49 protein-coding genes (1 of these 49 running past the window's edge) are annotated in these 57671 nt (G+C 64.8%); 31 read left to right on the top strand and 18 right to left on the bottom strand.

Going from position 1 to position 57671, the window contains the following annotated elements:
- The 16 genes in view from fliF to HHL21_RS19910 are tightly spaced (at most 37 nt apart) and all read left to right on the top strand, a layout consistent with a single transcriptional unit that may run on beyond the window.
- Nucleotides 1-199: the 3' end of a flagellar basal-body MS-ring/collar protein FliF gene (gene fliF, locus HHL21_RS19985; protein ID WP_370659766.1), read on the top strand. It extends 1490 nt beyond the left edge of the window; 199 of the gene's 1689 nt are visible here — the last part of the coding sequence; its start codon lies off the left edge, out of view; it ends in the stop codon at nucleotides 197-199.
- A complete protein-coding gene (locus HHL21_RS19980) occupies nucleotides 180-1211 on the top strand; it encodes a flagellar motor switch protein FliG (RefSeq protein ID WP_169469191.1) in 1032 nt (343 codons plus the stop codon). The genes fliF and HHL21_RS19980 overlap by 20 nt, the downstream gene beginning before the upstream one ends.
- Nucleotides 1208-1897 carry a flagellar assembly protein FliH gene (gene fliH / locus HHL21_RS19975; protein WP_169469187.1) on the top strand — a complete coding sequence of 230 codons (690 nt, stop codon included), beginning with the start codon at nucleotides 1208-1210 and terminating at the stop codon, nucleotides 1895-1897. The genes HHL21_RS19980 and fliH overlap by 4 nt, the downstream gene beginning before the upstream one ends.
- Nucleotides 1894-3210: a flagellar protein export ATPase FliI gene (gene fliI, locus HHL21_RS19970; protein WP_169469184.1), complete on the top strand. Its 1317-nt coding sequence runs from the start codon at nucleotides 1894-1896 to the stop codon at nucleotides 3208-3210. The genes fliH and fliI overlap by 4 nt, the downstream gene beginning before the upstream one ends.
- Nucleotides 3207-3644 (top strand): flagellar FliJ family protein, encoded by a 438-nt coding sequence (locus HHL21_RS19965; RefSeq protein ID WP_169469180.1) that lies wholly within the window; start codon nucleotides 3207-3209, stop codon nucleotides 3642-3644. Before fliI ends, HHL21_RS19965 begins: the two co-directional genes overlap by 4 nt.
- A gap of 23 nt (nucleotides 3645-3667) precedes the next feature.
- A complete protein-coding gene (gene fliD / locus HHL21_RS19960; protein ID WP_169469177.1) occupies nucleotides 3668-5059 on the top strand; it encodes a flagellar filament capping protein FliD in 1392 nt (463 codons plus the stop codon).
- An 11-nt stretch (nucleotides 5060-5070) separates the two neighbouring features.
- Nucleotides 5071-5460 carry a flagellar export chaperone FliS gene (gene fliS, locus HHL21_RS19955; protein WP_169469174.1) on the top strand — a complete coding sequence of 130 codons (390 nt, stop codon included), beginning with the start codon at nucleotides 5071-5073 and terminating at the stop codon, nucleotides 5458-5460.
- Nucleotides 5453-5770 (top strand): hypothetical protein, encoded by a 318-nt coding sequence (locus HHL21_RS19950; protein WP_169469170.1) that lies wholly within the window; start codon nucleotides 5453-5455, stop codon nucleotides 5768-5770. The genes fliS and HHL21_RS19950 overlap by 8 nt, the downstream gene beginning before the upstream one ends.
- On the top strand, nucleotides 5767-6906 hold the full coding sequence (locus HHL21_RS19945) for a flagellar hook-length control protein FliK (protein ID WP_169469167.1): 1140 nt from the start codon (nucleotides 5767-5769) through the stop codon (nucleotides 6904-6906). The genes HHL21_RS19950 and HHL21_RS19945 overlap by 4 nt, the downstream gene beginning before the upstream one ends.
- Nucleotides 6903-7385, top strand: a complete 483-nt coding sequence (locus HHL21_RS19940) for a flagellar basal body-associated FliL family protein (protein WP_169469164.1) — start codon at nucleotides 6903-6905, stop codon at nucleotides 7383-7385. Before HHL21_RS19945 ends, HHL21_RS19940 begins: the two co-directional genes overlap by 4 nt.
- 10 nt (nucleotides 7386-7395) lie before the next feature.
- Nucleotides 7396-8166, top strand: a complete 771-nt coding sequence (locus HHL21_RS19935; RefSeq protein ID WP_370659765.1) for a FliA/WhiG family RNA polymerase sigma factor — start codon at nucleotides 7396-7398, stop codon at nucleotides 8164-8166.
- 16 nt (nucleotides 8167-8182) lie between these two features.
- A complete protein-coding gene (motA, locus tag HHL21_RS19930) occupies nucleotides 8183-9115 on the top strand; it encodes a flagellar motor stator protein MotA (protein WP_169469161.1) in 933 nt (310 codons plus the stop codon).
- Nucleotides 9093-10037 (top strand): flagellar motor protein MotB, encoded by a 945-nt coding sequence (locus HHL21_RS19925; protein WP_169469158.1) that lies wholly within the window; start codon nucleotides 9093-9095, stop codon nucleotides 10035-10037. Before motA ends, HHL21_RS19925 begins: the two co-directional genes overlap by 23 nt.
- A gap of 37 nt (nucleotides 10038-10074) precedes the next feature.
- A complete protein-coding gene (gene flgM, locus HHL21_RS19920) occupies nucleotides 10075-10365 on the top strand; it encodes a flagellar biosynthesis anti-sigma factor FlgM (protein ID WP_169469156.1) in 291 nt (96 codons plus the stop codon).
- A 1-nt stretch (nucleotide 10366) separates the two neighbouring features.
- On the top strand, nucleotides 10367-10795 hold the full coding sequence (flgN, locus tag HHL21_RS19915) for a flagellar export chaperone FlgN (RefSeq protein WP_169469154.1): 429 nt from the start codon (nucleotides 10367-10369) through the stop codon (nucleotides 10793-10795).
- Complete coding sequence (locus tag HHL21_RS19910; protein WP_169469152.1) at nucleotides 10782-11486, top strand: glycoside hydrolase family 73 protein; 705 nt, start codon at nucleotides 10782-10784, stop codon at nucleotides 11484-11486. The genes flgN and HHL21_RS19910 overlap by 14 nt, the downstream gene beginning before the upstream one ends.
- Here the strand turns inward: HHL21_RS19910 and flgA are convergent.
- On the bottom strand, nucleotides 11476-12177 hold the full coding sequence (flgA, locus tag HHL21_RS19905; RefSeq protein ID WP_169469150.1) for a flagellar basal body P-ring formation chaperone FlgA: 702 nt from the start codon (nucleotides 12175-12177) through the stop codon (nucleotides 11476-11478). The genes HHL21_RS19910 and flgA overlap by 11 nt on opposite strands.
- 102 nt (nucleotides 12178-12279) lie before the next feature.
- On the opposite strand from flgA, the gene flgB reads away from it, so the two are divergent.
- Genes flgB through HHL21_RS19845 form a run of 12 tightly spaced genes read left to right on the top strand, consistent with a single transcriptional unit; the run spans nucleotide 12280 to nucleotide 21981 of the window.
- Nucleotides 12280-12642, top strand: a complete 363-nt coding sequence (flgB, locus tag HHL21_RS19900; RefSeq protein ID WP_169469148.1) for a flagellar basal body rod protein FlgB — start codon at nucleotides 12280-12282, stop codon at nucleotides 12640-12642.
- 2 nt (nucleotides 12643-12644) lie between these two features.
- Nucleotides 12645-13064 carry a flagellar basal body rod protein FlgC gene (gene flgC, locus HHL21_RS19895; protein WP_169469146.1) on the top strand — a complete coding sequence of 140 codons (420 nt, stop codon included), beginning with the start codon at nucleotides 12645-12647 and terminating at the stop codon, nucleotides 13062-13064.
- 2 nt (nucleotides 13065-13066) lie between these two features.
- Nucleotides 13067-13756 carry a flagellar hook capping FlgD N-terminal domain-containing protein gene (locus HHL21_RS19890; RefSeq protein WP_169469144.1) on the top strand — a complete coding sequence of 230 codons (690 nt, stop codon included), beginning with the start codon at nucleotides 13067-13069 and terminating at the stop codon, nucleotides 13754-13756.
- Nucleotides 13757-13767: 11 nt separating this feature from the next.
- Nucleotides 13768-14958, top strand: coding sequence for a flagellar hook protein FlgE (locus tag HHL21_RS19885; protein ID WP_169469142.1), 1191 nt, complete (start codon nucleotides 13768-13770; stop codon nucleotides 14956-14958).
- A 32-nt stretch (nucleotides 14959-14990) separates the two neighbouring features.
- Nucleotides 14991-15719, top strand: a complete 729-nt coding sequence (locus HHL21_RS19880) for a flagellar basal body rod protein FlgF (RefSeq protein ID WP_169469140.1) — start codon at nucleotides 14991-14993, stop codon at nucleotides 15717-15719.
- 33 nt (nucleotides 15720-15752) lie between these two features.
- Nucleotides 15753-16541, top strand: coding sequence for a flagellar basal-body rod protein FlgG (gene flgG, locus HHL21_RS19875; RefSeq protein ID WP_169469138.1), 789 nt, complete (start codon nucleotides 15753-15755; stop codon nucleotides 16539-16541).
- Nucleotides 16541-17200, top strand: a complete 660-nt coding sequence (gene flgH, locus HHL21_RS19870; protein WP_169469136.1) for a flagellar basal body L-ring protein FlgH — start codon at nucleotides 16541-16543, stop codon at nucleotides 17198-17200. Before flgG ends, flgH begins: the two co-directional genes overlap by 1 nt.
- An 11-nt stretch (nucleotides 17201-17211) precedes the next feature.
- A complete protein-coding gene (locus HHL21_RS19865) occupies nucleotides 17212-18318 on the top strand; it encodes a flagellar basal body P-ring protein FlgI (RefSeq protein WP_169469134.1) in 1107 nt (368 codons plus the stop codon).
- A gap of 9 nt (nucleotides 18319-18327) precedes the next feature.
- Nucleotides 18328-18642: a rod-binding protein gene (locus HHL21_RS19860; RefSeq protein WP_169469132.1), complete on the top strand. Its 315-nt coding sequence runs from the start codon at nucleotides 18328-18330 to the stop codon at nucleotides 18640-18642.
- Between the two features lie 48 nt (nucleotides 18643-18690).
- Complete coding sequence (gene flgK / locus HHL21_RS19855; protein ID WP_169469130.1) at nucleotides 18691-20064, top strand: flagellar hook-associated protein FlgK; 1374 nt, start codon at nucleotides 18691-18693, stop codon at nucleotides 20062-20064.
- Nucleotides 20065-20074: 10 nt separating this feature from the next.
- Nucleotides 20075-20986 carry a flagellar hook-associated protein FlgL gene (flgL, locus tag HHL21_RS19850; RefSeq protein ID WP_169469128.1) on the top strand — a complete coding sequence of 304 codons (912 nt, stop codon included), beginning with the start codon at nucleotides 20075-20077 and terminating at the stop codon, nucleotides 20984-20986.
- A 2-nt stretch (nucleotides 20987-20988) separates the two neighbouring features.
- Nucleotides 20989-21981 (top strand): hypothetical protein, encoded by a 993-nt coding sequence (locus HHL21_RS19845; RefSeq protein WP_229496608.1) that lies wholly within the window; start codon nucleotides 20989-20991, stop codon nucleotides 21979-21981.
- 104 nt (nucleotides 21982-22085) lie between these two features.
- On the opposite strand, the gene typA is transcribed toward HHL21_RS19845, so the two are convergent.
- The 13 genes from typA to HHL21_RS19780 all read right to left on the bottom strand — a co-directional run bounded on the left by typA (nucleotide 22086) and on the right by HHL21_RS19780 (nucleotide 39775).
- Entirely contained in the window at nucleotides 22086-23918 is a 1833-nt protein-coding gene (gene typA / locus HHL21_RS19840; protein WP_169469126.1) for a translational GTPase TypA, read from the bottom strand.
- A 131-nt stretch (nucleotides 23919-24049) separates the two neighbouring features.
- Nucleotides 24050-25006 (bottom strand): tRNA pseudouridine(55) synthase TruB, encoded by a 957-nt coding sequence (gene truB / locus HHL21_RS19835; protein WP_169469124.1) that lies wholly within the window; start codon nucleotides 25004-25006, stop codon nucleotides 24050-24052.
- Complete coding sequence (rbfA, locus tag HHL21_RS19830; protein WP_169469122.1) at nucleotides 24969-25379, bottom strand: 30S ribosome-binding factor RbfA; 411 nt, start codon at nucleotides 25377-25379, stop codon at nucleotides 24969-24971. The genes truB and rbfA overlap by 38 nt, the downstream gene beginning before the upstream one ends.
- 86 nt (nucleotides 25380-25465) lie before the next feature.
- On the bottom strand, nucleotides 25466-28279 hold the full coding sequence (gene infB / locus HHL21_RS19825) for a translation initiation factor IF-2 (protein ID WP_169469120.1): 2814 nt from the start codon (nucleotides 28277-28279) through the stop codon (nucleotides 25466-25468).
- A 46-nt stretch (nucleotides 28280-28325) separates the two neighbouring features.
- Nucleotides 28326-29891, bottom strand: a complete 1566-nt coding sequence (gene nusA / locus HHL21_RS19820) for a transcription termination factor NusA (protein WP_169469118.1) — start codon at nucleotides 29889-29891, stop codon at nucleotides 28326-28328.
- Nucleotides 29888-30376 (bottom strand): ribosome maturation factor RimP, encoded by a 489-nt coding sequence (rimP, locus tag HHL21_RS19815; protein ID WP_169469116.1) that lies wholly within the window; start codon nucleotides 30374-30376, stop codon nucleotides 29888-29890. The genes nusA and rimP overlap by 4 nt, the downstream gene beginning before the upstream one ends.
- A gap of 403 nt (nucleotides 30377-30779) precedes the next feature.
- A complete protein-coding gene (rluB, locus tag HHL21_RS19810; protein WP_169469114.1) occupies nucleotides 30780-32642 on the bottom strand; it encodes a 23S rRNA pseudouridine(2605) synthase RluB in 1863 nt (620 codons plus the stop codon).
- On the bottom strand, nucleotides 32629-33432 hold the full coding sequence (scpB, locus tag HHL21_RS19805; protein ID WP_169469112.1) for an SMC-Scp complex subunit ScpB: 804 nt from the start codon (nucleotides 33430-33432) through the stop codon (nucleotides 32629-32631). Before scpB ends, rluB begins: the two co-directional genes overlap by 14 nt.
- Nucleotides 33433-33816: 384 nt before the next feature.
- Complete coding sequence (locus HHL21_RS19800; protein WP_169469111.1) at nucleotides 33817-34845, bottom strand: glucokinase; 1029 nt, start codon at nucleotides 34843-34845, stop codon at nucleotides 33817-33819.
- Nucleotides 34846-34993: 148 nt separating this feature from the next.
- On the bottom strand, nucleotides 34994-35953 hold the full coding sequence (locus HHL21_RS19795) for a DedA family protein/thiosulfate sulfurtransferase GlpE (RefSeq protein WP_169469109.1): 960 nt from the start codon (nucleotides 35951-35953) through the stop codon (nucleotides 34994-34996).
- Between the two features lie 161 nt (nucleotides 35954-36114).
- Nucleotides 36115-37806, bottom strand: a complete 1692-nt coding sequence (locus tag HHL21_RS19790) for an ABC transporter ATP-binding protein (protein WP_169469107.1) — start codon at nucleotides 37804-37806, stop codon at nucleotides 36115-36117.
- An 8-nt stretch (nucleotides 37807-37814) separates the two neighbouring features.
- On the bottom strand, nucleotides 37815-38825 hold the full coding sequence (locus HHL21_RS19785) for an ABC transporter permease (protein ID WP_169469105.1): 1011 nt from the start codon (nucleotides 38823-38825) through the stop codon (nucleotides 37815-37817).
- An 11-nt stretch (nucleotides 38826-38836) separates the two neighbouring features.
- Entirely contained in the window at nucleotides 38837-39775 is a 939-nt protein-coding gene (locus tag HHL21_RS19780; RefSeq protein WP_169469103.1) for an ABC transporter permease, read from the bottom strand.
- A gap of 644 nt (nucleotides 39776-40419) precedes the next feature.
- Here HHL21_RS19780 and HHL21_RS19775 point away from each other — a divergent pair.
- Nucleotides 40420-43314 (top strand): TonB-dependent receptor plug domain-containing protein, encoded by a 2895-nt coding sequence (locus tag HHL21_RS19775; RefSeq protein ID WP_169469101.1) that lies wholly within the window; start codon nucleotides 40420-40422, stop codon nucleotides 43312-43314.
- Between the two features lie 149 nt (nucleotides 43315-43463).
- On the opposite strand, the gene aroG is transcribed toward HHL21_RS19775, so the two are convergent.
- A complete protein-coding gene (gene aroG / locus HHL21_RS19770; protein ID WP_169469100.1) occupies nucleotides 43464-44525 on the bottom strand; it encodes a 3-deoxy-7-phosphoheptulonate synthase AroG in 1062 nt (353 codons plus the stop codon).
- A gap of 511 nt (nucleotides 44526-45036) precedes the next feature.
- Here aroG and HHL21_RS19765 point away from each other — a divergent pair.
- Nucleotides 45037-47889, top strand: a complete 2853-nt coding sequence (locus HHL21_RS19765) for a TonB-dependent receptor (protein WP_169469098.1) — start codon at nucleotides 45037-45039, stop codon at nucleotides 47887-47889.
- Between the two features lie 46 nt (nucleotides 47890-47935).
- On the opposite strand, the gene tldD is transcribed toward HHL21_RS19765, so the two are convergent.
- The 3 genes from tldD to HHL21_RS19750 form a co-directional block, all read right to left on the bottom strand.
- Nucleotides 47936-49396, bottom strand: coding sequence for a metalloprotease TldD (gene tldD / locus HHL21_RS19760; RefSeq protein WP_169469096.1), 1461 nt, complete (start codon nucleotides 49394-49396; stop codon nucleotides 47936-47938).
- Between the two features lie 61 nt (nucleotides 49397-49457).
- Nucleotides 49458-50255 carry a carbon-nitrogen hydrolase family protein gene (locus HHL21_RS19755; RefSeq protein WP_169469094.1) on the bottom strand — a complete coding sequence of 266 codons (798 nt, stop codon included), beginning with the start codon at nucleotides 50253-50255 and terminating at the stop codon, nucleotides 49458-49460.
- Nucleotides 50252-54346, bottom strand: coding sequence for a YhdP family protein (locus tag HHL21_RS19750; protein ID WP_229496604.1), 4095 nt, complete (start codon nucleotides 54344-54346; stop codon nucleotides 50252-50254). Before HHL21_RS19750 ends, HHL21_RS19755 begins: the two co-directional genes overlap by 4 nt.
- A gap of 249 nt (nucleotides 54347-54595) precedes the next feature.
- Here HHL21_RS19750 and glnE point away from each other — a divergent pair, with 249 nt between their 5' ends.
- Nucleotides 54596-57310, top strand: a complete 2715-nt coding sequence (glnE, locus tag HHL21_RS19745) for a bifunctional [glutamate--ammonia ligase]-adenylyl-L-tyrosine phosphorylase/[glutamate--ammonia-ligase] adenylyltransferase (RefSeq protein WP_169469089.1) — start codon at nucleotides 54596-54598, stop codon at nucleotides 57308-57310.
- Nucleotides 57311-57671 lie beyond the last annotated feature (361 nt).

Genomic DNA, 57671 nt, shown 5'->3' with positions numbered 1-57671 from the left:
CGCCGACGGCACTGCCGCGCCGGCGCTGGCGACCCCGATGCCGGTGGTGCCGCTGCTTGAAAATTACGACCTGCCGCCCTCCGGTTCGGCAGTCGATGTGATGGTCGACCACCTGAAGGTCCTGGCCGGCAAGGAGCCGGAACGGGTCGCTGAAGTCGTCAAACAATGGATGCAGAAAAATGGCCGAACAGGACAATAACTACGACGAAGACGACGGCGTGCAGACGCTGTCGCCGGTTGAACAGGCGGCCATCGTCCTGCTGAGCATTGGCGAAGAGCCGGCTGCCGCCGTGCTGCGCTGCCTCGACCGCGAAGAGCTGATCGAAGTGACCCAGGTGATGTCGCGCATGAGCGGCATCAAGGTCGACTCGGTGCGCGAAGCGATGCAGAACTTCTTCGACGACTACCGCCAGCAGAGCGGCGTGCACGGCGCCTCGCGCAGCTACCTCAAGCGCTCGCTCGACCTGGCGCTTGGCAGCGACATCGCCAACAGCGTCCTGAACAACATCTACGGCGACGCGATCCGCCCGATGATGGCGCGCCTGCAGTGGGCCTCGCCGAAATGGCTGGCCGACTACGTCGCCAACGAACACGTGCAGATGCAGGCGGTGTTCCTGGCCTTCCTGCCGCCGGCGCTGGCCGGCCAGATCCTCGAAGCGCTGCCGGTCGAAGGCCGTGACCTGGTGCTGCTGAACCTGGCCCGCCTCGACGAAATCGACCGCGACCTGCTGGCCGAACTGGAACAGCTGGTGGACCGCTGCCTGTCCGCGCTCGACACCCAGAGCGCCAGCGTCGAAGGCGTGCGCCAGGTCGCCGAAATCCTCAACCGCCTGCCGGGCAACCGCGCCGGCATGGTCGAACTGCTGCGCGCCCACGATCCGGAAGTGGTCTCCGAAATCGAGATGAGCATGTACGACTTCTTCATCCTGTCGCGCCAGACCGAGCAGACCCTCATCCGCATCCTCGACGACGTCCCGCTCGACCAGTGGGCGATCGCGCTCAAGGGCGCCGAGCCTGCCGTGCGCGAGGCCATCCTGACCTCGATGCCGCGCCGCCAGGCCCAGAGCTTCGAGGACCTGATGCGCCGCTCCGGCCCTGTGCCGATGAGCCGCATCGAGCAGACCCGCAAGGACATCATGGCCACCGTCAAGGGCCTGGCCGATTCGGGCGACATCGAGATCCAGCTGTTCGCCGAGGCAGTCGTCGAATGAAGCACTTCCGTCCTTACCACTTCCCGTCACTGACGCCGCGCGGCCCGGCCGGCGTGCTGCCGCCGTCGCCGGATGCGTCGGGCCAATGGCAGGACGCCGTCGACGACGGCTTCAAACAGGGACAGCAGGAAGGCTTCGACGCCGGCTACGACGCCGGCCGTGAACAAGGCCTCGCCGCCGGCCACGCCGAAGGCCTGGCCCAGGGCCTCGCCGAAGGCCGCCGCCAGGCCCAGCTGGCGTACGAGCAGGCCGCCAAGCCGGTCGAGAACATGCTCAAGGCGCTCAGGAAGCTGCGCACCGATTACCGTGCGGCCCAGAGCAAGGAAGTCGTTGAACTGGTCGGCAAGGTCGCGCGCCAGGTGATCCGCGCCGAACTGGCGCTGCAGCCGGTCCAGCTGCTCGCGCTGGTCGACGAGACGCTGGCCGCGATGCCGCCGACGCGCGAACAGGTCGAGGTCTACCTGAATCCGGAAGAACTGAAACGCATCAACGAACTCGATCCGAAACGCGCCAAGAAATGGAACCTGCTGGCCGACCCTGCGATGCAGCCGGGCGAATGCCGCGTGCGCGCCGGCGACCATGAAGTCGACGCCGGCTGCCACGGCCGCCTGGTCGCGGTCATGGCGCAGGTCACCACCCAGCTTGAGTCGGCGGCCGGACACGCCCCTGAGGAACTGGCGGCATGATGGCACTCGCCGACACCCTGCGCTCACTCGAAATCGGCGACGTGCCGGTTGCGACCCCGACCGGCCGCCTGGTCGGTGCGTCGGGGCTGCTGCTCGAGAGCGTCGGCTGCCGGCTGCACACGGGCCAGCGCTGCCGCATCGAGACCGTGTCGGGCGAGTGGCTCGACGCGCAGGTGGTCGGCTTCCGCGAAAAAGTGTCTTACCTGATGCCGTTCAAGCAGGCCGCCGGCCTGTCGACCGGCGCCCGCGTGCTGCCCGCGCCGACCGCCACCGCGCTGCAGATCGGCGACTCCTGGCTTGGCCGCATGGTCAATGGCCTGGGCGAGCCGATCGACGACCTCGGGCGCCTCGGCGGCGAGCACCGCCTCGAACCGGTGCCGCCGCGCGTCAACCCGCTGCGCAAGCAGCCGGTGTCCGAACCGCTCGACGTCGGCGTGCGTGCGATCAATTCGATGCTCACCATCGGCAAGGGCCAGCGCGTCGGCCTGATGGCCGGCAGCGGCGTCGGCAAGAGCGTGCTGCTTGGCCTGATCACGCGCCAGACCGTGGCCGACGTGGTCGTGGTCGGCCTGATCGGCGAACGTAACCGCGAGGTGCGCGAATTCGTCGAGATGTCGCTGGGTGAAGACGGCCTGAAAAAAGCGGTGCTGGTGGTCGCCCCGGCCGACGACTCGCCGCTGATGCGCATCCGCGCCACCGAGTTGTGCCACGCCGTGGCCGCGCACTACCGCGACCAGGGCAAGAACGTTCTGCTGCTGGTCGACTCGCTGACCCGCTACGCGATGGCGCTGCGCGAAGTCGCACTGGCGCTGGGCGAGCCGCCCGCCACCCGCGGCTATCCGCCGTCGGTGTTCTCGGCGCTGCCGCAGCTGGTCGAAAGCGCCGGCAACGGCGAAAACCCGCTTGGCTCCATGAGCGCCATCTACACCGTGCTGGCCGAAGGCGACGACCAGCAGGATCCGGTGGTCGACACGGCCCGCGCGATTCTCGACGGCCACATCGTGCTGACGCGCGAACTGGCCGAACGCGGCCACTACCCCGCCATCGACGTGGCCCAGTCGATCAGCCGCTGCATGGCCCAGGTGGTGCCGCAGGCGCACGCGCTGGCCGCGCGCAAGCTGAAGGCCTCGATGGCGCGCCATGCGCGCGTGCGCGACCTGATCCCGCTCGGCGCCTACGTGCCCGGCGCCGACCCGGTCACCGACCTGGCGGTGCGCCTGCAGCCGCACATCGAAACCTTCCTGTCGCAGGGCACGCGCGAAGCGGCCCCGCTGTCGGTCTGTATCGAACAACTTGAAGCGATGATGGCATGAGCCTGAAGAACACAATCAACAGCCTCGGCACCCTGGTGCACCTGCGCAGCATCGAAGTCGACCGCCTGCAGGCGGAGATGGCGGCGCAGCAGGCCACCAGCGCGCGCTACCGCGCCAACCTCGTACGCCTCGAAGGCCTGGCCGAAGGCAGCGGCCCGTCGGGCGCACTGCCGCTGGCGCTTGCGCTGAACGTCGGCCAGTACAAGCAGGCAGTGATGCAGCTGGCCGACACCCACCGCACCGACCTTAGCCTGCACGAGGCAAACATGGCGGTGTCGCAGCGCGCATTGACGTCGGCATGGACGCGGCGCGAGCTGCTCGGCCAGGTGCTGGAACAGAAGAAGGATGTGGCCGATCTCGCGCAGCAGCGCGTCGACCGCAAGCGCCAGGACGACCTGGCCACCCAGGCCTGGATGGCCGGACAAAACAAATAACACGAACCGAAAAGGGGAACAAAATGGCGACAACGATTGGACCAAGCTACGACCCGGCCGCCACCGCAGCAGCGCTGGCGGAAAGCTATGTCGCTGCGCGCCAGAACGTGCTGACCACGCAGTCGCAGCGCGCGACCGCGGCCGCGTCCGCGCTCACCAAGCTGAAGTCGGCCATCTCGGCCTACCAGACCAGCCTGTTGTCGCTGTCCTCCACCAAGACCATGCTGACCCGCGCGGCGACCTTCAGCAACACGGGCCTCGGCACCGCCACCGCCAGCGCGACCGCGGCGGCCGGCAGCTATTCGTTCTTCGTCGAACGCCTCGCCACCGCCAACCAGGTGCAGTACAGCGGCCTGGCCGACACGCCTGCAGGCACCGGCACCATCAATGTCAGCCTCGGCGGCGTGGCCGCGTTTTCGGTCAACCTGTCGACCGCCGACACTGACGCCAACGGCACCATGACGGCGCGCGAACTGGCAGCGGCGATCAACGCGGCGCCGGCCAATGCGTCCAAGGTCTCGGCCTCGGTCGTCACCATCAACGGCACCGCGGAACTGATCCTGAAGTCGCAGGCGACCGGCGCGGCCAGCGCCATCACCTTGACGACCAGCCCCGACACCAACGCCGCGCTGCAGGCCAAGCTCGCGCCCGGCAATGCGACCCAGGTCGTCGCGGGCCAGGACGCGCGCGTCTGGCTCGGCGCCCAGGGCACCGGCACCCTGATCACCCAGGCCACCAATACCTTCACGAATATCGAAGGCGTGTCGATGACCTTCACCAAGGCCCAGGCCGTCGGCGAAACGCCGGTCACCCTGACGGTCGCCGCCGACAACGGCACGACCACCGCCAACGTGCAGAAATTCGTCGACGAGTACAACAAGCTCAAGTCGGTCGTCGACGGCATGATCAGCCCGGGCGACCCGGACAATGGCAAGGCGGCCGGCGCCTTTGCCGACGACGGCGGCGTGCGCGTGCTGCAGGGCCGCCTGATCAGCATCCTGCGCCAGGCTGCGCCCACCGGCGAAACCATGGCGGCGTACGGCATCATCGCCGCGCGCGACGGCTCGCTGTCGCTTGACGCAACGCGTCTGACCAAGCAGCTGGCGATCAACCCGAATGGCCTTGACGCCCTGATCGGCAAAGCCTCGGGCGTCACCCCGAGCGGCATCGCCGGCAACCTCGACACCTACCTGAAACAGTGGAGCAGCAGCGTCGACGGCCAGATCAAGCAGCGCCAGGAAGCCAACGACCGCATGATTTCCACCCTGGCCAACCGCCAGAACCAGATCGACAAGCAATACGACAGCGCGTACAAGCGCTACCTCGCGCAATTTACCGCCTTGCAGGCCCTGCAGAACCAGATGGCGTCGAACACCAGCATGTTCGACGCCCTGTTCGGCAGCGATTCCAAATAAGAGAGAACACCATGTCCCATTCCGAAGCTTACGGCGACTACCATTCGGTGAACCTGGATGCCCAGACGTCGCGTGCTTCCCCGCTTGAACTGGTACTGCTGCTGACCGACGGCCTGCTCGACGAGCTGGCGCGCGCGCGCGCCCACATCGTGGCGCGCCGCTACGAACAGAAGGCCGCCAGCATCAACAAGTGCGTCGAGATCATCAACGGTCTGTCCAGCTCCCTCGACTTCGAGCAGGGCGGCGAAGTGGTGGCCAACCTGGCGCGCCTGTACGACTTCTGCGCCACGCGCCTGCACGGCGCCGGCATCTCGCTGGACCCGGCCATGGTCGACGAAGTGGTGCAGATCCTGACCACGATTCGCCAGGGCTGGATCGGCGTGCAGGCTAAAAATGGATAGGCGCGCTTCCATCGACGCCCTGCGCGACGCCCTGGCCACGGCCGCCGGCGCGCGCGACTGGGACCGCCTGTGCACGGCGGTATCGGCGCTGGCGCCGCAGCTTGGGGCGCTCGGCGCGCAAGGTCCGTGGAGCGCCGCCGAAATGCGCGCGCTGTCCCGCCTGCGCACCTCGCACGAGCTGGCCGCCACCGTCTGCCAGCAACAACAACAGCTGCTGGTCGCAAAGATGACGGAACTGCAGAACAACAAGACCGGCTGGAGCGCTTACGCCCTGGACCACGAAACCGAATTCGACGAGAACATGGCATGAGCATGATGATTAGTACAAGCACGCCAGCGGCCGCACCAGCGCTTCCCGGCAACGTCGCCCAGGCCGCCCCTGTCCTGCCAGGCATGGACATGACTGCGGCATTTGCCGACTTCATGGGCCCCGACATGGCCGCCGTTCCCGCCGAAGCCGGCGCGCCCGCCGATGCGCAAGCGCCGGATGCTGAAGACGCAGCCGCCACGCCTGAACCAGCCGCAACCGAGCTGCTGGTGCAGGAAGAACAACAAGCCCTGACCTCGATGCAGGCCATGATGCTGTCGATGCCAGTCCCGATGATGATGCCAATGCCTGTGCCGATGCCAGTCGTGCAAGCCCTGCCTGCCGCCGATGGCGAAACGGCCGCTCCTGCGGTGGACTCTGCCGTACCCGCGGCCGTGGCCGCAGCTGCCAGCACTGTCTTCGCTTCGCTGGCCGCACCGCAACCGCAAGCCGCCGCACCAATGCCAGCGTCGGACACGCCTGCCGCGCCAGCAGCACAGCCGCAGCAAGCCAGCGCTGCCGTGGCCCAGCCGGCGTTCGCCGGCGCGCTCAGCCAGGCAGCGGCTGCACCCGCAGTGCAAGCCGCAGTGACCGCCGATGCCCCTGCGGCAGCCGATGCGCCAGCCGCACCGGTCACCACTGCCGGCGCGACGACAACCGCCCCTGTGGCCGCCGCCACATCCGAACTGAAACTGGCGGCCGCCACCCCGGCCGCCTGGCAGCAGCCGCTGCGCGAAGCGCTGGGCGACCGCCTCCAGCTCCAGCTGTCGCGCAACATCGACCAGGCCGTGATCCGCCTTGACCCACCTAACCTTGGCCGCATCGAGATCGCGATCCGCCACATGGCCGGCACGCTCGAGGTGAATATTTCGGCAACCCACAACGAAGTGGTGCGCCAGCTGCATACGATCAGCGACACCATGCGCACCGACCTGGCCCAGCGCCAGTTCACCGAGGTGGCGGTCAACGTCACCACGGCCACCCGCAGCGCCGCCGGATCGCAGCAGTCGTTCGACCAGCAGGGCCGCCAGCGCCAGCAAGGCGGCGGTGCGGAGGAATCCGACCCGGGCCGTGCACTGGCCGAGGCCGGCAACCCTTCTTCCACCTTTTCACTGAACGGCCGTGAGTCCTACGCATGAATAAAAAAGTTAGCTCGATGATCGCCTTTGCCGGCGTCGCCCTGGTCAGCGCTGCCGTCGCCGGCGCCGCGATGTGGTGGTATGGCCCGGTTCCCGGAGCCGGCCACGCCGTTGCCGCCGAAGCCGAACAGGCGCCCGTGGAAGAGGACGAAAAGAAGGAACCGGCACGCTACGTGACCCTGGATAAAGTCATTGTGATGTTGAAGCGCAACGCCGGCGACACCCAGGCGCACTACATTTCGACCGACCTGGTGCTGTCGACCACAGAGGAAAACGAAAAGAAGGCCAAGGAACACCTGCCTATGCTGCGGACCGTCGCGGTGCGCGCGCTGTCAAGCTACGCCATGAACGAAGCCTCGGCGATGACGGTAGAACAATTCGCCGAGCGCCTGAACAATTCGTTCGAAGCCACTTATGCCGCGGAGAAGACCGAAAAGCCGTTCTCCGAAGTCATGATTGGCAAACTGATCATCGAGTAAGACGACCACCGTGGCCTATTCCGCCGATTACACCGACGCAGCCAGCGATTACGCGGCCGACTACGCAGGCGATTACGCCGGCGCAGCGGCCGCGCCTGGCATGAGCGTGCGCGAAGAGCAGCAGCACCTGGTGGCGTACGCGCCGCTGGTCAAGCGCATCGTCCGCCAGCTCAATGCGCAGGTGTCGGGCGTGATGGGCCGCGAGGACATGGAACAGATCGGCCTGATGGGGCTGCTCGAAGCGCTGCGCCGCTACGGCGCGCCCGATACCGGCTTCGCCAGCTTCGCCAGCCTGCGCATCCGCGGCGCCATCCTCGACGAATTGCGCCGCCAGGACTGGCGCCCGCGCGCGGTGCGCCAGGACAGCCACCGCACCCGCGACGCGGTGCGCGCGCTGACCCGCAAGCTGGGCCGCGAGCCGAGCGCGCAGGAAGCGGCCGATGCGCTGGACATGAGCCTGGAAGCGTATCGCCAGCACGAGGTCGACGACGGCGCCGGGCAGCTGCTCAGCTTTGACGAAGTGCTGCAGGAGGCCGAGGAACGCGCCCACTCCACGCCTGGCCCGGAAGAGCAGTACCTGGTGCGCCGCAGTCTCGAGCAGGCGCTCGGCGCGCTCGACGAACGCGAGCAGCGCGTGATCCAGATGATCTACGAGTTCGAGCTGAGCTACAAAGAAATCGCCGCCGTGCTGGACCTTTCCGACGCCCGCGTCTGCCAGTTGAACAAGCAGGCGCTGGGGAAAATGAAGGCCGCGCTGGCTGGCGTCACGAATACGAAGTAAAAGAAAAGGAAACATCATGCAACAAGTCATCGGCATCTTCATCGTTCTCGGCTGCGTCTTCGGCGGTTTCGCCATCATGGGCGGCACCTTCGAGGCGATCTGGCACCCGGTCGAGGTATTGATCATCGCCGGCGCCGGTTTCGGCGCGCTGGTGCTGGGCAACCCGACCCACGTGCTGGCCGAGATGGCCCACCAGCTGCGCAAGATCGTCATGCGCAAGAAGCCGAGCTCGGAATCGCAGCGCCAGCTGCTGCTGCTGATGTATGAACTGCTGCAGACGGCGGCTGGGGGCCTGAAGGCGCTCGACGCCCACGTCGAAGACCCGTCCGCCAGCCCGGTGTTCCAGCGCTACCCGCTGATCCTGGAAGAGCCGAAGCTGATCGCCTTCATCGTCGACAACTTCCGCCTGATGGCAATGGGCAAGATCAACGCGCACGAACTCGAAGGCGTGCTCGAGCAGGAACTGGAAGCCATTCACGAAGAACTGGTGCAGCCGTCCAAGTCGCTGCACAAGATCGCCGAAGCGATGCCCGGTTTCGGCATCCTGGCCGCGGTGCTCGGCATCGTGATGGCGATGAACTCTGTTGCCGGCGGCGCCGATGCGGGCGAGATTTCGGCCAAGGTGGGCGCGGCGATGGTCGGCACCTTCCTCGGCATCTTCTTCTGCTACGGCGTGCTCGACCCGATCAGCAACATGATGAAGCAGCTGGTCAACGAAGAAGCGGCCAACATGGAAACCGTCAAGGTGGTGCTGGTTACCCACGTGTCCGGCAAGCCGGCGCTGCTGGCGATCGACGCCGGCCGCCGCCTGGTGCAGCTGAACATCAAGCCGAGCTTCGCCCAGCTGGAAGGCTGGATCAATGCGATGGGCGGCGGCGACGACGACCTGGCGCCACCGCGCCGCCGTTCCAGCGACAGCCGGGGAGATGCGCGTGCAAAAGCCGCATGACAAGAAGCACGGCGATCACGCTGTCTTCAAGCGCGCCGGCCGCAAACATGAAGAAGACGATCACGGCGGCGCCTGGAAAGTGGCGTTCGCCGATTTTTGCCTTGCGCTCATGGCCTTGTTCCTGGTGCTGTGGCTGATGGCCGCGCGCGAACAGCAAAGCCTGAAGGCCGTGGTGCAGGAAATGAGCAGCAGCTTCACCGACGCCTCCGGGCACAAGCCGAGCATCGGCGGCGGCCCGCGCGGCAGCCTGATCGAACGCTTCGCCCTGCCCCATCACGGCGAGTCGCACAGTCCGGACAGCGCGCCGCGCAAGATGTACGACAGCCCGGCCGACCTGGCCGAACTGTCGAAAGTGCTGGCCTCGATGAGCGCCGACACCGGCCTGTCGTCCAACCTGGAAGCGGTGGTGATGCCGTACGGCCTGCGCGTGATGCTGCACGACACCGAGAAGCAGGGCATGTTCATGCTGGGCAGCGCCAAGCCGACCGAGCGTTTCGTCAAGCTGCTGCGCAAGATGGGCCCGCTGTTCGCGAAGATGGAAAACCAGATGCTGATGGTCGGCCACACCGATTCGCTGAAGTACGCCGACGATCCGGACGGCCGCTCGAACTGGACCCTGTCGACCAGCCGCGCGATGGCGGCCCGCGCCCAGCTGATGTCGGGCGGGATGCACGCGGAAAGCGTGCTGCAGGTGGTCGGCATGGCCGACCGTTCGCCGCTCGACCCGTCCAACACCGCCGCATCGATGAACCGCCGCATCGAACTGCTGATCCTGACCCGCAAGCAGGCCGACAGCGTGGCCGCGATGTTCGGCCCGCGCACCAAGGGCGAGGCCTTGAGTGCGGAAGCAGACGTGAGCATCACCGACCGCGCCGAACTCGAACAGCTGCGCGGCACAATGACCGGCGCCAAGGCGCAATAACATCATGACGATTCAATCCAGGACCCGAGGCCAACGCATGAAAATCAACAGCGGCACCACCCCAAGCGATTCGTTCGCGCTGAACCGCACCGCGTCGTCGGCTGGCGTTGAAACCGCGCCCACCGTTATGGGCGGCGCGGCATCGAGCCAGCCGGCAGCGGCGCTGCAGTCCGAAGTGCTGCAGCCTGCGATGGCCGCGCTGCGCGAGATGCCGGAAATCGACCACGAACGCGTCGCCGAACTGCGCGACCTGCTGGCCAAGGGCGAGCTGCCGTTCGACGCCGGCCGCCTTGCTGGCCTGATCCAGCGCTTCCACGGCGGTAAATAAGATGACACGCATGACGCGCGACGAGGCCGTGGCCAAGCTGGCGGCCGGCATTCAAGCCGACCTGGCTGCATCGACCTCGATGCTCGAACTGCTGGAACGCCAGTTCGACGCCGCGCTGCGCCACCGCAGCGCCGACCTGGCCGAACTGGCCGAGCTGCTGATGCCCGCGCTCGAAGCGATGGAACAGCGCCGCCTGCAGCGCGTATCGCTGGTGCGCGCCCTGCTCGGCCCTGAAGGCGACATGGCGAAGCTGATCGCCGGCCTGGCCGCCCCAGGCCGCGCCGCGCTGGCCAACGACTGGCACGCGCTGGAACAGATGGTCCTCGAATGCAAGCGCCTGAACGCGCGCAACAGCGCACTGCTGACCGAGCAGTATTCGATCATGCAGCGCGTGCTGCACGGAGAGGAAGAGATCTATGCGCCACGCTGAGTTCAACAGCGCAGCGGTCGCGCCACTGGCGCCGAGCCAGGCCGCGCGCCCTGCTTCCGCCATCGGCGGCGGCAGCGGTTTCGGCCGCGTGTTCAGCGAGATGCACAGCGAGATTTCGGACTTTATCAGCGAAGGCGGCGGCGACACTGGCGCGGCCGCGCTGAGCGTCGAAGGCCGCATGTGGCAGGCGCGCACCCAGGGCGTGGCAAACGCGATGGAACCAGCGGGCGGCCAGCAAGCCTTCCTTGAAAATATCGCACCGTGGGCGCGCGAAGCGGGCGAACGCCTGGGCGTCGCGCCGGAACTGGTGCAGGCGCACGCCGCGCTGGAATCGGGCTGGGGCCAGCGTCCTTTGACGAACGCCGCCGGCGACAGCACCCACAACCTGTTCGGCCTGAAGGCGGGCGGCAAGTGGGATGGCGATGTCGCCGAGTCGCTGACCACCGAATTCGAACATGGCGCGGCCGTCAAGAAAACCGAACGCTTCCGCGCCTACCCGGACCAGGCCAGCGCCTTCCGCGATTACGCCCAGATGCTGCTGGAGAATCCACGCTACCGCGGCGCGATCGGCGCGGGCAGCGATGCGCGCGCGTTCGCCGAGGGACTGGCGCGCGGCGGCTATGCCACCGACCCGCAGTATGCAAGCAAACTGGCGCGCCTGGCGACGCGCCTGCAGGGAGTCAGCGAGTGAGCGGCATGTCGACAGGTTCAACCGTGCCGGCGCCGCTGACGCGCATGCGCACCACCCGCCCGTTGGCGACGTTGCGCACTCGCACCAGCGCGCCTTGCGCGCCGCTGTCGAGCGCTTCGCCGGCCGTGCTGACCTCGATCGCTTCGACCCGCGCCAGCATCACCACCGGTTCGCCGCGCTTGACCAGGATTGGCGCGACCAGCTGGTTTTGCCGCAGCACTTCGCCGGCGCGCAGCGAGCGCCTGGCGGCCTGCCCTACCGCTGCCGCCGCACCGATGGTGTCGGACAGCGAACTGATGTCGCGCCGTTCCAGCACCACATCGGCATCAAGCAGCAGCTGCCCGGCCGCGACCGGCGCCGCCGTCACCGCGACCTTCGCGCTGACCTTGGCGCGCACGATGTACTCGTACCGCCAGCCTGGGGTATCGCGGCACTGCACCGCAAAGCGCATGCGCGCGGCGCTGCGCGTGTCGCTTGGCTCGACCGACAGCGGCTGCCTGCATGGCGGCGCCGCGCGCGGGTTGACCACCGTGATGGCGAATTCCGGCTCGGCCAGCCCGGACGCTTCCGCCTGCCGTTCCAGCTGGGCGCGCGCGGCTGTTTCGAGCATGCCGGCCACGCTTGGCGCGGCGGCCTGCGCCATGCCTGCGATTAACAGCAACAACAAAGGAGCGCAGCGGATTTCGGGCATGGAAAACACCTTGACGATGGTTGCACGCGGAGCAAACCGCCCCGCGCTGGCCGTTCATTCTAACAAGTTCAAACTGCAGTTCACTCAACGGAGGAGCGTTCAATGACGATTAATTTCCAAAAGGCACTGGGAGTCCATGCCGATGCGCTGGAGTTGCGTGCCGAACGCACCCGCGTGCTGGCATCCAACATTGCGAACGAAAGCACGCCCGGCTTCACGGCGCGCGATATCGACTTCGCCAGTGTGCTGCAGGAACGTGTCGACGGCGAGGCGGACACCCTGCCAAGCTTCGGCGACGGCTCGGCCCAGTACCGCGTGCCGTTCCATCCCAGCGCCGACGGCAACACCGTCGAGATCGGCGTAGAACAAGCGGCGTTCTCGCAGAACGCCTCCGATTTCCAGACCAGCCTCACCTTCATCAACATGAAGCTGCGCGGCCTGGCCAAAGTCATCGCAGGACAATAACCATGAGCTTCAAAGACATTTCCCAGATTGCAGGCTCGGCCATGGCGGCCCAGTCGGTGCGCCTGAATACGGTGGCCTCGAACCTCGCCAACGCCGACTCGGCGGGCGGCTCGGAAGCCGAAACCTACCGCGCGCGCAAGCCGGTGTTCGCCGCCATCCTCGACAACGGCAGCGGCAAGCTGACCCCGGGCAGCCAGGTGCAGGTGCTGGACGTGGTCGAAAGCGCCGAACCGCTGCGCAAGGCCTACGAACCGGACAACCCGGTGGCCGATGCCGACGGCATGGTGTTCTACCCGAACGTGAACCAGGTGGCCGAGATGACCGACATGATGGCGGCGTCGCGTGCTTTTGAAACCAATGTAGAGGTGCTGGGACGGATCAAGTCCATGCAGGCATCGCTGCTCCGTCTTGGCGAAAGCTGATCATGTACTTTAATAACGTCAATAACGGCGGCGCCAAGGGCCCGGACGGTACCGATGCGGTATCCGGACAAGCGCCTGCCAGCGAAACCACCGACATGTTCACCAAGCTGCTGGTGGCGCAGATCCGCAACCAGGATCCGCTGTCGCCCAGCGACCCGGCCCAGTTCGTCAACCAGCTGTCGCAGCTGAGCCAGACCGAAGCGATGCAGAGCATGGCCAAGGTGAACAGCTCGTCGGCCAGCATCCTGCAAAGCCTGCAGGTACTGGCGCTCGGCGCGCAAGTCGGCTCCAACGTCATGGTGGCCGCCGACAGCGTCCAGCTCGAGGGCACCAAGGTATCGGGCAGCATCGAGCTGACCTCGGCCAGCGCCGCCACCGAACTGGTGCTGACCGGCGCCGACGGCGTCAAGCACAGCATCGCGCTCGGCTCGCACAGCGCCGGCCCGCTGCCGTTCACGATCGACCCGGCCGCACTCGGGCTGGCGCCGGGACGCTACACGATGAAGGTCACGGCCAGCAATGGCCAGTTGCCGGAAATTGAGATCGCGGGCCGCCTCGATGCGGTCCGCATGTCCGCCGCCGGCGGCATCATCCTGAAGGTGGCTGGCGTGGGCGAAGTCGCCCCTTCCTCCGTCACCGGTTTTAATGGCAAGGCCAGCACGACGGCCGCCGCGACCCCAACTAACGCTTAAAGGAATACATCATGAGTTTCGAAATCGCACTGTCGGGCATCCAGGCCATCAACCAGCAGCTGGAAGCCACCTCGAACAACATCGCCAACGCCGGCACCTACGGCTTCAAGAGCTCGCGCGCCAACTTCTCCGCGATGTACGCGGGCGCCCAGGCCACCGGCGTGGAAGTCGGTTCCATGACCCAGAGCATCGGCCAGAACGGCGGCGTGATGACCACCGGCCGCGGCATGGACGCCTCCATCGACGGCCGCGGCTTCTTCGTCAGCCGCGACTCGCAGGGCCTGATGGCTTACAGCCGCGTCGGCATCTTCTCGGCCGACAAGAACGGCTACTTGGTCGACAGCAACGACCGCCGCGCGCAGGGCTATGCCGCAGTCACCGGCAGCACCGCGCTGGGCGCGCTGGGCGACATCAAGGTCCCTACCGGCCAGATTGCCGCCGCCTCCAGCACCAAGGTCGCCTACGTGGGCAACCTGTCGGCCGACTGGGCCCCGCCGACCGTCGCCCCGCTGAACACCGCCAACGCCAATTCGTACAATATGTCGAAGCAGTCGATCGTCTACGATTCGCTCGGCACCCAGCACACCTTGTCGCAGTACTTCGTCAAGACCGGCCCGGGCGCGATTACCGTGCACTACGCGTTCGACGGCGCTGCGCCAAGCGCCACCACCAACCTGACCTTCAACGCCCAGGGCCAGATGACCGCGCCGATCGCACCCGTGCCGCTGACCCTGGCCGCACCGGGCAACGGCGCCGCGCCGCTGGCCTTCACGGTCGATTACACCGGCACCACCCAGTTCGCCGGCGAAGCGATCACCACTACCAACAGCACCGACGGCTATGCCTCCGGCATCTTCGTCGGCGTCGAGCTGGGCCAGGATGGTTCGGTCATCGCCAAGTACAGCAACGACCAGCAGCAGACCGTCGGCACGCTGGCGCTGGCGACCTTCGCCGACGAAGGCGCGCTGAACCCGACCAGCGACACCAGCTGGAGCGAAACCTCGGCCTCCGGCGTCGCGCTGTACGGTTCCCCAGGCACCGGCCTGACCGGCAAGCTGAATACCGGCGCGCTGGAGCGTTCCAACGTCGACATCACCTCGGAACTGGTTGGCCTGATGACGTCGCAGCGTAACTACCAGGCGAACTCGAAGGTCATCTCGACCCAGAACTCGATGATGCAGGCCCTGATGCAGGCGCTGTAAGCCCGCATTGACGCAACAAAAAGAGGAGCAGCATGGATAAATTGATCTTCACGGCCCTGAGCGGCGCAGAGCGCGCACTGCGCTCGCAGCAGGTCCACGCCAACAACCTGGCGAACATGGACACCACTGGCTTCCGCGCCAACATGGAAGTGACGGCGGCGCAGCCGCTCGAAAGCGGCTTCGGCTACGACGACCGCCACATGGCGAACATGAAGTCGGACGCGCTGTCGACCCGCCAGGGCACGGTCAAGGAAACCGGCCGCGACCTCGACGTGGCGGTGGCCGGCAACGGCTACCTCGCGGTGCAGTTCGGCGCCAATGAAGCCTACACCCGCGCCGGCAATATCGAGATCGACGCGGAAGGCGCGCTGTCGGTCGGCGGCCGTCCGCTGCTGGGCGACGGCGGCCCGATCATACTGCCGCCGTTTCACGCGGTGGCGATCGGCGCCGACGGCACCATCTCGATCCAGGCGCCGGGCGGCCGGGACATGCAGGTGGTCGACAAGCTGAAGCTGGTGAACGGCGAAGCGGGCGAACTGACCAAGAACGAAGCGGGCCTGATCGTCGCGCGCAGCGGCGACCAGCTGGCGGCCGATCCGGCCGTCACGGTGCGCAACCGCCACCTCGAAGGCAGCAACGTCTCGGCGGTCGAGGAAATGATCGCCACCATGAGCCTGAACCGCAGCTTCGAGATGCAGATGAAGCTGTTCAAGGCAAGCGACAACATGAACGAAGCGGGCAACCGCCTCATCGGCGCGTAAACCGCCGCCACAGAAACCACTCAGGAGCAAATCATGAATCCAGCAATGTGGATCAGCAAGACCGGCGTACAAGCCCAGGATGCAAAACTGCAGACCATCGCCAACAACCTGGCCAACGTCAACACCGTCGGCTTCAAGCGCGACCGCGCCGTGTTCGAAGACCTGTTCTACCAGGTCGAGCAGCAGCCGGGCGCCCAGCGCGCCGACAACACGCTGTCGCCATCGGGCGTCCAGCTCGGCAACGGTACCCACCTGGTCGGCACCCAGAAGGTGTTCACCAACGGTTCGATCCAGACCACCAGCCAGCCGCTCGACGTCGCCATTTCCGGCAACGGCTTCCTGCAGGTGCGCCGCCCTGACGGCGAGCCAGCGTACACCCGCGCCGGCCAGTTGGGCGTCGACGGCAACGGCACGCTGATCAACGCATCCGGCCTGCCGCTGGTACCGCAGATCACCGTCCCGGCCAACGCCACCGCCATCACCATCGGCGAAAACGGCATGGTCTCGGCGACCATCCCGGGCAGCACCACGCCGTCCGAACTGGGCCAGCTGACCCTGACCTCGTTCGTCAACCCGACTGGCCTCTTGGCCCTCGGCGAGAACCTGTTCCAGGAAACCGCGTCCAGCGGCCAGGCCACCGAAGGCAATCCAGGCGAAGGGGCGTTCGGCAAGCTGCGCCAGGGCGCGCTGGAAGGCTCGAACGTGCAAGTGGTCGAAGAGATGGTGGACATGATCGCCGCCCAGCGCACCTACGAGATGAACACCAAGGTGCTGTCGGCGGCCGACAACATGCTGCAGTACCTGGCACAGGCGGCGCGATAATGAAACACGCACTGATGGCAGCTGCCGTCGTCGCGCTGACGGGCTGCGCGACGATGCACATGCCGCCGCCTGCGCCGACCATGGCCGACCAGACCGCCCCGCTGCCGCGTGCAGCGGTGCGCGGCGGGCTGTCGGGCGGCGTGTTCAACGCCGACGCGGTGCCGCTGACGTCCGACGCGCGCGCCTTCCGCACCGGCGACGTCGTCACCGTGTTCCTGGAAGAGACCACCCAGGCCAGCAAGCGCGCCGGCACCAGCATCAGCAAGGATTCGAGCGTCGGCGTGACGCCTGTCGGGATGCTCGGCAAGACCTTCCCGAAGACCGGGGTCGACATCTCGGCCGAACGCAGCTTCAGCGGCGACGCCACCAGCACCCAGCAAAACGCCCTGTCCGGGGCGCTGACGGTGATCGTGCAGGAAGTGCTGCCGAACGGCCTGCTGCGCGTGGCCGGCGAAAAGAGCCTGACCCTGAACCAGGGCGAAGAATTCGTGCGCCTGGCGGGCTTTTTGCGCGCCGCCGACATCGACGCCGACAACCAGGTGTCGTCGCTGCGCGTGGCCAATGCGCGCATTTCGTACTCCGGCAAGGGCGCCCTGTCCGACGCCAACTCACCCGGCTGGCTGACGCGCTTCTTCGTCAGCCCGTGGATGCCGTTCTAAGGTAGACAACCATGCAATCTCGCTTCCTCCGCCTCGCCGCCCTGGTACTGGCGTCCTGCCTCGCGCTGCCGGTGTTCGCCGCGCAGCCGCTGCGCTCCCTGGTCAGCGTCGAGGGCGTGCGCGACAACCCGCTGGTCGGCTACGGCCTCGTGGTCGGCCTGAACGGCAGCGGCGACAGCACCCAGGTCAAATACTCCAGCCAGTCGGTCGTCAACATGCTCAAGCAGTTTGGCGTCAAGCTGCCGGAAGGGACGGACGCGAAGAACAAGAACGTCGCCGCCGTGATGGTCAGCGCGGTGTTCCCGCCCGGTTACCGCCGTGGCCAGCAGATCGACGTCACCGTGTCGTCGCTGGGCGACGCCAAGAGCCTGCGCGGCGGCGTGCTGCTGCTGACGCAGCTGCGCGCGGCCGACAATGATATCTACGCGCTCGCACAGGGCAACGTGGTGGTCGGTGGCCTGAACGCGACCGGTAACAGCGGCTCCAGCGTGACGGTCAACACCCCGACCGGCGGACGCATTCCGAACGGCGCCAACATCGAACGCGAGATCGCCACCGATTTCGCGACCCGGCCAGAAGTGATGCTGCGCCTGAAGAACGCCAACTTCCAGAGCGCCACCAACGTGGTCGAAGCGATCAACCGCCGTTTCGGCCCGGTCGCCACCACCAGCGACGGCGCCACCATCGCGGTGATCGCACCGGAGAACCCGACCGCGCGCGTGGCCTTCATGGCCAAGCTCGAATCGATGCCGATCGAAGCCGGCGCCGAAGTGCCGAAGGTCGTATTCAACTCGCGCACCGGCACCGTCGTCATCGCCGACGGCGTGCGCGTCAAGGCCGCCGCCGTGACGCACGGCGCGCTGAAGGTCGTGATCGCCGAGAGTTCGGCGGTCAGCCAGCCAGGCCCGTTCTCGAACGGCCGCACCGCCGTCACCCCGCAATCGAAGCTGTCGGTTGACCAGGGCTCGGGCCAGATGTTCAAATGGCCGCCTGGCGCCAAGCTGCAAACCATCATCGACGTCGTCAACAGCCTGGGCGCGACGCCCGACGACATCATGGCGATCCTGCAGGCGCTCGACCAGGCCGGCGCGATCGAAGGCGAACTTGTCGTAATCTGAGGACCGCACATGACCACTCTTGACCCATCCCTGCCGCGCCACACCGCCGATACGCCGGCGGCCGACCCGGTCTACGCGGCCAAGGCCACCAAGGCCGCGGTCGAATTCGAGAGCTTCTTCATCGCGAACATGCTCAAGCAGATGCGCGCCGGCACCCGCGAAATGGCGTCCGAGGACAGCGTGTTCAAGGACCCGGTCAACCGCGACATGCAGGACATGGCCGACGGCATGGTCGCCACCCAGATGGCTGGCCAGCGCGCTTTCGGCATCGCCGACGCCATCCTGCGCCAACTTTTGCCGGCGCCGCTTAATAATTCTAAATAAACGGTCGCCTTGTTCAGTTGACGGCACCCACGCGAAAGATATTGCAAAATGAGCATCATGAACAATGCGCTGTCCGGCGCGCTCGCTTCCCAGCTGGCACTGGCTGCTACCAGCCAGAACATTGCTAACCTGCAGACCAAGGGGTACACCCGGCAGGCGGCGCTGCTGACGGCAATCGGCCCGCAAAGCGGCAACAACCGCTCGGCAGGCAACGGGGTCGCGGTCAACAACCTGATGCGCATCAGCGACGACTACAAGAACCAGCAGATGTGGCGCGCAGCCTCCGGCGTCGGCCGCCATGCGCAGAGCCAGCCTTACCTGACCCAGCTCGAACGCGTGATGGGCGACGACGCAGCGAGCCTGTCGGCCGGTGTCGACAAATTCTTCGAAGCGCTCAACGCGGTGGCCGGCGTCGACCCGACCTCGACCCCGCTGCGCCAGCAGGTGCTGACCGCGGCCGGCACCATGGCGCAGCGCTTCAACAACCTGAACAACGTGTTCAACGCGCAGCTGCAATCGCTGCGCCAGCAGCGCAGCGCCATCGTGTCGTCGGCCAACGCCACGATCAACAACATCGCCTCGCTGAACCGCCAGATCACGATCGCCGCCGCTACCGGCACCAACCACTCCGCGCTGGTCGACGCGCGCGACCAGGCCATCGACACCCTGGCCTCGCAGCTCGACCTCGAAGTATCGGACCAGCCGGACGGCAGCCGCAGCGTGTCGCTCAAGACCGGCCAGGCGCTGGTCATCGGCGCGGTGCCGGGCAAGCTGGTCGCCGGCACCGGCGCCACCCAGACCTTCTCGCTCGAATTCGCAGGCACCTCGTTCCAGCTCGACAGCGTGAGCGTCGGCGGACAGCTTGGCGGCCTGGGCGCATACGAGCGCGACATCCTGCTGCCTCTGCAAAAGGGCGTGTCCGACATGGCCGAGCAGATCGCGGCCAAGGTCAACACCCAGCTGGCGGCTGGCTTCACGATGGGCGGCGCCGCTGGCGGCCCGCTGTTCCAGTTCACCCCGGGCAGCCCGTCGGACATGCTGAAGATCGTCGCCGGCTACGAGACCGACGACCTCGCCTTCTCGGCCGACAATACGCCAGGCGACAGCACCAACCTGCAGCGCATCATCGCCATCAAGAACCAGCCGATCACGGTCACCTCGCTGGGCGCGGTGCTGATCGCCGACGCCGACACCCAGCTGACCGGCAAGCTGGCCGTCGACAGCCAGCAGAACCGCTCGGCGCTGGCGACCAGGGAAACCATCCGCACCCAGTCGGTCGACGACTGGAAATCGACCAGCGGCGTGAACCAGGACGAAGAAGCGATCAACCTGGTCGAGTTCCAGAATATGTACCAGGCGAACATGAAAGTGATGTCGGTGGCGAATGCGCTGTTCGATGCCACGCTCGCGATGATGGCCTAAGGAGAACAGAATGCGAATCGCCACCAGCCAATACCAGTCGACGATGAACGTGTCGCTCCAGCTGAACCAGGAGCGCATGACCTACATCACCCAGCAGATGGCGTCGGGCCAGCGTATCCAGCTGCCGTCGGACGATCCGGTCGACAACGTGCGCCTGTCGCGCCTGCGCCGCGAAGAATCGACCCTGAACCAGTACCGCGAGAACATCGCCGCGATCAAGGTGCGCCTGACCAAAAACGAAGACTACCTGGGCACGATGGTCAACGACATGATCCAGGGCCGCGACCTGCTGGTCTGGTCCTCGGACGGCAGCAACACCCCGGAGGACCTGGCCGCCATGGTCACTCCGCTGACCTCGCTGCGCGAAAGCCTGCTGTACACCGCCAACGCGATCGACCAGGAAGGCCGCTTCGTGTTCTCCGGCACCCTGACCGACACCGCGCCGATCGCCTACAACGCGGCCGCCGCGCCGGGCGCGCGCTACACCTTCGTCGGCAACACCAACGACCAGACCGTGGTCGTCGGCAACGGCATCACCCAGGTTGCCAACGGCAACGTCAAAGGCGTCGAAGACCTGCTCAACCAGCTCGACCAGACGATCGCCGCGCTGTCGACCCCAGGCGTCAGCCCCAACGACCCGGCAGTGCGCGCGGTACTGGGCGCCAATCTCGACGGCTTCGATGACGCGCTGACGCTGGTGTCCGGCAAAGTCGCCATGCTCGGCGGCTCGCAGACCATCCTGTCCACGCTCGACATCAACCACAGCAATGTGAGCCTGTCGAACCAGGTGGCGCTGACTGACATCGGCCAGCTCGACTACGGCTTTGCCGCTACCGAGCTGAACGGTTATTCGAACGCCCTGCAGGCGACCTACAAGGCCTACGCCAAGATCGGCACCCTGTCACTGTTCCAGGTGCTGTAATCATGGACGCGATCCGGCCAACCACTCCCTCCCCGGCCGACGCCGCCGGGGCTGGCAACACGGTCAGCGCGCGGGCCGATGCCGCCGAGCGCATCGCGGGAGGCCGTCCGCCGCAACTGTCCGCACCGACCGCGCCGCTGCGCCGCGGCTTACCCGGCCTCGACACCCGCCTGCAAGGCGACGTTGCCGGCGCCCAGCAAGCGCTCGACTTCCTGGAAGAAGTGGCGCGACAGCTGCAGTCGCTGAAAAGCGAACTCAGCGCCAAGCTCAGCAACCTGCAAGCGGACGAACGCCAGATCGAAGCGCAACTGCGCGAACTGGCCAACACGCTCGATCGCCGCCGCAAATCGGCCGGCGACAAGCTCAACGCGCAACTCAACTACAGCAGCGCATCGGCCACGCAGCGCTTCAGCATGCGCGGCATGACGCTTAGCTCGCTGAAAGCGAGCGGCCCGCAAATGATGTCGTTTTCGCTTGGCGGCAGCAACCAAGCGCTGACTGTCAATATCGAGCGTGGCATGTCGGACGAGGAAATCATCCAGCGCTTCGACCGCGCGCTCGCGCCAGCTAATGTACGCGTCAGCAGCGATGCGAACGGCAAGCTGGTATTCACGGCACCTGAAGTCCACTGGCCCGCACTGCGCGACAATCTGTCGATCCTCGGGCGTGGCCGCGTGGCGCCGGAAGAAGAACCAGGCGCCGTGGCGCCGCAGCGCTGGGGTACCAGCGATACGGAAGCCTTGCGACGGAGCCTGCAGGAAGTGGTGCGTGCGCTGGCGCAGGTGCGCAGCTCGCAGGCAGCAGCCAGTCGTGAGTTGAGCGCAGCTGCCAGCCGCGCCGCGACGGCGCCGGTGCCGGCGGTCGATATGAATGCGCTGGCCCAGGATTTCGCGGCGACCGCGACGGAGCCAAATTATGATTCGCTGCTTGCGATCACTTCCGCGATGGTCGGGATTAGCCGGGAACGGGTGCTCGCCTTGCTAGGACTCCACTAACACCCGCATAAGCGACTTGATCACGTAAAAAAACCCGCACTGCCATCACTGGCACTGCGGGTTTCTTCATGCCCGGGATCTTGCGGGCCCGGTACATTTCGCTATTACGCCTCGCGGCTAGCCTTCTTGCGCTCGTGCTCTTTCAGGTAGCGCTTGCGCAGGCGGATCGACTTAGGCGTGATCTCGACCAGTTCGTCGTCGGCGATGAATTCAACCGCGTACTCGAGCGACATCTGGACAGGTGGTACCAGGCGCACTGCTTCGTCGGTACCCGACGAACGCACGTTGGTCAGCTGCTTGCCCTTGATCGGGTTAACCACCAGGTCGTTGTCGCGCGAGTGGATACCGATGATCATGCCTTCGTACACTGGGTCGTTGTGGACCACGAACATGCGGCCGCGATCCTGCAGCTTCCAGATTGCGTAGGCAACAGCAGCGCCGTCGTCCTGCGAAATCAGCACGCCGTTACGGCGGCCAGCCATCTCGCCGCGGGTGTTGTCGACTGGCGCGTATTCGTCGAATACGTGCGACATCAAACCGGTACCGCGGGTCAGGGTCATGAATTCGCCCTGGAAGCCGATCAGGCCACGCGCAGGAATCTTGTACTCAAGGCGCACACGGCCCTTGCCGTCCGATTCCATGTTGGTCAGGTCGCCACGGCGGCGGCCCAGTTCTTCCATCACGCCGCCCTGGTTGACTTCTTCAACGTCGACGGTCAGGTTTTCAAACGGCTCGTGGCGCACGCCATCGACCATCTTGAAGACCACGCGTGGACGCGATACAGCCATCTCGAAGCCTTCGCGGCGCATGTTTTCGATCAGGATGGTCAGGTGCAGCTCGCCGCGGCCCGAGACTTCGAAGATCGTGTCGTCGTCGGTCGGCGCTACGCGCAGTGCGACGTTGGCTTTCAGTTCGCGGTCGAGGCGGTCACGCAGCTGGCGGCTGGTGACGAACTTGCCTTCGCGGCCGGCCAGTGGCGAGTTGTTGACCATGAAGTTCATGGTCAGCGTCGGCTCGTCGACGGTCAGCATTGGCAGCGCTTCCGGGGTGTCCGGTGCGCAGATGGTCGAACCGATGCCGATTTCGTCGATACCGTTGATCAGGCAGATGTCGCCGGCGACCGCTTCGTCGACCAGTACGCGCTCGAGGCCCTTGAAGTTCAGTACCTGGTTGATGCGGCCCTTGATTGGGGTGCCGTCAGGGCCGTTCAGGACGACGACGTCCTGGCCGGTCTTGACGGTGCCGCGGTTGACGCGGCCAATGCCGATCTTGCCGACGTACGACGAGTAGTCGAGCGAGGTGATTTGCATCTGCAGCGGGCCGTCCGGATTGTCGTCACGGACAGGCACGTGTTGCAGGATCGCGTCGAACAGCGGCTTCATGTCGCCGCTGCGGACATCTTCGGTCAGGCCGGCGTAGCCGTTCAGGCCCGATGCGTAGACGATAGGGAAGTCGAGCTGCTCGTCGGTCGCGCCGAGCTTGTCGAACAGTTCGAAGGTCTGGTTGATGGCCCAGTCAGCGCGCGCGCCCGGACGGTCAACCTTGTTGACGACAACGATAGGCTTCAGGCCCAGCGCCAGCGCTTTACGCGTGACGAAGCGGGTCTGCGGCATCGGGCCTTCTTGTGCATCGACCAGCAGCAGCACCGAGTCAACCATCGACAGGACACGTTCCACTTCGCCGCCGAAGTCGGCGTGGCCCGGGGTGTCGACGATGTTGATGTGGGTGCCTTCGTACTCAACCGCGCAGTTCTTCGACAGAATCGTAATGCCGCGTTCTTTTTCGAGGTCGTTCGAGTCCATCACGCGGGTTTCGACCGCCTGGTTTTCACGGAAGGTACCGGACTGGCGCAGCAGCATGTCCACGAGCGTGGTTTTGCCGTGGTCAACGTGGGCGATGATAGCGATGTTACGAATTGCGCGTTTTGAATTTGACATGGTCGTAAAGAAAATGTACGTGAAGTACGGGGGTAGACAGGATGCTGCGGATTACTGGAACCCACTAGTATAGCACGTGTTGCGTTGCACTAAGCCGAAAACGTCCGTGATTTCAGGGGCTTGCTACGGCGCTACTGCTTCGCGGCGATCAAGCGTTCCGGTGCGAGGATGGAATATTCCTGCAGGATGCCGGTGCCAAGCAGCTTGGCGTCGAGATAGACGCGCACCCTGCCCTGCTCCTGCGGCACGTCGACGCTTTCCTTGCCAAGCGCCAGGCGCTGGCCTTGCAGGAAGCGCCTGCCCAGTTCCTCGGTCAGCATCACCGCCGGGAACGACGACAACAGGGCATCGACCGGCGCCAGCAACGCCAGCGGCGCTTCATCCGCCTGCAAGGCTTCGAGCGTGATCATGCCCTCGGTCGTCAGCGCGCCGACCTGGGTGCGCCGCAGCGCGTTCAGGTGCGCGCCGCAGCCGAGTGCATTACCGATGTCCTCGCCCAGCACGCGGATGTAAGTCCCCTTGCTGCACGTGACAGATAATTTCAAAAACGGTGCAGAATATTCCAAAAATTTCAGATCGAGAATCGTCACCGGGCGCGCTTCACGCTCCAGCGTGATGCCCTCGCGCGCGTACTCGTAGTAGGCCTTGCCGTCGCGCTTGAGCGCCGAATACATCGGCGGCACCTGCAGGATCGGACCGCGGAATTTCTCCAGCACGGCCTCGATCTGCTCGACGGTCACGTCGACCGGGCGCGTAGCGATGGCCTCGCCTTCGGTATCGCCCGTGTTGGTCGTGATGCCGAGATGAACCGTGGTTTCGTAAGTCTTGTCCGCTTCCAGCAAGTCCTGCGAGAACTTGGTCGCTTCGCCGAAGCACAGCGGCAGCAGGCCGGTGGCGAACGGGTCGAGCGTGCCGGTGTGGCCCGCCTTCTTCGCGTTCAGCACGCGCTTGGCCTTGATCAGCGCGTCGTTGGACGACAGGCCAACCGGCTTGTCGAGCAGCAGCACGCCGTCGACGAGGTCGCGGACCTTCTTGATAGGCTTGTTCAACTTATTCTGCGTCTTGCTTTGGTTCGTCCGGCTCGGCATCGGCCGCGCGGGTGGCGTTGGCCTGGTCGATCAGCAGCGACATTTCCATGCCGCGCGCGGTGGAGGTGTCGTGGATGAAGTGCAGGGTCGGCAAGGTGTGGATGTGCAGGCGCTTGCCGAGCACGTTGCGCATGTAGCCGGCGCCCTTGGACAGGCCGTCGAGCGTGTTCTTGACCGATTCCTTGTCGTCCTTGAGCATGGTGAAGAACACCTTGGCATGGGCGTAGTCGGGCGTGAGCTGGACTTCGGAGATCGTGACCATGCCCACGCGCGGGTCTTTCAACTCGTACGCGATGATTTCAGCGAGGTCGCGCTGGATCTGGTCGGCAACGCGAACGCCGCGGACCGGGATGGATTTGCTGTGTTTTGCCATGTTCGTATCTTACTCTTAAAAAAACGTGGGGCGGATACGCGGAGGCTTGCGCCCCCGCGTATCCGCCCCACGGTTACTGCAACCTATTACAGGGTACGTGCAACCTCTTGAACTTCGAACACTTCCAGTGTGTCGCCAACCTGGATGTCGTTGTAGTTCTTGAGCGACAGGCCGCACTCGAGGCCGGCGCGTACTTCTTTTGCGTCGTCCTTGAAGCGCTTGAGCGAGTCGATCTCGCCAGTCCATACAACGATGTTGTTGCGCAGCAGGCGTACCGAGGAGGAGCGCTTGACCACGCCATCGGTGACCAGGCAACCGGCAACCGCGCCGACTTTCGAGACCAGGATGACCTGGCGAATCTCGACCTGGCCGGTGACAGTCTCGCGCTTCTCTGGCGACAACATACCCGACAGTGCAGCTTTTACTTCGTCGATCGCATCGTAGATGATGTTGTAGTAGCGGATATCCACGCCGTTCGACTCGGCCAGCTTGCGGCCCTGCGCATCGGCACGGGCGTTGAAGCCGATGATGACCGCCTTCGACGCCACCGCGAGGTTGACGTCCGATTCCGTGATGCCACCAACTGCCGAGTGCACGATCTGCACGCGTACTTCCGAGGTCGACAGCTTCTGCAGCGAGCTGACCAGCGCTTCCATCGAACCTTGCACGTCGGTCTTGACGATCAGCGGCAGGTTCTTGACTTCGCCTTCGGCCATCTGGTCGAACATGTTTTCCAGCTTCGCTGCCTGCTGGCGGGCCAGTTTCACGTCGCGGAACTTACCTTGACGGAACAGACCGATTTCGCGCGCCTTGCGCTCGTCCGCCATGACCATGACTTCTTCACCGGCAACCGGCACTTCGGTCAGGCCCTGGATCTCGACCGGGATCGATGGACCAGCTTCGTTGATCGGCTTGCCGTTCTCGTCCAGCATCGCGCGGACGCGGCCATACGAGGAACCGGCCAGGATCACGTCGCCACGCCTCAAGGTACCGGACTGGACCAGGATGGTCGCGACCGGGCCCTTGCCCTTGTCGAGGCGGCCTTCAACCACCAGGCCGCGCGCAGGCGCGTCGATCGGGGCCTTCAGTTCGAGAATTTCAGCTTGCAGCAATACTTGCTCGAGCAGGTCGTCGATACCCTGGCCGGTTTTTGCCGACACTGGGACGAACGGCGACTCGCCACCGTATTCTTCAGGCACAACTTGTTCGGCGACCAGTTCCTGCGTCACGCGCTCGACGTTGCCACCTGGTTTGTCGATCTTGTTGATCGCGACAACCAGCGGTACGCCTGCAGCTTTTGCGTGGGCAATCGCTTCCTTCGTTTGCGGCATCACGCCGTCGTCAGCTGCAACCACCAGGATGACGATGTCGGTTGCCTTGGCGCCACGGGCACGCATTGCCGTAAAGGCTTCGTGACCCGGGGTGTCGAGGAAGGTGATCATGCCGCGCGGCGTATCGACGTGGTAAGCGCCGATGTGCTGCGTAATGCCGCCCGCTTCGCCCGATGCAACCTTGGCGCGGCGGATGTAGTCCAGCAGCGAGGTCTTGCCGTGGTCGACGTGACCCATGACGGTCACCACCGGTGCGCGCGCGGTCGACTCGAAGTGAGCGTGCTCACCCTGGTCGGCCAGCAGTGCTTCGGGATCGTCTTCCGCCGCGGCAAATGCCTTGTGGCCCATCTCTTCCACGAGGATCATCGCGGTTTCCTGGTCCAGCACCTGGTTAATCGTGCACATCTGGCCCAGCTTCATCAGCTGCTTGATGACCTCGGACGCCTTGACGGACATCTTGTGCGCCAGTTCAGCCACCGTGATGGTCTCAGGAACGTGAACGTCCTTGACGATCGCCTCGGTCGGCGCCTGGAAGTTGGTCTCGCGATCATCCGAATGCGAGTTGCGGCGGCCACCGCGCGCGCCGCCACGCCAGCCGTCACGGCCGCTCGGGACATTGCCACGTGGCTTGACGCCGCCTGGTGCGCCGCGTTTCTTGGCGTCGTCCGACCAGGTCGACGACACATTCGCCGACTTGATCGATTTCTTGTCCGCCGGCTTCTTGTCGGCAGCTTTTTCGCCCGGCTTGGCGGCGCCGGCGGCTGGCTTGTGCAGCGTGCCCTCGGCAACCTTCGGCTTGATGGCGGCAACCGGCGCAGGCGCAGGCTCAGGCGCCTTGATCACGCGGCGTGGCGCGTTCATCATGGCCTTGATCTGGGCGACTTCGTCGGCGACGGCTTTACGTGCCTTCTCGTTGGCGGCGACGCGTTCAGCGGCTTCCTTGGCGGCGGCACTGGCCTTGGCCTGGGCTTCGTCATCGACGGCCTTGCGGCCTTCATCGCTGACGGCGGCGCCTGCTGCGGCGGTGGCCGCGGCGGCGCGCTTGGTCTGTTCTTCGGCTTCGCGCTTGGCGTCGGCTTCAGCCTGCTTGGCCTGGGCTTCTTTCTCAGCGTCCAGCTTGGCGAGGCGTTCCTGCTTTTCGCGCAGTTCGGCTTCCTGGCGGGCGACCAGCTCGGCGTGCTTGCGTGCTTCGTCGGCGCGGCGCGCCACTTCAGCTTCGTCGACCACCGGTGCGGCCGGCTCTGCGGCAACCGGCGCAGGGACATCGTCGCGCTGCACGAAGGTGCGCACTTTTTTGACAGCAACCTGGATCGTGCGCGACTTGCCGGAGGCGTCTGCCTGCTTGATCTCGGTCGTTTCCTTGCGAGTCAGCGTGATCTTCTTCTTTTCAGTTTCGCCCGCTGTGCCGTGGGTACGGCGCAGGTGGTTCAACAGCTTATCCTTATCATCTTTCGACAATGGATCTGACGTCGAACTTTTTTCGACGCCAGCAGAACGCAGCTGCGTCAGCAGCAAATCTGCAGGCATCTTCAGTTCGGTGGCAAATTGGGCTACGTTGTTACTCGCCATTCAGTCCTCTTTTCTATGTGTCGCGGAGATGATAAAGATATGCAAATTACGCCTTGGCCGTTTCTGCCAGGGACCAGGCTTTTGCCTGGAGCGCCTTGGCACGATCGTCGTACTTTGAATCGACCAGCTTCATCTCGTCGTCGGTCACATCATTAAATTCATTTTCAATCAATGCACGTGCACGGTCGGAAGGCAACGCCAGGATGGCGCCGAATTCGTCGTACGCCAATGCGGCGAACGCTTCAACCGTTTTGATGCCAGCCAGTCCCAGCTTGCCGGCCGTGTTGCGGTCCATGCCTTCCAGGTTTACCAGCTGCTCTTCCATGCCTTCCAGGCCCTCTTCCGATGCGATCGCCTCGGTCACCAGTGCATCGCGAGCGCGGGTACGCAGCTCGTTGACGGTGTCTTCGTCGAACGACTCGATGTCGAGCATCTCGGAGATCGGCACGTAAGCGATTTCCTCGAGGCTGGCAAAGCCTTCTTCCACCAGGATGTCGGCCACTTCCTGGTCGACGTCCAGCTTTTCCATGAACAGCGCGCGAACCGCAGCGGTTTCAGCCGCCGATTTGTTCTCCGACTCTTCGGCCGTCATGATGTTGATCTTCCAGCCGGTCAGCTCGGCAGCCAGGCGCACGTTCTGGCCGGAACGGCCGATCGCGATGGCCAGGTTTTCCTCGTCGACCACGACATCCATCGCGTGCTTCTCTTCGTCAACCATGATCGACGACACGTTGGCCGGGGCCAGCGCGCCAATCACGAATTGCGCAGGGTCGTCCGACCACAGCACGATGTCGACGCGCTCGCCGCCCAGTTCGCCGGTGACGGCCTGGACGCGCGAACCGCGCATGCCGACGCAGGTGCCGATCGGATCGATGCGCTTGTCGGCGGTATATACCGCGATCTTGGCGCGCACGCCAGCGTCACGCGCTGCCGATTTGATCTCCAGCAGGCCTTGCTCGATCTCTGGCACTTCCAGTTCGAACAGCTTCATGATGAAGTCCGGCGCGGTGCGCGACAGGATCACCTGCGGGCCGCGCATGTTGCGGTCGATACGCAGGATGAATGCGCGGACGCGGTCGCCGATACGCAGGTTCTCTTTCGGGATCATCTGGTCGCGCGGCAGGCGCGCTTCGATCTTGCCCGACTCGACGATTGCATCGCCGCGTTCCATACGCTTGATGGTGCCGGTCACGAGCGCGTCGCCGCGCTCGAGGAAGTCGACCAGGATCTGTTCGCGCTCGGCATCGCGGACGCGCTGCAGCACTACCTGCTTGGTGTCCTGTGCGAAGCGGCGGCCGAATTCAACCGATTCGATCGGCTCTTCGATGTATTCGTCGACTTCGATATCAGGAATCTGCTCGACGGCTTCGAAGTGCAGGATTTCCTGGTCAGGCAATTGCAGGCCCGCGTCATCAGGTACGACGTGCCAGCGGCGGAAGGACTCGAACTCGCCCGACTCGCGGTCGATCGAGACGCGAATGTCGACCTCGCCTTCATAACGCTTCTTCGTGGCTTGCGCCAGTGCGAATTCGAGCGCCCCGAAAACGACATCTTTATCGACATTTTTTTCGCGCGCCAGCGCATCAACCAATAATAAAACTTCGCGACTCATGCTTTGCGGCTCCTAAAATCCACCTGCGGCACCAAACGTGCCTTATCCAAGTCGGCGAGCGTAAACTCCAACAGCGCCGGACCATCCTTACTTTCAAATTCCAATTTCAGCGTGTCGCCCTCGGGCGCCTGCAAAATACCCGTGAAGGTTTTACGATTTGCGGCGCCAGGCATTGCCACGCGCAGCTTGACGGTGCACTCGCGGCCTTCGAAGCGCACGAAGTCGGCCATCGTGCGGACTGGACGATCCAGGCCGGGCGACGAGATTTCGAGGCGTTCGTAGTTGACGTTTTCCACCGTCAGCACATGCGACAGCTGGTGACTTACCTTGGCGCAGTCCTCAACCGTGATCGGGCCTTTTTCGGCCACATCTTCTGCAGTGAAATCGATATACACGCGCAAGATCCCGCGCTCGCCCCACTCGACGTCGACCAGGTCATAGCCCAGGCCGTTAACTGTCCTGGCGATTAAATCAAATTGCTGCAAAAAAATTTCTCCAGATCACAGGCCCAAATGCGGACCACTAAAACCATTTACCAAAAAAAAAATGGGCACATGCCCATCTTCTTATATTCCCGACCAGATGAAAGCACTTGCACGAAAAACGCTGTGAAGAACTTTTATTAGTCTGCGGATTATAGCGCGTTCACGCTACGGCTGCAATCCGTAGCGCGACAAATGAGCAAGCAAACAACACTGCTTTAAGGCAATAAATCAGGGACTTAGGCCATTACCCGCCGCACTGAGCACGTCGTTCCCGCGAAAGCGGGAACCTATGCTGAGTACGCGGTTCGCATACGTCATTTCCAACGAGAACTCAGCATGGATTCCCGTTTTCACGGGAAGTCATTTCCGCCAATGGCGGGAATGACGGAGCAGAGGCCGGTGGTTAACCCCGGCGTCCGCGGCGTGGCATGCTGTGGCCTGCGCCACGCGGACCTTGCGCACGCGCTGCGCCGCTCGAATTACCGAAGCCGAACGTGGTCTGCAGCGGATCCGGCTGGCGCGGACGCCCCGAACCTGCACCGGCACCGGCGGCCGCCGGCTTGCCGCGCCCGCCCTGGCCGCCAGCACCCTGGCCGCGGCCACCCTGGCCACCGGCACCTTGGCCGCCGCCCTGCCCTTGTCCCTGGCCGAAGCCCGAACCCTTGGCAAAACCCTGCCCCTGGCCGCGCGGAGCGCCGCCTGGGCGGCCGCTGCGCTGCTGTTTCGGGAACGGATCGGCATTGCGGTTCGCGTCCTCGCGGTCGATGCGGTTGCCGTTGTTACGGCTATCCTCATCACGCGCCTCGCGGCCCTCGCGGCCTTCACGCGGCTTCGGCTCGCCAGGACGCACTTGCGCACGCGGACCGCGCTGCTCGACCGCGCCGCCCTTTTTCTCGACGCCGAACGCCGCCAGCAGGTCGCGCACGGTGTTTTCTTCCAGCTCTTCCCAACGGCCGCGCTTCAAGCCGGTCGGCAGGGACATGATGCCGTAGCGGGTACGAATCAGGCGCGACACGGTCAGCCCGACCGCTTCGAACATGCGGCGCACTTCGCGGTTACGGCCTTCGCCGATCACCACGCGGTACCACTTGTTGATGCCTTCACCGCCGCCATCGGCGATCTTGGTGAACGACGCCATGCCGTCTTCCAGCTCGACGCCGGCCAGCAGCTTCTGGCGCATGCCTTCTTCCAGCTCGCCCAGCGTACGCACCGCGTACTCGCGGTCGATGTTGTAGCGCGGGTGCATCAGCCGGTTGGCCAGGTCGCCCGAGGTCGTGAACAGCAGCAGGCCTTCGGTGTTGAAGTCGAGGCGGCCCACAGCCAGCCATTTACCGGCCTTCATGGTCGGCAGGCGGTCGAATACCGATGGACGGCCTTCCGGATCGTCGGCGCTGACGATCTCGCCGGCCGGCTTGTGATACACCAGCACGCGCGGCGGCTTGTTGCTCACCTTGCGCTGGATAAGTTTGCCGTTGATGCGGACCGCGTCGGTCGGCAGGATGCGCTGGCCGATGTGGGCCGGCTCGCCGTTGACCGACACGCGGCCGGCGACGATCAGGTCTTCCATGTCGCGGCGCGAACCGAGACCCGCTTCCGCCAGCACCTTGTGCAGCTTCGGTGCGTCGTCGTCCGAGGTCAGGTCGCGGCGCACTGCCTTGGCAGGCTGCGCGCGGCCGCCTTCGGTGGCGTCATACGCGTCCGAGGTGACAAACGAGAATGCCGCATCGGCGTCGTTCTGGCGCGGCTTTTTATGGTGCTGAAGACCTGGATTACCCTTCTTGTTCTTCTTCGGACGCGGGCCGCGGTCCGGACGCTCGCCGCGTTCGGCGCGCTCAGGACGTGCTGCCAGCTCGGCCGGCGCTGCGCCGCCTTCGGCTGCGACCGGAGCCTGCTCGCCTTCGACCCGTGGCTTGCGCGCTTCGCGCTGGCCGCGCAACTCGCGCATCTGGCGCGGACCGCGTGGCGGGCGTGGACCGCGCTCTTCGCGTGGCGCTGCGTCGCCTTCAGCGGCTTGCGGCGCGGCTTCCACTGTTTCGGCTTTCGGCGGGCGCGGTTTGCGCGCCGCTTTCGGCGCAGCTTCCGCAGCGGGCGCATCGCCTTCGGCTACGGCCGCCACCTTCTTGGCCGCGCGCTTCTTTGGCGCCTCAATGCCCGCAGCCGCATCGGCCTCGATCTGGGCCTTGGTGCGGCGCTTCGGCTTGGCCGGTGCGTCAGCGTTGGCTGGCGTGGCGCCAGCAGGAATCTCAGGGGTATCAGTTGGGTTCATTAGTCGTTTCTTGGTCGTGCTGACCTGGCGCAGCGTCCACCGTTGATTCTGGCGCAGGGTCGGGAATGAGGACTTCAACAGGTGAAGTGTCGGCGCCGGCTTCCTCAAGGACTGCTTCAGGAACTTCCTGCGCGTCGCTGCTGCCTGCACCATCGTGATTGGCGGCCGTCGTTTCGGCCGCAGCTTTTTCAAAATTCTCCTGCAGGGCCGCTTCGAGTTCTTCGATCGCGGAGTTGCCCGGCATGTCGCTGATTTGCTGCAAAGCTGGCAGCTGGGACAGCGCACTGAGGCCCAGGTCATCCAAAAACTGTTTCGTCGTGCCCAGCAATGCCGGGCGGCCGATCACTTCGCGGTAGCCGATCGCGTCGACCCAGCCGCGGTCTTCCAGCATCTTGATCGTCTGCGAATTCACGGCAACGCCGCGGATTTCTTCGATGTCGCCGCGCGTCACCGGCTGGCGGTAGGCGATGATCGCCAGCGTTTCCAGCGTGGCGCGCGAATACTTCTGCGGCTTTTCCGGACTCAGCCGGTCAAGGTACTGCTTCATGTCCGGCCGGCTCTGGAAACGCCAGCCACTGGCCAGGCCGACCACCTCGATGCCGCGGTCGCGCCAGTCATGGCGCAGCTCCTCCAGCAGCAGCTTGATGGTATCGGCGCCGACGCCGGCGCCGAGCGCTTTTCCATTATCGTCCACGTCGACGAACAGCTTTTTCATCGAATGGATCGACATCGGCTCGCGCGCGCACAGCAAGGCGGTTTCGAGGACTATCTTGGCCTCATCAGTATTCATAACGATGTCGTCAGCGGATCTGGCTAAAAATTCAATGGCAGGCAGTGTAAGACCACACCAGTCAACGAATGACAGCGGCCGTCGCAACAAGGCGCCGGCAGGAAGAAATACGTTAAAACTGGATTCCGTCGCCCGGGCTGATGTGCGCGGGCGGAATGTTGCCGTGGCGAGAGCTGGACTCGCTCACCCGGCCGCGCTGCACCAAAGCTTGGCGCAAGCCGTTGATTCTACAAGTGAAACGCTGGTTCGCCGCAGCGGCAGGGAGGCTGGCTCCGGGGTGCGCACTACATGAACGATTGACATCGTTTCCTTCAACTGGCCCCAATTGTACCCGATAAAACGCGCAAGCGGACAAATGGCGCCCCTCGCCGCGCGGGGCCCCGCTCAGGCGCCAAGCTTTTCCGCCAGGATAGTGGACACGCCAAGGAAGGCCGGATACTCCGCAGTGATCACGAAAGTCGGCACCTGCGACAGGTAATTCACGAAGCGGCCCTTTTGCTCGAAGCGCTTGCGGAAAGGCGACTGGTCGAAGCGTTCGCCCAGGCGCGGGACGATGCCCCCGCCAATATAAATGCCACCCTGCGCGCCCAGCGTCACCGCCAGGTTGCCGGCAACCGTGCCGAGCATGCCGCAGAAGGTGTCGATCACCTGGCCGCACAGCTGGTCATCGCCCGCGAGCGCGCGGCGCGAGATGTCCGCTGCGGCCAGTTTTTCGTCGGGCTGGCCAGTGTGATGGGCCAGCGCGCGGTAGCTCAGTTCCAGCCCGTCGCCCGACATCAGCCGCTCGGCCGAGACGTGCTCATACTCGCGCCAGGCGAACCGGAGGATTGCTACTTCGGTTTCATTGGCCGGCGAAAAGGTGACGTGGCCGCCTTCGCTCAGCAATGCGGTCCAGCTGTCGCCAGTCGGAATCAGGCCAGACACGCCAAGGCCGGTCCCCGCGCCCAGCAGTCCGACCGGGCTGCCTTCGCGTGCGGTTCCGCTCCCGACCTGCCGCTTTTGCCCGGCCGACAAGTGCGGGACGGCGCGCGCCAGCGCGGTAAAGTCATTGATGACGAGAAAAGTATCGAACGCGCACGCGAGGCGCATCGCTTCGATCGAGAATTCCCAGTGGTGATTCGTCATGCGCACCAAGTCGCCCGTGATCGGGTTCGCAATCGCGATCGCCGCATGGCGGATGGTTCCGTAGCCGGCAGCGAGCACTTTTGGCGAGGCAAGGTAGGCGCGCAGCGCATCGGCCAGTGTCGGATACGATTTGCACGGAAGTACATCGATCAGTTCAACCCGGCCCGGGGCCACTTCCAGCGCAAAGCGCGCATTGGTGCCGCCGACATCGGCGAGCAGGCGCGGCCCGTCGGCGTGGGGAGCTGGCTGGGCAGGAGGATGCAGCGAGGAATGTTGCTGAACTGTCATGGCTTGGAATCGAATACGGACTTCCAAAGCTTAATGGATGATCTGCCTGGCACGCAAGCATTCTTTGTAGTTTTAGTACATAACCTGTTGCTCGGAATCGATCCGCCCTCTCATCCGATGGATTGCGGGAACCCGTAGTCTTCCTACCTCAACACAGCTTCGCCTCGGAGGTTTCAGCAATGTCTTCGGCAAGTTGGCCATGGTGGCCGTTCCACGCATCGAGCCCGCCATGCAGCGGACGTGCACGGTGAAAGCCGCTGGAAAGGAACTGTTTCGCCACCTGGGCGGCGGTGACGTCGTTCGGGCAGCTGCAATAGACGACCACGTGGCGATCCTTGTCGAGGGTCGCCATCAGGGTTTCGGGCTCGCAGTCGTTAAAGATGATCGCGCCGGGAATAGCCTGCTGAAGCTGGCGCGCGGTTGCGCTTCGCGCATCGATGATCAGCGGATCATGCCCATCGTCCATCAGGCTGACCAGTTCGCTGACGCCAATGCGTTCGATTTGCACGCCGTTCAGGAAGCGTCGGCGCTCAAGGTACTTATACGCGATGAACAGCGCCAGCAAGCCCAGCAGCACCAGCAGCGCGGTCGTGCCCATCTCGCCGAGCGTCTGCAGCACCTTGTCGACGCTTTTGTGGAAGGCGGCGCCCAGGGCGACGCCGGTGCCGCTCCAGAACAGGCTGCCTGTGATGCTGAATGCCAGGAAACGCGGCGTCGGCACGCCGAGGGCGCCCGACATGGGCGAAGCGATGACATTGAAGCCGGGGATGAACTTGGAGACGATCAGCGACTTCGGCCCGAAGCGCCGGAATTTGTCTTCGGTCTGGCTCACGCAGTAATCGGGCGACAGGGAAATCCTGCACAGCAGGTTGAGGATGCGTTTGCCGTAGAAGCGCCCGGCGCGGAACCAGAACAGGTCGGTGAGCAAACACGCGCCGACCGCGACAGCGATCGCCGCCGGCCAGCTGACGCCGCCGTCGACCGACAAGGCACCCGCCACCACCAGAATCGGGAACGCGGGAATCGGCATGCCGGCCTGTTCGACCAGTACGATGGCAAATACGATGAGGACACCGTAAGTCTGCAGGAGGGCGATGAGGTCGGGCATGTCTTCATGTTAGCTGAAAACGGCGGCCGCCACAGGCAGTTCGGTTAATTTGCAAAGAAAGCGCACTCAGCATGGATTCCCGCGCGCGGAAATGACGCCTTTAGGCTAGCGGCCTTAACACGTCGTTCCCGCGCACGCGGGAACCCATGCTGAGCGTGCCTTTACACACCCTTCGGAATCGCGCTCAACAACGCCTTCGTATAAGGATGCTGCGGATTCCGATACAGCTCATCCGAGTCGGCCAGCTCAACCACACTCCCCTGATGCATCACCATCACCTGGTCCGACATGTACTTCACCACCGACAGGTCGTGCGAAATGAAGATGTAGCTCATCCCGAATTCATCCTGCAAGTCCTGCAGCAGGTTCAGCACCTGCGCCTGCACCGACACGTCCAGCGCCGACACCGACTCGTCGCACACAAGGATCTCCGGCTTCATCGTCAGGCAACGTGCGATCGCGATGCGCTGCCGCTGTCCGCCCGAGAACTCATGCGGATAGCGATGGAAGGCCTGCGCCGGCAGCCCGACCCGGTCGAGCAGCTGCATCGCCTGCGCGGTGCGCTCGCTGTCGTTGACGCCGATACCATGGATACGCATCGGCTCCAGCAAAATCTGCCCGACGGTAAAGCGCGGATTGAGCGAAGCGTAGGGGTTCTGGAAGATGATCTGGATGCGCCGCTTGTACTCCATGTAGTCGCGCGGGCTCATTGAGATCAGGTCCCTGCCCTCGAACATCGCGGTGCCGCCGGTCGCCTTGTGCAAGCGAAGCAGCGTCAGGCCGACGGTGGTCTTGCCCGACCCGGACTCGCCCACCACGCCAAGCGTCTTGCCGCGCGGGAGAGTGAACGACACATCCTTGACTGCCTTGAATTCGCGCTTGCCGAACAGGCCTTCGCGCAGGTAGAAACTCTTCGACAGGTTCTCCACCACCAGCACGCTTTCTGCGCCCGGCACGCAGCCGCGCGCGCGTTGCGGGGCCTGTACGTCGGGCGCGGCTTGTCCGCTGATGTAGTCGTCGATCACCGGCAGCCGGATCGGCCGCTCGTCGAGTTTCGGCCGGCAATGCAGCAGCGCGCGCGTATAAGAATCACGCGGCGAATCGAGCACCTGGCGCGCATCGCCCTCCTCGCGCACTTCGCCGTGACGCATCACGATCACACGGTCGGCGATCTCGCCGACCAGCCCGAGATCGTGGGTGATGAACAGCACCGACATCGCATGCTTGCGCTGCAGGCTGGCGATCAGCTCCATGATCTGCTTCTGGATCGTCACATCGAGTGCGGTGGTCGGTTCGTCGGCGATCAGCAGCTTCGGTTCGCACGCGATCGCCATCGCGATCATCACGCGCTGCTGCTGGCCGCCCGACATCTGGCTCGGATACGCATCGATCTTCTTCGACGGATCGGGAATCCCCACTTCATCGAGCAGCTCCAGCGTGCGGGCGCGCGCCTGGCGCGAACTCATGCCCATGTGCCGGCGCAGCACTTCGCCGATCTGGAAGCCCACCGTGAACACGGGATTAAGCGACGACATCGGTTCCTGGAAAATCATCGAGATGTCCTTGCCGCACAGCGCGCGCCGCTCGGCACCTGGCATGGCGAGCAGGTCGCGGCCATCGAACAGCAGGCGCGATTGCGGATCGATCAGCGCGGTCCCGGCCGGCAGCAGGCCCATGACGGCCAGCGAACTGACCGATTTGCCGCTGCCCGATTCGCCGACCAGCGCCACCGTGCAGTTGCGCGGCACGTCGAACGAGATGCCCTTGACCGCCTCGAAGGTGTTCTTTTTATCGATGCGGAAGCGCACACGCAGGTCGCGCACGGAAAGCAGCATGTCGTGGTTGTCTGTCATGTGGCCGCCTATTTCAGTTTCGGATCGAGCGCATCGCGCAGCGCGTCGGTAAACAGCGAGAACGCCGTCACCAGCAGCGCCATCGCTGTCGCGGCGGCGGTCAGCTGCCACCACTTGCCGAGAATGAGTTCGTTCTGCGCCTCATTGAGCATGCTGCCCCACGAGACCACGCCAACCGGCACGCCGAAACCGAGGAAGGACAAAATCACTTCGGCCTTGATGAAACCGACCACCAGGATCGACATCTGCACCAGCGCCACGTGGCTGACGTTGGGGAAAATATGCGAGAACATCCTGCGCATGTGCGAAGCGCCGATGGCGTCAGCCGCCATCACGTATTCGCGCGCCTTGTGCTTCATGTACTCGGCGCGCATCAGGCGGTATGGGCCGGTCCAGCCGGTCAGGCCGAGGATCAGCACGATCGTCGCCACACCGCGCTGCTGCAGCACCGCGGCCACGGTCAGGATCATCAGGATCGACGGAATCGACGTGAAGATGCTGTAGAACCAGTTGAATACATCATCGACCACGCCGCCGAAATAGCCGGACAGCGCGCCGAACACGGTACCAAGCGACACCGCGAGCAAGGCTGCCACCAGCCCCACGACGATCGAGGTCTCGCCGCCCTTGATGGTTTTCTTGATGACGTCATGGCCCCACTTGTCGGCGCCGAACGGCAGCGTCTCGCGGCGCGGCTCGGGCGCCAGCGCGGCGCCGGCCTGTGCGCGCAGCTGCGCGATGCCATCGGCCAGCGGGTCGAATTCGTTTGGCGGCGGCGGCCCGGCATCCGGCCCCGCCGCACCGGCGAGGAAGGATTCCTGCGCGCCGATGAACGACGGCGGCGCGTAATTAACGCCGGCTTCCTTTTCCCAGTCGGCCGCAATCAGGCCGGCCGAGGACAGCGCCAGCATCGCAAGGAACAGCGCGACGACGGCCAGCGCGGCCATCGCGACGCGGTCGCCGCGCAGGCGCCGCCAGGCGAGCGCCCACAGGCCGGGTGAGCTTGGGTGATTCGTCATTCGGCTCGTCCTTACTTGAGTTGCACGCGCGGATCGACAGCCTGGTACAGCAGGTCGGTCAGCAGGTTGAAGATCATGGTGGCGGCGGCCACGTACACCGTGATCGCCTTGATCACCGGGAAGTCGCTGCGCTCGACCGCGAGGATCACTTCGCGGCCGATGCCCGGAATGCCGAAGAAGCGCTCCAGCAGGAAGGCGCCGATCAGCAGCGCCGGCAGGTTGGCCATGACATGGGTGATGATCGGGATCGCGGCATTGCGCAGCACATGCACCCACATGATGCGGCGTTCCGGCAGGCCCTTGGCGCGCGCGGTGCGGACATAGTCCTGCCCCACTTCATCGAGCACGAAGCTGCGGTACAGGCGCAGGGTCGGCGCGATCGATACCGCAAGGCCGATCAGGATCGGCAAGGTGGCGTAGCGCAGCAGGTTCTCGCCAAGGCTGGCGCCCCAGCCCTGCACGGGGAACAGCCCGAGCTGGTAGGCCAGCCCGTACTGGAACACGATGATGTACACCAGGATGCTGATCGACATGCCGACGGTGCACGCGACCATGACCGCGCGGTCGGTCAGCGAACCGCGCACGAAGGCGATGGCCAGCGCCAGCGCGATGCCGAACACGGTTTCCAGGATGGTCAGCGGGATCAGCACCGTCAGCGAGGGCCCGAGCCGGGTCGTCATGATGTGCGAGACGCTCTCGCCGGTGGCCCACGAATTGCCGAAGTCGAAGGTCAGGATCTGCTTCACGAAGATCCACAACTGGACATGGTAGGGCTGGTCCACGCCAAGCTGGCGGCGGATGTTGGCGATCGCTTCGGCGTCCGACATCTTGCCGGCCAAAATATAGGCCGGGTCGCCGCCTACCCAGTTAAACAGCAGGAAGACCAGCAGGACGACGCCGGCCATGGTGGGCAGCATTTGCCAGAGGCGGCGCAGGATGAAAGCTAACATGATTGATCTGCCGGATTCGCGGTGACGGCGGTGCGTGGACTTGCACCGCAGAAAAAGCCGTAACGATAACGCAAAAAGCCGGCGGCGTTGCCAAAAAATCGGCAACCCGCCATTGGGCCGCCATTCCGGCGCCGCGCCGGGCCGTCCAGGTCATCAATTGGTGCGCCACACTCATCCGTATTGACCTTACACCAGCAACTTCCCCAGCTCATCCGCTCACCATTGCTATGCAGCACGCAATTGGGTTCCGATGGTATTTAGCTCAAAAAAGCCACACTTCCATCCCTGTAGTTGCGTATGTATAGGCAACTTTAGCTGCGCATATTGCAACGCAACAAAAGTAACAGTCTTGACAGCATTTTGAACGCACGATGTATAAATTTTGTGTGCAAGTTATTGCAAGTTACGTCACATCGGCATGCTGCGACGCAGCAAAATTTAATTTTGCCAACCGGACAAACTGTGAAAACGTTGTAATTTACAAAGAAACGACAAACTTTCTACATTGACACTGCCCATACACAGTGATTTCATTAGGCCGTTCGTATACAGAACCATTTTTTCATCGGAGCAACGTGTAAACACGCAATGCGGCCCACGAAGAAACAGGACGACTAATGAATTCACAAGGGAGTAACACTACCATGTTAGAAAAAGCCTTAGCCCGCTCGATCCGCCTGATTTGCCTGGGTGGCGTCACCCTCGGCATGTCGGCCGCGTTCGCACAGACTGCCACGCCGGAGATCCAGAAGGTCACCGTGACCGGCTCGCGCATTTCCTCGCCAAACGCGGAATCGCCATCCCCGCTGCAGGTGCTGAGCTCGGCGGATATCGCCCAGTCCGGCGCGACCAACCTGCAGGAACTGCTGCTCGAGAACCCAACCATGGGTACCCCGTCGATCAGCCGCACCAACTCGAACTTCTCGACTGCCAGCGCGGGCGTGGCCACCGTCGACCTGCGTAACCTCGGCGTCGACCGCACCCTGGTGCTGATCAACGGCCGCCGCGTCGTATCCGGCGTGCCAGGCTCGGCAGCAGTCGACCTGAACACCATCCCTACCGACTTCATCGAGCGCGTCGAGCTGCTGACCGGCGGCGCATCGGCAACCTACGGTTCCGACGCGGTTGCAGGCGTGGTCAACATCATCCTGAAGAAGAACTTCAACGGCGTGCTGGCCGATGCATCGGTTGGCGGCAGCGAGCAAGGCGACGACGCCAAGCGCAAGCTGTCCCTGACCTTCGGCACCACCAGTGCTGACGGCGCCAGCAACATCATGGGTCACTTCGGTTACTCGCGCCAGGGCGCGGTATTCTCGAAAGACCGTGACATCTCGGCCGTCGACCAGTACTCGGAAGGCGCCCTGACCGGCAACGCCGCCGACCTGTTCAAGCCGCGCCGTCCCTACCTGTCCGGCTACGCGCCGCAGGGTTACTTCTACCACGACACCGGCAGCTACACCTATGACGCCGCCGGCAACCCGATCCCGGTATCGACCAACGGCAGCGCCACCCAGGCTCCGACCGGCTACAACCGTTCCGAGTTCCGCACGATCGCCGTGCCGACCGAGCGCTACAACTTCGCCACCAGCGGCAACCTGGCGCTGAACGAAAACCACAGCGCCTTCTTCGAAGGTAACTACGCCTCGACCAGCGTCACCACCAAGCTCGAGCCGTTCGCGCTCGGTTCGGACGACATCTACGCCAACGGCCAGGTGCCTGCCGAAACGTTCGTCAACGGCGCGGCAGTACGCAACCCGCTGGTTCCTCAGTACCTGTACGACCGCATCAGCGACACCGACGGCGACGGCCTGCGCGACTACTTCTTCACGCGCCGCATGGCGGAGGTGGGCAACCGCGGCAGCACCGCCGAGCGCGACACCTTCCGTCTTGCAACCGGCCTGAAAGGCACGATCAAGGACTGGAACTATGAAGTGTATGGCGTGTACGGTTCGACCAAGGAAGCCCAGGCTTCGGGCGGCCAGGTCAACGTCCTGAACTTCCGCAACGCACTGCAAGCAGTGCCAGGCGCCGACGGCACCCCGATGTGCGCCGATGCGACCGCGCGCGCGCAAGGCTGCGTACCGATCAACGTGTTCGGCTTCAACGCGATCTCGCCGGCTGCGTTCAAGTACGTCAACGCACCAGGCTCGCTGGAAACCGTCACCACCCAGAAACTGATCGGCGGCTCGATCAGCGGCGAACCATTCCAGCTGCCAGCAGGCGCGCTGGGTATCGCGGCAGGCTACGAGTGGCGCAAGGAATTCTCGAGCAGCACGCCTGACGCACTGACCCAGGCTGGCCTGAACGCGGGTAACGCCACCCCACCGACGGCAGGCGAATTCGAAGTCAAGGAAGCCTTCCTGGAAACCCGCATTCCTATCCTGAAGGACAAGGCATTCGCGAAGAGCCTGAGCTTCCTCGGCGCGGTCCGCGTCGGCGACTACTCGACCGTCGGCAACACCACCAGCTGGAATGGCGGCTTCGAATGGTCGCCAGTGCAGGACATCAAGCTGCGCGCAACCCGCGCACTGTCGACCCGCGCTCCGAACATCAACGAACTGTTCTCGCCACCATCGCAGGACTTCCCTTCGGGCCTGAAGGATCCATGCGAAGGCGTGACCGCGACCTCCGCTGGCGCACGTGACGATGCATGCCGCGCTGCGCCAGGCGTCAACGCCAACATCGCCGCCAACGGGGCGTTCAGCCTGAACCAGTCCGACCTGCAGGGCGTCAGCGGCTTCAACCGCGGCAACCCTGGCCTGGGCGAAGAAGAAGGCCGCTCGACCACCGTCGGTATCGTCGTGACCCCACGTTCGATCCCGTCGCTGAGCAAGTTCACCTTCACGGCTGACTACTTCAAGATCGACATCGAAGACGCCATCGTCAGCACCCCGCGCCAGTACGCGCTGGACAGCTGCTACGGCGGTGGCAACACCTCGTTCTGCAACTTCATCACCCGTCGTCCTGCCGCAGCGGGCGCCAACAGCGCAGGTTCGCTCGAGTTCATCGACTCCGCCGTCTCGAACAGCGGCGGCCTGGGTACCAAAGGCGTGGACGTGACCGTGGCATGGGCAGACAAGGTTGGCCCAGGCCGCCTGAACGCCCGCCTGGCTTACACCCACCTGCTGGATGGCTACGACATTCCATTGCCAGGCGCTGAGCGCGATCCATGGGAAGGCGAAATCGGCGCAGCCAAGGACAAGGCTTCGCTGTCGCTGGGCTACAAGTGGGGCGCTTTCAACCTGACCTCGAGCACCACGTACATCGGCAAGTCGGCGCTGGACAACGTGTTCCTGGGCGACTTCGACCTGGCGCCAGGTTCGGTCAAGGTAAAGGAGAAGGTCTACAACGATTTCCAGCTGACCTACGCAATGCGCAAGGAAGTTGACCTGTACGTCGGCGTGGACAACGCGTTCAACACCAAGGCGCCGCCTATCATCAGCGGCCTGCCGGGCAACACCACCGGTGCGGAAACCGACGCGGGCACCTACGACCCGATCGGCCGCCGCTACTACCTCGGCCTGCGCGTGAAGATGTAATACGCCTGCCTTAGCAGCATCGAAAGCGTCCTTCGGGACGCTTTTTTTCGTCCGGCATTTGATGAACCATGCATACTCTTGGTGGGATACGGGCTTTCATGCTTTCGGCTCATGGCGAACCTTGCGCCCACCGACCGTATCCAATACGCTTAGCCGTCCTGGCGGATGCGACGCCGGCGGACAGCCTGCGCCAGGCCGTCCAGCACTTTCAAACTGTTTTCCCAATCGATGCAGCCATCGGTCACCGACTGCCCATACACCAGCTCCTTACCCGGAATCAAATCCTGGCGTCCCGCCACAAGGTGCGACTCCACCATCACGCCAACAATGCGGTCATCGCCACCAGCGATCTGCTCCGCAATCGACTCGCACACCGGCACCTGGTTCTCCGGCTTTTTCGAGCTGTTCGCATGCGACGCGTCGATCATCAATCGCGAGGCCAGTCCCTGCGCGGCGATCTGCTGGCACGCCTGTTCCACGCTGGCCGCATCGTAGTTCGGCGTTTTGCCGCCGCGCAGGATGATGTGGCAGTCCTCATTGCCGTTGGTCGACACGATCGCCGAGTGCCCGCCCTTGGTCACCGACAGGAAATGATGCGGCTGCGACGCCGCCTTGATCGCCTCGACGGCAATCTTGATATTCCCATCGGTACCGTTCTTGAATCCCACCGGGCACGACAAGCCCGACGCCAGCTCGCGGTGCACCTGCGACTCGGTGGTACGTGCGCCGATCGCGCCCCAGCTGATCAGGTCGGCGATGTACTGCGGACTGATCACGTCGAGGAATTCGGTGCCGGCCGGCAGGCCGAGTTCGTTGATGTCGCGCAGCAGTTCGCGCGCCATGCGCAGGCCGTCGTTGATGCGGAAGCTGTTGTCCATGTACGGGTCGTTGATCAGGCCCTTCCAGCCAACCGTGGTGCGTGGCTTCTCGAAATACACGCGCATCACGATTTCCAGCTCGCCCTTGAGGCGGTCGCGCTCCCCTGCGAGGCGGCGCGCATATTCCATCGCCGCCTTGGTGTCGTGGATCGAGCATGGCCCGATCACCACCATCAGGCGGTCGTCCTGTCCGTGCAGGATGCGGTGCAAGGCGACGCGCGCGCTGGCTGCGGTCTGCTCGGCGATCCCGCTGCACGGGAACTCGCGGATCAGGTGCGCAGGCGGGACGAGTTCCTTCATTTCGCGGATGCGCAAGTCGTCGGTACGTGGCATGGTGTTCTCCGTGGTCAGTTCGAATGCATGATGGAATAAAAAAACCGCCATCGCTGGCGGTTTTTAGAATTTGCTGGGGATCTCGTTGTTGCTACGTGAACCGACCGCTACTCCACCGCCTGAAGGCTGGAATGGCTAAAGTCAAAGTGGCCGGTAAAGAAAGCAATGTAGCGCATGTCGAATCCCAAAGGGTTGGAACGACTATAAACCGATTGTGTGCGGGTTGGCAAGCCTTTTTGCGGCGGCTTTCGCCGCACCGCGCCTGATGCGGCGGGCTGTTCCGGCCAGTCGGTTGCGGGCTTCCCACACTTGGGCCGCAAAGGCCGCGACCTTTGACGCGCATCAGCCGTGCGAACGGCACGAATGCAAAACTCGGTGCACCTGCCCCCTGCCCGGCCCTGCTGCGCATCAAACCGCCCGCATGTTTCTCCTCGGATTTATTGACCAGACTCAACGAGGCGAGCACATTTTTCGGGACAGGGGTCACTCATCCGTTCCCTGGAGCTAAGACATGAAAGAAACTGTTCTGACCCGCCTCCTCCGCCCCCTGTTTGCCGGCGGTGGCGCGCTCGGCCTTGCCACGCTGGCCTTGCCGCTACACGCGCAAGAGGCACACCCCGCCGGCCCGATCGCCCGGGTCGAAGTGACCGGCACCCTGATCCGGCGTGCCGAGGCTGAAACGTCGTCCTCGGTGCTGACCCTGAACCGTGCCGATATCGAGCGCTCGGGCAAAACCACCGTCGCTGAACTGCTGCAGACGCTGGCGGTCGACAACCAGGGATCGGTTCCCATGAGTTTCGGCAATGGCTTCGCGGCCGGCGCCTCCGGCATCTCGCTGCGCGGACTCGGCGCCGCCTCGACGCTGGTGCTGATCAACGGCCGCCGCGTGGCGCCCTACGGCCTCGCCGACGACGGCCAGAAGATGTTCGCCGACCTGAACATCATTCCGTCGGAAGCCATCGAGCGGGTCGAGGTGCTGAAGACCGGCGCCTCGTCGCTGTATGGCTCGGATGCGATCGCCGGCGTGGTCAACGTGATCCTGCGGCGCGACTTCGTTGGCACGTCGGTGCGCGCCAGCCACGGCCAGTCCAGGGAGCGCGACGGCAACGACAGCGTGGTCGCCGTCACCCACGGCTTCGGCGACATCGACAACGACCGCTACAACGTGCTGGTGAGCCTGGAGTATGGCCGCCGCGACGAGATCTGGCTGCGCGACCGGGCCGACCGCGGCCACATCGGCCGCATCGACCTGCGCAACTGGGGCTACAGCGCGCAGCAGGCGCTGGGCGGCACCGGCGCCATCGTCGACAACAACCTGGCCGGCAGTTCGATCGTCGGCAACGTGCGCAACCCCGACACGCTCGACTATGTCAGCCGCGGCAACCCGGCCGGCGACGGCTTTACCCGCTTGTTCCCTGGCGCGGCCTGCTCCAACTTCACCAGCCACCCGCAGGGCGACCCGCTGGGCGGCTGCCTGATCGATTCGACGCTGGTGTACAACCAGGTCCAGCCCGGCCAGGAACGCATCAACTTCTTCACGCGCGGCGCCTTGCAGATCAATCCGGCCTGGCAAGCCTACGGCGAACTCAACTTGTATCGCAGCGAATCCGAATCGTTTACCACGCCTTCCGGCATCCACGGCTCGGTCGGCTATCCGGGAGGCCCGGTCAGCAATGCCGCGATTGCGCTCGGCCCGACCCATCCGGACAATCCCTACTTCGGCAGCACGGCGCGGCTGCGCTACCTCGCGGCCGATGTCGGCCCCCGCGTCAGCAGCATCGAGTCGGATTTCATCCGCCTTGTCGCGGGCGCCAAGGGCGAGGTGGCGGGATGGGAAATCGACACCGGCCTGCTGTTCTCGCAAAACGAAGTCAGCATTGAGCGCAGCGGTTTCCTCCAGCGCGACGTCGCGTTTGCTCTGCTGAACCCAAGTGCGGCTAACGTTGCGGCGGCGGCCGGCAACCCTGGCTATGCTGCACTGCCGCCGGGCACCTTCTGGCGCATCGCCGAAAGCGCCGGCCTGAATTCGCCCGCGCTGTACGCGGCGCTGGCGCCGGCGATCTCGAACGACGCTAAAACCCGCATCGCGCAGATCGACATCAAGGGCAGCCGCGAATTCGGCAAACTGGCTGGCGGCGCGCTCGGCGTGGCGGTAGGCGGCGAGTTCCGGCGCGAAGAAGCGACGCTGGCGCCGACCACCGGCACCGGGCGCGGCAACATCATCGGCCTTGGCTACTCGGCCTATGACGGCGCCCGCAACGTCGCCGCGCTGTATGGCGAGGTACTGGCGCCGGTGCGCCGGACGCTGGAACTGTCCGCCGCCCTGCGCGGCGACCATTACAGCGATGCCGGCGATTCGTACACGCCGAAGTTCGGCTTCAAGTGGTCGCCCGTCAAATCGTTCGCCGCGCGCGGCACCTATGCACGCGGCTTCCGCGCGCCGAGCACGGCGGAGAACGGCGTCGGCGGGCTCGCCGCGTTCTCGACGGCATCCGATCCGCTGCGCTGCAACCTTGGCGTCGCATCCGCCTGCGATCCGGCCAGCGTGGCGGTCATCACCTCGCCCAATCCGGCATTGAGTCCGGAGAAGGCGCGCACCGTCAACCTCGGCGTCATCTGGGATCCGTACCCGCGCACCAATATCGCCATCGACGTGTGGGAAATCAAGCGCAAGAACGAGATCAACCAGGAGCAAATCGACGCGGCGATCCTGGCCGGCCGGGTTGCGCGCGACCCCAGCACGGCGGCGGCCGGCATTCCGGGCGACCCGGGGCAGATTACGGCGGTGCTTGCGAGCTACGTGAATTCGGCCAGCAGTGAAGTGCGCGGCATCGATGTCGAGTTCCGCCAGGGCTTCTCGATTGGCAAGGTCAGCGGCTTTGTGCTCGATACGAAATGGACCCACCTGACCAAGTGGCTGCGCACCGAGCAGGACGGAAGCTCGCGCGACTTTGCCGGCACCCACGGCAACTGCGACGTCACCAACTGCATCGGCACGCCGGACGACCGGGTCAATTTCCGGCTGTCGTGGGAGAAGGATGTGTGGAAGGTGTCGGCCAACCTCAACTTTCGCGGCAACCTGGAAAACACCTTCTTCAAGGACGATCCCGAAGGATGCGCGAGCCATTTCGCGAATGCAGACGATGCGCCGACCGGGTGCGAGCTGCCGTCGTTCACCACGGTGGACCTGACCCTGCGCTGGATGCCGAGGCCAAAGCTGGAGGTGTTCGGGTCGGTGCAGAATGTGTTCGACCAGATTGCGCCGCTCGATCCGCTGACGTATGGCGCGCAGGCGTATAACCCGCTCGATACGCAGGGAGCGATTGGAAGGTTCTTTACGGCGGGGGTGAGGTACAGGTTCTGAGGCGCGTCGTCAGCACGTCATTTCCGCAAAAGCGGGAACGACGGGTTCAGGCCGTACCGCCCACCGTCACATCTTCAATGCGCAGGGTCGGCTGGCCGACACCCACCGGCACGCTCTGGCCTTCCTTGCCGCAGACGCCAACGCCAGAATCGAGGCGCATGTCGTTGCCGATCATCGATACGCGGTTCAGCACATCCGGACCGTTGCCGATCAGGGTCGCGCCCTTCACCGGATAGGTGACCTTGCCGTTTTCGATCATGTAGGCTTCGCTGGCCGAGAACACGAACTTGCCGTTCGTAATATCAACCTGGCCGCCGCCGAAATTCACCGCGTACAGGCCGTTCTTGACCGATGCGAGAATCTCTTCGGGGTCCTTGTCGCCACCGAGCATGTAGGTGTTCGTCATGCGCGGCATCGGCAGGTGCGCGAACGATTCGCGCCGCGCATTGCCGGTGATCGGCATCTTCATCAGGCGCGCGTTCATCGTGTCCTGGATGTAGCCCTTCAGGATGCCGTCTTCGATCAGGGTGGTGCACTGCGTCGGGTTGCCTTCGTCGTCCATGTTCAGCGAGCCGCGGCGGTCCGCCAGCGTGCCGTCGTCCACCACGGTCACGCCCTTGGCTGCAACGCGTTCGCCGATCCGTCCCGAGAATGTCGACGAGCCCTTGCGGTTGAAGTCGCCTTCAAGGCCGTGTCCAATCGCTTCGTGCAGCAGCACGCCAGGCCAGCCTGGTCCGAGCACGATGGTCATCGGGCCCGCCGGCGCAGGACGCGCGTCGAGGTTGACGAGCGCCGACTTGACCGCTTCGGTCGCATACGTGTCGAGCACCGCGTCGGTGAAGTAGGCGTAGTCGTAACGCCCGCCGCCGCCGGACGAACCGGTTTCGCGGCGGCCATTCTGTTCGACGATGACAGTCACCGAAACACGCACCAGCGGACGAATATCAGCCGCCAGCACGCCGTCGCTGCGCGCGACCAGCACCACGTCGTATTCGCCGGCCAGGCCAGCCATCACCTGCACCACGCGCGGGTCTTTGGCGCGCGCCATTTTTTCAACGCGTTCGAGCAGCTTGACCTTGGCGGTCGCGTCGAGCGATGCCAGCGGGTCGTTCGGCAGGTACAGCGAGCGGCCGCCGGTCTTGGTCATGCCGCCTGCTACCTTGATCTTGCCCGAACCGACGCGCGCGATCGTGCGCGTCGCAGCGGCGGCGTCGAGCAGCGCGCTTTCCGAGATCTCATCGGAGTACGAGAACGCGGTCTTGTCGCCCGAGATGGCGCGTACGCCGACGCCCTGGTCGATCGAAAAACTGCCGGTCTTGACGATGCCTTCTTCCAGGCTCCAGCCTTCGCTTTTGGTGAACTGGAAATACAGGTCGGCGTAGTCGACCTTGTGCGTGAACATCGTTCCCAGGGCCGTCAGGATCTTGCCTTCATCCAGGCCGAATGGCGTCAGCAGCACATCGCGCGCGACTGCCAGGGAGGAGAGATTGGGTTCGAATGGTTTCATTGTGCGGGTCTTTCGCTTAAGTAGCGGCCATTGTGCCACAAGCAGGTCTGTTTCATCGCCCTTACATCTTGCGATGCTTGAGTGCTGGCAAGCTTTCGCGGACGCTGGCGAGGTAGGCCAGGTCGATCTCGCCTTCGATCACGCCTTCGCCTTCCTTCAGCACGGCTTTCACTTCGCCCCACGGGTCGACCAGCATGCTGTGGCCGAATGTGCGGCGGCCATTCGCATGGGTGCCGCCCTGGGCCGAGGCCAGCACGTAGCACTGGTTTTCGATGGCGCGGGCGCGCAGCAGGACTTCCCAGTGCGCCATGCCGGTGGTGTGGGTGAACGCGGCCGGTACCACGATCAGCACGCAGTCGCCCATCGCGCGGTACAGCTCCGGGAAACGCAGGTCGTAGCAGACCGACAGGCCGACCCTGCCGAACGGCGCCTCGAAGGTGCCGACCGACGCGCCGGGCACGATGGTGCGCGCTTCGTCGTACGCTTCGGTGCCTTTGGTAAACCCGAACAGATGGATCTTGTCGTAGCGGCTCACCGGCTTGCCGTCCGGGCCATACACCAGCGTGGTGTTCATCACCCTTGCGGCATCGGTTGAAACCAGCGGCAAGGTGCCGCCGATCAGCCAGATCCCGTGCTCGCTGGCGGTTTCCGCCATGAAATCCTGGATCGGCCCGCTGCCCGGCTGTTCGGCATGCGATACCTTGTCGGCATCAAGCATGCCCATGATCGGCCAGTATTCCGGCAGGGTCACCAGCCGGGCGCCGCCAGCGGCCGCCTCGGCCACCAGGCGGCGCGCGCTGGCGATGTTTTCTGGCACGCTCGGCGTGGACACCATCTGGACTGCAGCAACCTTGGTCATTTTTTATCCGCCTTCGGTGGGGCCGCCGGGACCGCCGGCTTCGGCGCGCCCAGCCGCTTGATGACGGGCGACTTCCACGGACCGGTAATCTGCATCTCGTAGGTCAGCGCCTTCATCACGGGTGCGCGCAGGAAAAGCTGGGCCAGGAAACTGCCGATCCCGATCACGGGATTGACCGCCAGCGCATACACCAGCGGCCCGGTTCCCAGATTAAACTCGGGAATAACGACCACATGAAGATTGGTCGACTCGTTTGCAATATCGGCGCTGCCGTCCATCAGCACGGTCGCGGCCACGCCCCACATCTTCAGGTTATCGGTGCGCAGCAGGCCCTTGCTGATGATGGCGTCGGCGCTGATGCCGTCGAAGGCCAGGCCTTCCGAGAACACATCCTTGAAATCGAGCTTGAGCAGGCGCGGCAGCGCTTGCAGGCTCAGCACGCCCAGCAGCTTGGCAGCGCCCGGGTCCTGCTTCAGGAACTGGCCGGACTCGACGTCGAGCTCGATTTGCCCCGACAGGGTTGGAATGTCGAGCGCATACGGCAGGCCGTTCCAGGCGATTTCGCCGCTTAGCTTGCCCTTGCCGCCGCGCAGAGTTTCAGGGAAGCCGAACCGGTCGAGCAGCTTGCCGGCGTCGGCGATGTCGATCACGAAGTTCAGGCTGGTGCTGCTCTTGCCATCCTTGGTCAGCCACTTGCCGGTGCCGTTCAGCTTGCCGTCCGGATTGGCCAGGGTCAGCTGGTTGACCCGCCACTCGCGTCCGGCGATCGCCTGCGCGTTGCTGGCCATAAGTTCCAGCCTGCCCAATTGCTTGTTGAACAGTTCGAAGCGTTCCGCGACGATGTCGAGGCCCGGAATGCTGGCCGCCGCGCCGCGGTCGGCTTCGAGCAGGCTCTTGACGTCCTCGGCCGCCGATTCGGGAATCACCAGCGAGGCCAGCCGCGCCGTCACCTTGCCCAGGCCCTGTCCGGTCGGCGACTCGGCCCAGGTTACGTGGCCGGAGACCTGGCGCGAATCGATGCTGGCCTGCCAGGTATCGTTCTGGTGCGAAGCGCCGACCACCACTTCGGCCAGCTTGCGGTCGCCGATGATCAGTTCGTTGGCGCGCGCCGCCATCACGTCAGGAATGATGTAGTTCGACAGGTTCAGGCCGCTGCTCGCGGCGGGCGCGGCCAGTTCGGTTTTGGGTCCGCCGATACTGTTGCTGATGGCGATCCACTGGTCGACGTTCAGCGACTTCATGCTGACGTTGATCATCAAACCGCTGTCGGGCTCGGGCGCGGGCGTGTTGACGCCGATGCCGCCGCGCAGCACCCGCCACGGTTCCCTGCCCTGCCGCTGGCGCTCGTAGCGCGCGGCAATCGCGTTGCCGAGCGAGATGCGGATGTCGTCGCGCGAAATCCCGCCATCCCCGCCCGTCGCGCCCGCCATCGAGAAATGCAGCGGCAAGGCGTCGGCTTCGGCCTTGCGCAATGGCGACGGGAAGTCGAGGCCAAGGCCGGCCAAGGTCGAATCGACCGTCACCTGCACCTTGTGGTCGCGCACTTCGACCGCGCCGGTGTAGCGCGTGCTGCCCGACAGGTGGCCGGCCAGGCGCTGCATCGCCGCCGACGGGAAGGTCTTGCGCACGCCGTCGGCCGACACGCTGCCGCCCATCCTGATCACGATCGCGCCATCGCGCTGGGTGCCGCCCGACAGCGCCAGCGGGCCGCCGACAAAGCTGCCGCCTACGCCGCTCAGGTTGACGCCGCGTTCCCAGAATTCGATCCTGCCGATCGAGGCTTGCACCGGCGGCAGGTCGTTGAACAGCACGACCTCATTGTTCATCAGCTGCAGGCTGCCCTGCACCTTGGTGTCGGGCAGGTGCGACAGCGGCAAACGCAGTTTCAGGCCAAGCTTCGCGCTGCCGGTGGCGCGGGTGTCGTCGGTGAAGTGGCCGATCCAGCCGGCCACCGGGCTGGCGGTCACGTAGCGCAGGAATTCCTGCATCGGACCAGCGGCGCTGCCGTCGATCTCCAGCATCTTGTCGTGCAGCGCGAGGTCCGCGACCACCGCCTTGACATTGGACAGCGCGACGCCCAGGGTGGCGGCGCGCTCGGCGCGGATCTCCATGCGCGCGCGGTCGAACAGGAAGCTGCCGTCGATACGTTCGGCCTGCGGCCACAGGGGCGCCACGCCGCCGGCTGCATGGAGGCTGGGTGAATAATTCAGCTTGCCGTCGGCGATGCGGCCGGCCACGCGGAACTCGCCGCGCGCACGGTCGGCGGCGTTATTCGCGCGGAACGGGAACTGCGACAGCTCGCCGCGCAGGGTCAGGGCGACGTCGTTGGCGGTGCCGCCTTCGAGCGCGCCGACCAGCCACTCGCGCAGGTGCGGAGGCGTCTGCAGCGGCAGGTAGTCGCCGATCCGGTTCAGATCAAAGCCATCGAGCTTGCCCTTGATGTCGACGGTGCCAAGCGCCTTGCCCGGGACGCCCGCCAGCGGCCGCAGGTGGGTGCCGGACAGCGAGCCTTTCAGCGCGCCCTGGACGAACTCCATGTTATCGATGCCGACGCGCAGGAGGTCCTGGGGTTCGAATGTCCAATGCGCCTTCATGTCGAGCCGGTCGAAGCGCATTTCCGGGTTCGCGAACCAGGCCGGCAGGTGCAGCAGCGTGCCTTGCGAGTCGAGGCTGATGGTGCCACCCTTGTCGCTGGCGTCGATGGTGCCGGTCAGGTTGTCGAAACCGGGAATCGCAGGCGCCGCCGCCACCGCTGGCGATACTGCCGTCTTCGGACGGGCCAGGCGCGCAGCCTGCGCCTTCATGCCGAGGTTGACCATGCGCGCCTTGATGCGGTAGCTGCTGATGGCCGGATACTGGCCCTGCCACTGCGCCGACAGGTTCTCGACCCGGCCGCGCGGCCCGAAGTCGGACAGCAGAGCGCGCTGGGTGTCGGTCAGCGGCAGCTGCGTGCCGACGGCGGCCAGCGTGGCCAGGTCGAGCGTGCGGGCACTGACCGTCACGGTTTCGGGCTTGTCCTTCTGCGCCGGTACGAAGGTTTCGCTGATGCTGGTCGACGGCAGGACCAGGCCGTCGGCCGTTTCGACCGAGAAGCCGGTCAGGCTGGCGGTGTGCCCGTGCACGCCGAAGGTCGGCTTGCCGGTGGCGGCGCCGCGCGGGATGGTCTCGCTCGCGGAGATGCGGCCGCTGACCCGCTTCAGGGCCAGCGGCGGCAGCGTCGTGCGCAGGCGCGCGTTGACGTCGACCAGGCCGATGTCGGCGGTAAATCCGGCCAGCCGCGCGCGGTCGAGCGTCAGCCAGGCGCGCACCGATCCCTTGCCTTCATTGACCTGGAACGGGTAATCGACATACGGCTTCCAGCCGGCGAGGTCGGTCTGGCGCACGTCGGCAAACAGTTCGCCTTTCCACTGGCGCGGGTCGGCGATGCGGCGCGCGAAGCGCGGATGCGAGAATGCGGCGCGAATGTCGATCGGCTGCGCCAGGCTGGCGGGCGGCGTCGCGCGCAGGCCGAAGCGGTGTTCGGTCCAGCGGTTCGCCAGCAGCATGTTGACGTTCGACAGCGCCAGGGTCGGCGCGCCGCGCTTTTCGTCGGTCCAGTTAATCCTGCCCTCGCGGATCACGATCTGGCGCTGCTTGAAGGCCCAGTCGCCGCTGTCGGTATCGCCCGGCCCTTCGGCCAGCAGCACGCCGGCCACATACAGCTGGCCGTTCGCGGTGCGGCGCACGTCCAGTTCGGGGCGGATGATTTCCAGCGACTGGAAGCGCAGGTCGCCCGCCGCCACCGTCCACCAGGACACTGTGGCCGACACGCTTGGCAGCGCCAGCACCTGGCGGCCCTGCGCGTCGCGCAGCGTGACGTCGCCGAGGAAGAAGTTGGGCCGCAGTCCGCGCCACGACGCATAGATGCGCGCGATCGACACCTGGCTTCCCAGCGCGCGGCTGGCGGCGCGTTCGATGTCGCCCTTGTAGTAATCGATGTTCGGGAGGATGGCGTAGCGCAGGAACAGGAACACGATGGCGAACGCGAAATACACCAGCAGGACCAGCTTGATGGTGAAGCCCAGCACATGATGGCTGGCCAGGTTGGCCATGCGATAGGCCGCGCGGAGCCTTCGCCAGCGTTCCGCGATGGGTACATGCGCTGGAGCGGTCTCGAGTTCGCGGTTCTGCATCAATAAACTAATAAAATGGCTCGCCGTGATTTGTCTGGTGAATAAGAGAGCGCTTGCATCAATGCCGTTGCCTACCTTACCATCGACCTGTCCTGTACAGGTGCGCGGCCCAATTCTACCCTATAGAGGGCCCACCATAGCCGCACTTTAACTCTTCCTTACATTCCTATGAGCAACCCTTCGCTGGTATCCGAATCGCGCTTCTACCAACGCTGGATCGCAGCCGATCCTGGCAGGGCCGGACGGATCGGGAAAATCGTCGGCCAGCCGCTGTCGCGGCTGGTGTTGCAAGAGGAGCTGGCGACCGAACTGGCGGCCGGGATTCCCCTTCCGCGCGCCATGCGGCGCCTGCGCAACCTGCTCATCTGCGGCCTGATCCAGCGCGACCTCGAAGGCCACGCCGACCTGGCCGAAGTGGTCGACACGATGACCGGACTGGCCGATTTCGCCATCCGCACCCACCTGGCTGCGCTGATGGAAGAGATGGTGGCCAGCCACGGACAACCGGTCGGCCATGATTCGGGACGCGCGCAGGAAATGATGGTGTTGGCGATGGGCAAGCAAGGCGGCGGCGAACTGAATGTCTCGTCCGACATCGACCTGATCTTTGTTTATCCGGAAGACGGCGAAACCGTCGTCACGCTGCCCGGCCAGCGCCAGCTGTCGAACCACGAATTCTTCAACCGCATCGGCAAGAAGCTGATCGCGGCGCTGTCCGAGATCATCGAGGACGGCTTTACCTTCCGGGTCGACATGGCGCTGCGCCCGAACGGCGCGTCGGGGCCGCTGGTGGCGAGCCTGAACATGGTCGAGGAATACCTGATCGTGCAGGGCCGCGAGTGGGAACGTTACGCCTGGGTCAAGGCGCGCGCGGTCACCGGCGCGCAGGAAGACATCGACGCGCTCGACGCGGTCGTGCGGCCGTTTGTCTACCGGCGCTACCTCGACTTCGGCGTGATCGACGCGATCCGCAACATGCACGCCCAGATCCGCGCCGAGGTGAACCGCCAGGAGCGGCTGCACCCGGACCGCAGCAACAACGTCAAGCTGGGGCGCGGCGGCATCCGCGAGATCGAATTCCTGGCGCAGGTATTCCAGCTGATCCGCGGCGGGCGCGACGCCACGCTGCGCGACCGCTCGACACGCGCGACCCTGCGCATGCTGGCCGATAAGGAGCTGATGAGCGCCGACACCGTCGCGCGCCTGCTCGGCTCCTACAGCTTCCTGCGCAACCTCGAACACCGGCTGCAGTACCTCGACGACGCCCAGACCCACACCCTGCCGGCGCGTGAGGAAGACCAGGCGGCAGTGGCGCGCATGATGAAGCTGCCGGACGTCGCCACCCTGCTCGATCGGCTCGACGAGCATCGCGTGTTCGTGGCCAGCCAATTCGACGCGATCTTCAGCGACAAGAACGAAGATTCCTCGGACCCGGCGCACGAACCGATCGACCTCGAAAGCCTCGAATCGGTGGAAGCGCGGCTGGCGGCGCTGGGCTTCGACGAGCCGGCGCAGGCCGCGCACCGCCTGGTCAGCACCTGGAAGAGTCCCCGCGTGCAGGCCATGGCGGACGCCAGCCGCACCCGCATGCTGGCCCTGGTGACCGCCGCCCTGCCGCTGGTGGCGAATGCCGCGATCGAAGCCGGCAGCGGCAGCGCCGGCGCAACCCTGGGACGCCTGCTCGGCTTCTTCGATGCGATCGCGCGCCGCTCCGCCTATCTGTCGCTGCTGACCGAGTACCCGCACACGCTCAAGCGCGTGGTCGACATGATGCACGCCAGCGGCTGGGCCGCGACCTTCCTCACCAGCCATCCGGTGCTGCTGGACGAACTGCTCGACGACCATGCGCGCGAAGCGGTGCCCGACTTCCAGGTGCTTGCAGCGGAACTGCGTGAGCAGCTTGGCACGGCGGCCGGCGACACCGAACGCCAGATGGACCTGCTGCGCGAAGCGCACCATGCCTACATGTTCCGCCTGCTGGCGCAAGACCTGGCCGGGCTGCTGACCGTGGAGCGGCTGGCCGACTTCCTCTCCGCGCTGGCCGACACCATCGTCGCGGCATGCATCCAGGCGGCGTGGGAGACCATCGCCACGCGCCATTGCGAGGTGCCGAAGTTCGCCGTGATCGCGTACGGGAAACTGGGCGGCAAGGAGCTGGGCTACGTGTCGGACCTCGACGTGATCTTCCTGTTCGACGACGCCGACCAGGAAGCGGCGTTCAACTACGCCAAGCTGGCGCAGCGCTTCATCACGTGGATGACGTCGACGACGCCGGCCGGCATCCTGTTCGACATCGACACGGCGCTGCGCCCGGACGGCGCCAGCGGAATGCTGGTGTCGTCGGTCGCCGCGTTCGAGCGCTACCAGCAGAATTCGGCATGGCTGTGGGAGCACCAGGCGCTGACGCGGGCGCGCTTCTGCGCGGGCGACGCGGCGATTGGGGCGCGCTTCGAAGCGATCCGCGACAATGTGCTGCGGCTTGACCGCAGCGCCAAGCTGGAAGAACTGAAGGACGAGGTGCTCAAGATGCGCAAGCGGATGCGCGACGCGCACCCGAACCGCACGGCGCTGTTCGACCTGAAGCACGATGCGGGCGGCATGATCGACATCGAGTTCATGGTGCAGTACATGGTGCTGCGCTATTCGGCGGCGCAGCCGGGGCTGACGCTCAATACCGGCAATATCGCGCTGCTGCGGCTGTGCGGGGAACTGGGGATTATCGATCCGCTGCTGGCGGGTGAAGTCGGCGACGCGTACCGCTTGATGCGCAAGTTGCAGCACCAGCAGCGCTTGCAGGGCCAGGACAACGCGCGGGTCGAGCCGGCGCGCGTGGCGCCGCATGTCGGGAAAGTGCAGGAATTATGGGGCAAGGTATTCAGTTAGTGCCGTCGTTTGGTCAACTTGTCAACCTCAAGACCGTCGTCCTCGCGAAAGCGGGGATCCCATTTGTGCGATCTGCTCAAGTCGACAGCTTCCTCCGCTAAAAGCCAGCAACATTTGCCGCAAATTAGGCCCCCGCTTCGCGAGGGCGACGGTTTTGAAGTCAACAAGATTATTCCGGACAGCAGTGCGCTTGCGCGGGAACGACGGACTTCAACAAAAAAACCGGCGCAAGCGCTAATGCCGTTCAGTTAAGACTGAACGGCATTTTTATTTTGCTGTTGTAAACGCCGGGCATCGCTGTTAACCTTCGTCGCGATGCTCGACGATACCCTTCACTTCCTGGCCAACCATCTCGAGTCTC

The organism is Massilia polaris, assembly GCF_012927275.1.
GTDB lineage: Bacteria > Pseudomonadota > Gammaproteobacteria > Burkholderiales > Burkholderiaceae_D > Telluria_A > Telluria_A polaris.
The sequence above is the reverse complement of the archived record's forward strand: the minus strand, read 5'-3'. Positions and strand labels throughout refer to the sequence as shown.

Coding starts and splice junctions, on each gene's coding strand:
- HHL21_RS19860 (WP_169469132.1), top strand. CDS start 18,328: ATGACCACTCTTGACCCATCCCTGCCGCGCCACACCGCCGATACGCCG.
- fliH (WP_169469187.1), top strand. CDS start 1,208: ATGAAGCACTTCCGTCCTTACCACTTCCCGTCACTGACGCCGCGCGGC.
- flgC (WP_169469146.1), top strand. CDS start 12,645: ATGAGCTTCAAAGACATTTCCCAGATTGCAGGCTCGGCCATGGCGGCC.
- aroG (WP_169469100.1), bottom strand. CDS start 44,525: ATGCCACGTACCGACGACTTGCGCATCCGCGAAATGAAGGAACTCGTC.
- flgB (WP_169469148.1), top strand. CDS start 12,280: ATGACGATTAATTTCCAAAAGGCACTGGGAGTCCATGCCGATGCGCTG.
- fliI (WP_169469184.1), top strand. CDS start 1,894: ATGATGGCACTCGCCGACACCCTGCGCTCACTCGAAATCGGCGACGTG.
- infB (WP_169469120.1), bottom strand. CDS start 28,279: ATGGCGAGTAACAACGTAGCCCAATTTGCCACCGAACTGAAGATGCCT.
- rbfA (WP_169469122.1), bottom strand. CDS start 25,379: ATGGCAAAACACAGCAAATCCATCCCGGTCCGCGGCGTTCGCGTTGCC.
- flgK (WP_169469130.1), top strand. CDS start 18,691: ATGAGCATCATGAACAATGCGCTGTCCGGCGCGCTCGCTTCCCAGCTG.
- tldD (WP_169469096.1), bottom strand. CDS start 49,396: ATGAAACCATTCGAACCCAATCTCTCCTCCCTGGCAGTCGCGCGCGAT.
- flgG (WP_169469138.1), top strand. CDS start 15,753: ATGAATCCAGCAATGTGGATCAGCAAGACCGGCGTACAAGCCCAGGAT.
- HHL21_RS19910 (WP_169469152.1), top strand. CDS start 10,782: ATGCGCCACGCTGAGTTCAACAGCGCAGCGGTCGCGCCACTGGCGCCG.
- fliS (WP_169469174.1), top strand. CDS start 5,071: ATGTCCCATTCCGAAGCTTACGGCGACTACCATTCGGTGAACCTGGAT.
- HHL21_RS19980 (WP_169469191.1), top strand. CDS start 180: ATGGCCGAACAGGACAATAACTACGACGAAGACGACGGCGTGCAGACG.
- flgA (WP_169469150.1), bottom strand. CDS start 12,177: ATGCCCGAAATCCGCTGCGCTCCTTTGTTGTTGCTGTTAATCGCAGGC.
- rluB (WP_169469114.1), bottom strand. CDS start 32,642: ATGAACCCAACTGATACCCCTGAGATTCCTGCTGGCGCCACGCCAGCC.
- HHL21_RS19965 (WP_169469180.1), top strand. CDS start 3,207: ATGAGCCTGAAGAACACAATCAACAGCCTCGGCACCCTGGTGCACCTG.
- HHL21_RS19890 (WP_169469144.1), top strand. CDS start 13,067: ATGTACTTTAATAACGTCAATAACGGCGGCGCCAAGGGCCCGGACGGT.
- HHL21_RS19785 (WP_169469105.1), bottom strand. CDS start 38,825: ATGACGAATCACCCAAGCTCACCCGGCCTGTGGGCGCTCGCCTGGCGG.
- HHL21_RS19885 (WP_169469142.1), top strand. CDS start 13,768: ATGAGTTTCGAAATCGCACTGTCGGGCATCCAGGCCATCAACCAGCAG.
- HHL21_RS19790 (WP_169469107.1), bottom strand. CDS start 37,806: ATGACAGACAACCACGACATGCTGCTTTCCGTGCGCGACCTGCGTGTG.
- nusA (WP_169469118.1), bottom strand. CDS start 29,891: ATGAGTCGCGAAGTTTTATTATTGGTTGATGCGCTGGCGCGCGAAAAA.
- HHL21_RS19765 (WP_169469098.1), top strand. CDS start 45,037: ATGAAAGAAACTGTTCTGACCCGCCTCCTCCGCCCCCTGTTTGCCGGC.
- truB (WP_169469124.1), bottom strand. CDS start 25,006: ATGCCGAGCCGGACGAACCAAAGCAAGACGCAGAATAAGTTGAACAAG.
- flgN (WP_169469154.1), top strand. CDS start 10,367: ATGACACGCATGACGCGCGACGAGGCCGTGGCCAAGCTGGCGGCCGGC.
- fliD (WP_169469177.1), top strand. CDS start 3,668: ATGGCGACAACGATTGGACCAAGCTACGACCCGGCCGCCACCGCAGCA.
- HHL21_RS19780 (WP_169469103.1), bottom strand. CDS start 39,775: ATGTTAGCTTTCATCCTGCGCCGCCTCTGGCAAATGCTGCCCACCATG.
- motA (WP_169469161.1), top strand. CDS start 8,183: ATGCAACAAGTCATCGGCATCTTCATCGTTCTCGGCTGCGTCTTCGGC.
- HHL21_RS19925 (WP_169469158.1), top strand. CDS start 9,093: ATGCGCGTGCAAAAGCCGCATGACAAGAAGCACGGCGATCACGCTGTC.
- HHL21_RS19755 (WP_169469094.1), bottom strand. CDS start 50,255: ATGACCAAGGTTGCTGCAGTCCAGATGGTGTCCACGCCGAGCGTGCCA.
- flgM (WP_169469156.1), top strand. CDS start 10,075: ATGAAAATCAACAGCGGCACCACCCCAAGCGATTCGTTCGCGCTGAAC.
- HHL21_RS19880 (WP_169469140.1), top strand. CDS start 14,991: ATGGATAAATTGATCTTCACGGCCCTGAGCGGCGCAGAGCGCGCACTG.
- flgL (WP_169469128.1), top strand. CDS start 20,075: ATGCGAATCGCCACCAGCCAATACCAGTCGACGATGAACGTGTCGCTC.
- typA (WP_169469126.1), bottom strand. CDS start 23,918: ATGTCAAATTCAAAACGCGCAATTCGTAACATCGCTATCATCGCCCAC.
- HHL21_RS19795 (WP_169469109.1), bottom strand. CDS start 35,953: ATGCCCGACCTCATCGCCCTCCTGCAGACTTACGGTGTCCTCATCGTA.
- HHL21_RS19775 (WP_169469101.1), top strand. CDS start 40,420: ATGTTAGAAAAAGCCTTAGCCCGCTCGATCCGCCTGATTTGCCTGGGT.
- glnE (WP_169469089.1), top strand. CDS start 54,596: ATGAGCAACCCTTCGCTGGTATCCGAATCGCGCTTCTACCAACGCTGG.
- HHL21_RS19865 (WP_169469134.1), top strand. CDS start 17,212: ATGCAATCTCGCTTCCTCCGCCTCGCCGCCCTGGTACTGGCGTCCTGC.
- HHL21_RS19800 (WP_169469111.1), bottom strand. CDS start 34,845: ATGACAGTTCAGCAACATTCCTCGCTGCATCCTCCTGCCCAGCCAGCT.
- HHL21_RS19945 (WP_169469167.1), top strand. CDS start 5,767: ATGAGCATGATGATTAGTACAAGCACGCCAGCGGCCGCACCAGCGCTT.
- HHL21_RS19950 (WP_169469170.1), top strand. CDS start 5,453: ATGGATAGGCGCGCTTCCATCGACGCCCTGCGCGACGCCCTGGCCACG.
- HHL21_RS19750 (WP_229496604.1), bottom strand. CDS start 54,346: ATGGCCAACCTGGCCAGCCATCATGTGCTGGGCTTCACCATCAAGCTG.
- HHL21_RS19845 (WP_229496608.1), top strand. CDS start 20,989: ATGGACGCGATCCGGCCAACCACTCCCTCCCCGGCCGACGCCGCCGGG.
- scpB (WP_169469112.1), bottom strand. CDS start 33,432: ATGAATACTGATGAGGCCAAGATAGTCCTCGAAACCGCCTTGCTGTGC.
- HHL21_RS19940 (WP_169469164.1), top strand. CDS start 6,903: ATGAATAAAAAAGTTAGCTCGATGATCGCCTTTGCCGGCGTCGCCCTG.
- flgH (WP_169469136.1), top strand. CDS start 16,541: ATGAAACACGCACTGATGGCAGCTGCCGTCGTCGCGCTGACGGGCTGC.